Genomic DNA, 54,092 nt, shown 5'->3' on the forward strand with positions numbered 1-54,092 from the left:
CAACCAGCCGGCTCTGCACCTGCGCGGCCTGATCGCGTGGCACCAGGACGTCCACGTCGGTCTCACCGAGGCGGCGGACGAATCCGCCGTCGGGAAGCGCGGTCGCCGCCCCCGCGGCGGGCAGTTCGGCCAGCCCCAGCGCGTCCAGCACCGGGGCTCCCGTCACAGCGGGCCCGAGCAGCGACAGAACAGCCAGGTCAGCGGGCTCCACGACGACGTCGGCCCAGAAGACCATCCGGCGCAGGAAGGCCAGAAGCGGTTCACCGCGCCACGATTCGGTGTCCAAGAAGGTGACACCGTCGAGGTCGACCTGAAACCAGTGATCTTCGACACGGCCCTGCCCGTCGAGGCTCAGATTCTCGGTCACCACACCGTCGGGCAGGTCGCTGACGTGTTGGCTGGAGATGGTGTGCAGCCAGGTGAGTCGGTCCTTTCCGGTCAGTGCGAGCACGGCGCGGTGCGAGCGGTCGACGATCACGACGGACTCGGCTGCTGCGCGTTGCTCCCCGAACGGATCGCCGTGGTGCCACGTGGCGCCTGCGTCGGGGGACGTATCTGGTGCGGGAACTGCGGACATGCCTCAACTCTACGGAGAACTGCACGGATAACCTCAGGCCCATGACACCCCGCATTGACGCCGACGTTGTCGTCGTCCGATTGGGTGTCGGATCGGGCGGTGTCGGATGGGGCCCCGAGGTGATCGATGCCCGCGCGCCGGCGCTCCACGCCGACGACCCCATGATCGCGCGGGGTGACGGCATCTTCGAGACCCTCCTGGTCCGCGACGGCCTGCCGTGTCTGTTGACCGCGCACCTCGCCAGGCTGACCGCGTCGGCCGAGACCGTCGGGCTGCCCGCGCCCGACCTCGGTCGCCTTCGGGTGGCGGTCGATGTCGCTGTGTCGCGGTGGTCTGGGGGCGAGGCCGTGCTGCGACTGCTGCACGGCCGTCGCCGCGAAGGCGGGTCGAGCGGGTTCGTGACGGTGTCGGCGCTACCCGAGCGCGCCCTCGTGGCGCGACGTGACGGTGTGACTGCAGTGACGGTTGACCGCGGGCTTCCGGCTTACGACGTCGACGATGCGCCGTGGTCGCTGGCCCGGGTCAAGTCGCTGTCCTACGCCACGTTCGCCGCAGCGCAGAGGCATGCCGAGCGGTTGGGTGCCACCGACGTCGTCCTCGTGTCCGCCGATGGATTCGTGCTGGAGGGGGCGCGGTCGACTGTCGTGATCGCACCGGAACCTGGCGTGCTGCTGACGCCGCCGCCGTCGTCACCGTTGCTACCGGGCACCACCGCGCAGGCATTGTTCGCCGTGGCGCGCCGAGGTGGCTGGCGGTGCGATACTCAGCCGCTTCGTGTCGAGGATCTTCATGCCGCGCAAGGGCTTTGGCTGCTCTCCAGCGTGACGCTGGCAGCCCGGGTGCGGATGCTCGACGGTGCCGTCCTGCCGGTCGCGCCCATGGCGGCCGAGGTGGCCGAACTCGTTGACGCGGCGGTTCAGGAGGGTGGCTGAATCGGGGCCCGAAAATTGGTTGTCGGCCTGTCGGTTCGGGAGTACGGTCGCTCGTACACACGAAGGGAGGTGGTCCGACAAATTGATTGGCATACGGACATGTGAGGTGGCTGCCCGCTAGCAGCGCCGGGGAGTCGTTGCTCTACGCGCATACGAGACACCTGCGCGCGCTAGCGAATTCCCTGCAGCCACCCGGCCCCCGAGCCCCTCGGTCGTCCACCAAGGAGAACCACGGCTCGGGGGCCGCTCCATGTCTGGGGGCCGCGGAGCGGGTCAGTTCAGAGCGACGATCGCGTCGATCTCGACGGTGGCGCCCAGGGGCAGTGCCGCAACCTCAATGGTGGTGCGCGCCGGGAAGGCGGTGTCGAAGAACTCCGCGTAGGCGGCGTTGATATCGGCGAACGAACCCAGGCGGGTGGTGTAGATCGTGGCCCGCAGGATGCGGCTGAGATCGGTACCGGCCTCCGCACACACCGCGGCCAGGTTCGTCAGGCTCTGACGAACCTCGCCGGCGATGTCGGTGGCCTCGATCGTGCCGGTGGCGGGGTTCAGCGGCAATGAGCCCGAGCAGTACAGAACGCCGGCATGGGCAACGGCTTGCACGTATGGGCCCACTGCGGCGGGAGCCGAGGCGGAGGCGATCCTTCGGAGTTCACTCATGAGGTTTTGTGTCCGTTCATCGAAGGGGGTCGACGGCGCGTAGCGCAGCCGGTGTCTGACGTGTTGTCATCTGCTGCGCGAGCAGTTTTCCGGTGACCGGGCCCAGGGTGATACCCCACATGCCATGGCCGCCCGCGATGAAGACCGCAGGGTTGGTCGATCGCCCGATCAGAGGCAGGCCATCGGCAGTGCATGGCCGCGCCCCCACCCACTCGTCCTCACGCTCGTCTAGGTGAGCACCGGACAGCAGCTCCGAGGCAGCGTCACGCAGCACGCCGATGCGCCGAGGGTCCGCGGGCGCTTCGACGTCGCGAAACTCCATCATTCCGGCGATGCGGAGGCGATCGCCGACAGGCGTGCACGCCACCCGCTGGGCGGGGAAGTACACCGGTCCTCGCGGCAGGTGGTCGACCTTCACGGTGAAGCTGTAGCCGCGTCCGGCCTGCACCAGCCGTTTCACGCCATAGGGCTTGACGAGGTTGTTGAGGCGGGCGCCGGTCGCCACCACCACAGCGTCGAAGTGCCTGCCGGCGACTCGTACCCCGGCGCCGTCATCGTCGATGCGGTCAACGGCCGTGTCGCGCACGATGGTGCCACCCCGGGACTGAACAGCATCGGCGACTGAGTGAACGAAGGCCGCCGGATTGAGGAACCGTTCGTCGAGAATGCGGATCGCGGCGTTGACCTCCGACGACAGCGCGGGCTCCTCCGCGCGCGCCCGGTCTCCGTCGAGTAGTTCGAAGTTGACCGACTGGCCCGCTGCACGGATCTGCTCGAATTCCTCGAGCAGCACCTTGCGATCGACCGCGTTGCGATAGGCGGCGATGAAAGGAACTGCAGGAAGCGACTTCTCCGCGAGGCTCAGTTCCATTTCCTCGAACGCGGCAAGCGCTTCGTTGTTGAGTGGGATCAGTGCCTTCATGGCCTTCTCCCACCGGTTGGCGGTGCTGTTGCGCGCGAACTGCGCAAGAAAGCGAAGCAGCTTCGGGTTGAGGCTGGGCGGGACGTAGACCGGTGACGAGGGGCTCAGCAGGGCCCGCAGTCCGTACTTCAGCACCGCGGGCTCCGGCAGGGGGGTGGCGATGCTGGGCGTCAGCCAGCCGGCGTTGCCCCAACTCGATCCGGCGGCGACGTCCTCGCGATCAAACACAGTGACATCGACGTCGTGCTCCTGCAGATACCAGGCGGTGCACAGGCCGACCATGCCGGCACCGATCACCGCGACTCGCTTCAGTGGCGCACTGTTTGTGTTCACGCACTACATACTGTGCCCTGCAATCCATTAGGGGCGATGTCAGAACTGGACACCATGGCAGCTCGCGGCTGTTCGGGATCTACAGTCTGTTCATGCTCCAAGGCGTGGATTTCTGCGAGGCGTTGGGTACCGGGGTTGTCGCAACCCTGGTCGAGGGCAGCCCACGTGTTGTGACAGCGGTGCACCTGTGGGGTGACCACTTGGCTGCCGGCGCCGGTTCGCTGATAGCTGCCGTCGGTGCCACCGAGGAACAGATGCAGAGGCAGGTCGTCGAGCTGGCCGCCAGTGTCTCAGCTGCTGTAGTTGTTCTGCCACAACCAGTCTCAGATGCCGTCCGAGCCTGCGGCACCGAGCGGGGTGTCACGTTGGCGGCGTTGAACCCGCAGATGGACTGGTCGCAGTTCATTTGGTTGGCGCGTGGACTGTTGCTGGATGGGCAGGCAGACGTGACGCGTCCCGCATCGGCGCAGCAAAGGCTGTTCGCGTTGGCCGAGGTGGTGGCCAAGATTCTGGATTCGCCGGTCACGATCGAAGACGCCCGCAGCCGTGTGGTCGCCTACTCGGCGACCACACAGCGTGCCGACGTCACCCGGACATCAACCATCATGGGCCGCGCAGTTCCGTCGGATGTCTTGAAGCGATTGCGGGCCAGTGGGGTTCTCAAGAGGTTGGCCCGGGAGAGCAGCCCGTTTCTGGTGCCGGCTGAGGAGCCGGGCTTTGCGCAGCGTCTCGTCATCCCGCTACGCGTGGGCGGCCAGTTGATCGGTTCGATCTGGGCAATCTCAGATGACGACCTCGATCCGGATCTCGAGGCGCGCCTGTTTGCGGCGTGCACCGCGGTCACGTTGCATCTCGTGCGGTTCTGCGCCGAACTCGAGGTGGCCGGACGGTACTCGATAGGTCGGCTCCGCGCGGCGCTCGCCGGTGAGGTCGCCGCCGATCAGCAGGACGCGTCACTGGTTGCTGAGCCAGTCAGAGTTGTGGCTCTGCAACGACTCTCAAGCGTCGGCCCGCGCGAGGACCTGACCCTGTGGCGGACGTTCCTGCGGAAGAAGTCCTGGGAGGATCCGGTGCTCGTCGATGTCGACGCACAGGTGTTCGCCGTGGTCGGCGAGCGACCCGGCCCGGGCGGCTGGCCATGGCTAGCTGATATTTCTGAGTCCGCCCCTGGGGCGCTCGGAGCGAGCAGAGTCACCGCAGGTAGCTCGGGGTTGGCGGCGGCCCGCGTGGAAGCGGTCGATACGCTGGCCGCGGCGCGCGACTTGGGACATCGATCTGCGACACACGAACAGGTTTGGGACACCATCGTTTTGAGCCGCGCTGTCACTGCGGTTCACACCGTGGCGCAGAGCGAATTACAGCGCTTGCGCGATGCTGATCGCCTCGAGGGCACCGAGCTCGCCAGCACCGTGCATGCCTGGCTCGAGCACTGGGGGGACGTCAACGCCGCCGCGGCCATGTTGAATGTCCATCCGAACACCGTGCGACTGCGGATGAAGAAGGCCGAGCGAATCATGGGTGCAGACCTGGATACGCCAGGTAAGCGGGTCGCCGCCCTGCTTCTGCTACATGACCGCGGGCGGTGACGAACGAGGAAGTGTCCGACGCGTCAGGATGCGGGGCCGGGAGCCTTGCCCGCGCACGCCCGCTGCGCGTCAACCCAGGTCTGCGGGTCGACTCCAGGCGGTGCGGCGGGACCGGCGGATGGTGAGGAGATCCCGTGCTCGGCAAGGCATTCGGCGTAGCCGCCGTGGCCGATCGGGGTGGCAGGCGCCGACGGTGACGGTGACTGGGCGGGCTCGGCCGCAGCACCACACGACGTGAGCAGTACGGCCGCGGCGAGCGCGACGAGCAGGTGTGTGGGTCGCACTAGCCGACGAACCGGGTCAGTCGGGCCGAGAGATGGGGCACGAGTCCGCCGTCGGCGTCGACGCGTTCCTCGACGTAGGCGAGATCACCACCCTCGACGATGCCGTACAGCCGCTTGGCACCGCCGACCAGCGCACCCGACTTGCTGCGTGCCAGCGCATCGGTGGCCAATTCCCACGACGACTGCGTGATGGGACTGCCGTAGAACAGCTCGACATAGCCGGCGGAGTGGGCCAGCAGTAGCTCGATGGCCTGGGACTCGCCCGGGTCGGCCGGATCGTCGACGAACCGCCAGAACCCGGTCTCGCGCAGCCAGGCGACCTCGAACTCACCGGTCTCGGACAGCCGCCACGAGCGGGAATCCCAGTTGAGGTAGTCGCCGCCATCGTGCGACACCACGATCTGCTGGCCGAATCGGTAGTCGCCGTCGGAGTCGCGGCCCTCGCCTTCGCCGCGCCAGACACCGACCATCGGCAGCAGAGCCAGCAGTGCGTCATTGAGCCCGACGCCCAGCCGGAGGTTTGCGGTGTCGGCGGGAACCGGCAGATCGTCGAACCCGGGGATGTTTCGGCCCGCGGTCTCCCTGGCGCGTTCGGCAGCCGCAGCAACGGCGCGGTCGCCGGATCCCGGGGTCAGACCGCTCGTCAGCCCGTCCGTTCCCGCGTCGTCAGAACTCACAACTCGTCAGTGACGAGCCGGTACAGCGCATAGACCGCGAACCACGTGATGACCACGACGGCCACGACTAGCAGCAACTCGAAAATCAGAACCACGATGTCATCCTAGTTCTTCGGCGGGGCCTCGGTTCGCGGGGTGCCCCCGCTTGCCGATGCCCCGCCTCCGCGCTGGGTCAGGCGACCTTGACGTCGATCTCGTGAATACCGGCGCCGGACGGGGCGATGCTGGCATCGCCGTTGCCCGAGGGCGACAGGGCCCGCAGCGTCCACGAACCCGGTGCCGCGAAGAACCGGAAGTCACCGGTGGCCGACGCGACGACCTCTGCGGTGAACTCGTCAGAACCGTCGAGAAGGCGCACGAATGCCCCACCGACGGTCTGGCCGGCGCCATCAACGACGCGGCCCGTGATGACCGTCTCCTTCTCGAGATCGACGCCCGAGGGCAACGTCACGCCTTGCTTCGGTGCAGAGCACATAATTAACTTCCCAACTCAATCGGGGCACCCACCAGGGAGCCGTATTCACACCAACTGCCGTCATAGTTCTTGACGTTCTTATGGCCCAACAATTCCTGCAGAACGAACCAGGTGTGCGATGAGCGCTCACCGATTCGGCAGTACGCGATGATCTTCCTCTCGCCATCCAGACCGGCGTCGGCGTAGAGCTTGGCCAGGGCCTCGTCGGACTTGAAGGTGCCGTCCTCATTGGCCGCCTTGCTCCACGGCACGTTGATGGCACCGGGTACGTGGCCCGGACGCTGGCTCTGCTCCTGCGGCAGATGCGCCGGCGCCAGGATCTTGCCCGAGAACTCGTCGGGGGAGCGGACGTCCACCAGGTTCTTCTCGCCGATCGACGCGATCACCTCGTCGCGGAAGGCACGGATGTCATTGTTCGGGGCCTTGGCCTCATACGAGGTGGACGGTCGGTCGACAGTGTCGCTGGAGAGCGGACGGCTGTCGAGTTCCCACTTCTTGCGCCCGCCGTCGATGAGCTTGACGTCGGTGTGGCCGTACAGCTTGAAGTACCAGTAGGCGTACGCGGCGAACCAGTTGTTGTTACCGCCGTACAGGATCACGGTGTCGTCGTTGCCGATGCCCTTGTCCGACAGGAGCTTGGAGAACTGCTGCTGGTCGATGAAGTCGCGGCGGACCGGGTCCTGCAGGTCCTTCTTCCAGTCCAGCTTCACCGCCCCGGCGATGTGGCCGCCGTCGTAGGCCGACGTGTCCTCGTCGACCTCGACGAACACGGTGTTGGGGGCTCCGAGATTGTTCTCGGCCCATTCGGTGCTGACCAGCACGTCGCTGCGAGCCATGTGTGGAGTCCTTTCGATTTCTGTGAGGTTGTGGGGTTCAGTGGGTTCAGTGGGGTTATGGGGTTCAGGCGGGGAGGTGAGGCGCTTCGTTCACTCGACGCAGACGAGCGACGAGCGGGTACAGCTGACAGCCCAGACAGATGTCGAAGGCGGCGTTGAGGAATGCGGCGATCAACGCGAGGGCGGTTGCCGTCCACCCCAGCGCGGTCCAGCCGAGGGCGAAGCCGACCGTGCCTGCCAGCGCGAAGATGAGGCCGACGAACTGCGCGAACTTCAGGGGCGGCACGGGCTCACGCTTGGTCACCGGACCGAGCCGGGGGGAGATGAGCCTGGCGAAGATCTGACCGTAGGGCTGCCTGCGGGGGCCACCGAGTGCGCCCACGGCGAAGACCACACCCTGGGCGGCGAGAAGTAGCGCCGCGGTGGTGTGGCTGACGGCAGAGGTGAGCAGGGCCGCCACGATGACGGCGGTGGTCACCCAGGCGGAAAAACGCGGACCGCGAACGTCAACCTGATCAAAGTTCTGGTTTGACACGAATTGCTCCTGCTGTTGGACAGTTGTTGGTGGGCACACCACGAGAGGCTGCTCCGAGAGCGACGCGAAAGGGGCGCGGTGCTCAGCAGCTACAACAACAACAGCAACAACCCGCGACGCGGCACAGATCGACTGCGCGGCGCTTGGTGAGCATGGGCTCAAGGCGGGCGGACACGACCGACAGCTTACCCAAATCCGCCCTGAAAGACGAAGTCATTGGGCCAATAGCGGTTCGACGGCCGACCGCAGGTCAGCGACCTTGGGTACACCGGTGGCGCGATACCGCCGGCGGCCGTCGACGTCGAAGACGAAGGTCGTCGGCAACGACAGCACTGAAAGGCGCCGTGCCGCGTCTGGATTGGTGTCCATGTCGATCTCGACGTGGGCGACGGCGGGTAGCTCCGCGCAGACCTGGTCGACGACGCGCCGTACGGCCGCGCACGGTCCGCACCACGTGGCGGTGAAGTGGACGATGGTCGGTCCGGTCGTCGACAGCCCCAGGTCGCTGGTGTCGACGGCGTCCTCGGCCGACTGGGCGCGCATCAGGCCGGCTCGCAGCGTCATCAGTCGTCCGATCACGTAGGCCACGCCCAGCGCGCCGACGAGGATCGCGATGACCGCCACGACCGAAGAGCTCATGACTGTCGGAACCCATCCAGGGGCAGGGTTAGTCCCTCGGCGATGCCCTCGACGATGACGTCGGAGCCGCGGGCGCCTCCGCTGGTGGGTGCGATGCCGAAGGGCAGCCTCATGTCCGGCAGGCGGGTGGTGAATGCGGCGAGCACCGCGGCGAGCTGCTCGTCGGGCACCTCCTGGTCGGCGGTACCGGGCCCGGTGAGTACGCCGGTGGGTGTCAGCGCCACCGTCGTCCGATCCTCGCCAACGATCGTCAGGTCCACCGAGACGCTGACCCGCAGATCCAAACCGGCCGCGGTGGGCGTACCGGTGAACACCAGGCCGTGGCTGTCGGATATGCCCGACTCGGTGGTGCCCCCGGTGGAGTCGTTGGTCTCCCGCGTCGGCGCCTCGATGAGAAGGTCCTTGACGCCCATGAAGCGGCCGACGTGAGTGGAGTCGACGATGATGCGGCTCTCGACCTTGCCGACTTGCAGGGCGGTGTCGGGCGCGACCAGCCAGGACGACCCGCTCAGGTCGACGTCGTGCAGCGTGGACTCCAGTGAGACCTTCCCCACCAGGGGGTGTGCGACACCGTAGGCGCGCATCTCCACCTCGCCGTAGTGGTGCTCGCGTGCCTGGGTGATGAACGGGAAGCCCAGGATGCTGACCCACGGGTCAAAGCCCAGGTCGTTGGCGGTCCTGACGCTGCGGGCCCAGCGGTACTCGGCGTAGATCGCGGCCCCGAAGTCCACACCGACGGCTGCGACGACGAGCGATGTCAGGCCCGCGATGAGACCGATCAGGATCCTGCGCACTGCCACATTCTGGCGTACTGGTGGGTGGGCACCCGCTCAGCGCGGCTAATTCGCAGGTGGCACGCTATCGTTAGGCGATCGTTGGTCGGTAACGGCCACGTGTCAGCCATGAATCTGGGCTGTGACCAGACACCGTCGGCGTAGCCGGGTCGGGTCGGCGTCCCGGAGCGTGATGGAGGACCCGTTGGATCTTTTACTTCTGACCGTCGACCCGCATCCCGAGTCGGTCCTGCCCTCGCTGGCGTTGTTGGCGCACACCGTGCGTTCCGCGCCGACCGAGGTGTCCTCGCTTCTCGAGGCGGGTAGTGCTGATGTGGCGATAGTCGACGCTCGCACCGATCTGGCCGCTGCCCGTGGGTTGTGCAGGCTGCTCGGCACCACGGGGACGTCGGTTCCCGTCGTGGCCGTGGTCAACGAGGGCGGTCTGGTGGCCGTCAGTGTCGAGTGGGGTCTCGACGAGATCCTGCTTCCCAGCACCGGGCCCGCCGAGATCGACGCCAGGCTGCGGCTGCTGGTTGGCCGCCGAGGTGGCGTCGCCGACCAGGAGAGCCTCGGCAAGGTGAGCCTCGGTGAACTCGTCATCGACGAGGGCACGTACACCGCGCGCCTGCGTGGCCGGCCACTCGATCTCACCTACAAGGAGTTCGAGCTGCTGAAGTACCTCGCGCTGCACGCTGGACGGGTCTTCACCCGCGCGCAGCTGTTGCAGGAGGTGTGGGGGTATGACTTCTTCGGCGGCACCAGAACGGTCGACGTGCACGTGCGACGGCTTCGCGCCAAGCTCGGCCCGGAGTACGAGTCGCTGATCGGCACGGTCCGCAACGTCGGCTACAAGGCGGTGCGGCCCGCCCGCGGTCGCGCGGCCGCCCCGGACCCCGACCCTGCCGACGACGTCGACGATGTGGACGGCTACGCAGGAGAAAACTACGACACGGCACCCGAGAACATGTCGGACGCCTTCGATCCCCTCCGCACACAGTGATGATCGCCTGGCACCCAACACTGTCCGAGGCCGAGCAGCGTCGGATCCGCGACATCGTCGATGCCGCAACGGCTGCTGACGGTGTCGCTCCAGTCGGGGACGGGGTGCTCCGCGAGTTGCCCCACGACCGCACCCGGCACCTACTGGCCGTCGACGGTGAGGCCACCGATGGTTCTGGGATCGTCGGCTATCTGAACCTGGTGCCGGGGTCCGCCGAGGCACCCGCGATGGCCGAGGTCGTCGTGCACCCTGAAGCGCGCAGGCGTGGTACCGGTTCGGCGTTGGTGCGAGCCGGGCTCGCCGAGGGTGGGGACGGTGCCAGGATCTGGGCACACGGCAATCTCGAGGCCGCCCGGGCGTTGGCAAAGTCGTTGGACCTGAACAGCGTTCGTGAACTACTACAGATGCGACGGTCGCTCGCCGACCTACCCGAGGTGACCGTGGCGCCCGGCGTGCGACTGCGCACCTACGCCGGACCCGACGATGACGCCGAGCTGCTGCGCGTCAACAACGCGGCGTTCTCCTGGCATCCCGAGCAGGGCGGCTGGACCGAGGCTGACGTGGCCGAGCGGCGCGCGGAGTCCTGGTTCGACCCGGAGGGGCTGTTCCTGGCGTTCGATGACGAGACCGGCGCACTGCTGGGCTTTCACTGGACGAAAGTCCATGGTCTCGCCTCCGGCGAGGGGGTCCATGGGCCAATGCTCGGCGAGGTCTACATCGTCGGCGTCGATCCCGCGGCCCAGGGCCGTGGGCTGGGAGCCACGCTGACACTGGTCGGCCTACACCATCTGAGTGACCGGCTGGGGCCTTCCGCCACCGTCATGCTTTACGTCGAGGCAGATAACTCTGCCGCGGTGAAGACGTACGAACGCTTGGGATTCGGTGTCTTCAGCGCTGACGTGGCGTACACCGCCGGTTAGCGCCTCAGCTGTGTAATCGCTGAGCCTGTTCACTTCACGTTCACCTTTCATCCGCGAACCGTCCATGACGGCCGCATACGTTGCCGGAGAGTCCGAAGACGTCAACCGAAAGTGGGATCAGTGAAGCTCAATCGCATTGGCACTGCGTTGTCCATGACCGCAGCCGCCGCTCTCGTGCTGACCGCTTGCGGCAGTGACAACAACGCGGGCACGGCATCGACGAGCGCCTCGGGTGCCGGGTCGTCGTCCTCCGCGGAGTGTGGCGGCAAGAACTCGCTGACGGCCGAGGGTTCGACGGCCCAGCAGAATGCGATCGCCGAGTTCAACAAGGTGTGGGGTCAGGTCTGCGCGGGCAAGACCCTGGCGTACAACCCCACGGGTTCTGGTGCGGGCGTCGACCAGTTCATCGCCAAGCAGGTCGACATCGCTGGTTCCGACTCGGCGCTGAAGGACGATCAGGTGGCGAAGGCCGCCGAGCGCTGCGGCGGTAACGAGGCCTGGAACCTGCCGCTGGTGTTCGGCCCCGTCGCGTTGGCCTTTAACGTCGAGGGTGTCGAAAAGCTCGTCGTCAACGGTGACGTGCTGGCCAAGATTTTCCAGGGCCAGATCTCCAAGTGGAACGACCCGGCCATCGCCGCGCTCAACGAGGGCGTCAACCTGCCCGATGCCGGCATCACGCCGATCTACCGCTCGGACTCCTCAGGTACCACCGACAACTTCCAGAAGTACCTTGGCGCTGCCGCTCCGGGAGCATGGACCAAGGGCGCGGGCAAGGAATTCCAGGGTGGCGCGGGCGAGGGCGCGCAGAAGTCGTCCGGTGTCGTGCAGGCCATTCAGGCCACCCCGGGCTCCATCGGCTACGTCGAGAAGGGCTTCGCCCAGCAGGCCGGGCTGCCCTACGTCCAGATCGACAGTGGAGCCGGTGCCGTCGAGCTCACCGACGAGACCACTCAGAAGGCCGTTGACACCGCCACGTTCAAGGGCGAGGGCAACGACCTGACGTTGGATCTGGACGCGTTGTACGCCAGCAAGGAAGCCGGTTCCTACCCGCTGATGCTGGCGACCTACGAGATCGTCTGCTCCAAGGGCTACGACGCCGACACGGCCGCGGCCGTGAAGTCGTTCCTGACGGTGGCGGCCAACGAGGGCCAGGCGAACCTCTCGGCGGCGGGCTACGTCCCGCTTCCCGACGCGTTCAAGGAACGACTGCTCAAGTCCGTCGACGCAATTGCCTAGCGACATATAAGCCAGGGAGAATGCCGTGAGGACGGGGTCAGGACCTAATGACCGATAGGGTCACCGACGGGATAACAGTGACAACACCGAATCCAGCCGACGCGGGGTCGGGTGAAGTCATCGCTTCACCGTTCCCCGCGCCGGAACCCATCTCCACCGACCCATCCAGGGGCGGCAAGGTGCGCCTGGGGGATCGGATCTTCCGTGGGCTCTCGGAGGGCTCCGGCATCCTGATCATCGTCCTCATCGGGGCGATCGGGGTATTCCTGTTGTGGCGTGCCATACCGGCGCTCACCCGCAACACGGAGAACTTCTTCACCTACGGCGGGAACTGGGTCACCACCGACACATCGGCGATGCAGTTCGGCATCCTCGACCTGCTGCAGGTGACGGTCTTCGTCTCGGTGTTCGCGCTGCTGCTGGCCATGCCGGTGGCGCTGGGCATCGCCGTCTTCCTCACGCAGTACTCGCCACGCCGGTTGGCCGGGCCGCTGGCGTATCTGGTCGACCTGCTCGCCGCGGTGCCGTCGATCGTCTACGGCGTGTGGGGCCTGTATGTGCTTGCACCAGTGCTCAAGCCGTTCGCCCTGTTCCTCAACGAGAACCTGGGCTGGCTGTTCCTGTTCAAGACGGGCACGGCATCGGTGGCGGGCGGCGGCACGATCTTCACCGCGGGCATCGTGCTGGCGGTGATGATCCTGCCGATCATCACCGCGGTGACGCGCGAGGTGTTCGTGCAGACTCCTCGCGGTCAGATCGAGGCCGCGCTCGCACTCGGTGCGACACGCTGGGAGGTGGTCCGGACCACCGTGCTGCCGTTCGGTATGTCGGGCTACATCAGCGGCGCGATGCTCGGCCTCGGTCGCGCACTCGGTGAGACGATCGCGCTGCTGATCATCCTGCGCGGCACGCAGACCGCGTTCGGTTGGTCGCTGTTCGACGGGGGTTACACCTTCGCCAGCAAGATCGCCGCCACGGCAAGCGAATTCAACGACCAGTACAAGGCGGGCGCCTACATTGCGGCCGGCCTGGTGCTGTTCATCCTGACGTTCGTGGTGAACTCGCTGGCTCGCGCCGCGGTCGCCGGGAGGGGCGCAAAATGACGTCGACCTTGGACGCGCCCGTCAAGGCGCCCACCTTCCAGGGCGTCAGTGCGCGCCGCAAGTTCACCAACAACCTCGCCACCGTGCTGGTGACCGGCTCGGTGCTGGTCGCGCTGGTACCGCTGGTGTGGGTGCTGTACTCCGTCATCACCAAGGGCATCGCGGCCCTGACGTCACCGACGTGGTTCACCAATTCGCAAGCGGGTATGACGGCGTTCTCCCCGGGCGGCGGCGTCTACCACGCGATTGTGGGCACGCTGCTGCAGGGCTTCGTGTGTTCCCTGATCTCGATCCCGATCGGCGTTTTCGTCGCGGTGTATCTCGTCGAGTACGGCGGGGGCACCCGGCTGGGTAAGGTCACCACGTTCATGGTGGACATCCTCACCGGTGTGCCGTCCATCGTGGCAGCGCTGTTCATCTACGCACTGTGGGTGGCAACGCTGGGCTTTCAGCGGTCGGGCTTCGCGGTGTCGCTGGCGCTGGTGCTGCTCATGATCCCGGTGATCGTCCGTGCCACCGAGGAGATGCTGCGCATCGTCCCGATGGATCTGCGCGAGGCGAGTTACGCACTGGGCGTGCCGAAGTGGAAGACCATCGCACGCATCGTGATTCCGACAGCGTTGTCGGGCATCGTCACCGGCATCATGCTGTCCCTCGCCCGCGTCATGGGGGAGACGGCCCCGCTGCTCATCCTGGTCGGTTACGCCCAGGCGATGAACTTCGACATGTTCGGCGGGTTCATGGGCTCGTTGCCCGGCATGATGTACGACCAGATCTCGGCAGGCGCAGGGGCTAACCCGGTGCCCACCGACCGGCTGTGGGGCGCAGCACTCACGCTGATCGTGCTGATCGCCCTTCTCAACGTCGGTGCTCGACTGGTCGCCAAGTTCTTTTCACCCAAGCAGGCTTAGGAGTCTCGATGGCCAAGCGTCTGGATCTCAAAGACGTCAATATCTACTACGGGTCATTCCACGCGGTGGCCGACGTGGCACTGGCGGTACAACCGCGCAGTGTCACGGCATTCATCGGCCCCTCGGGCTGCGGGAAGTCGACCGTGCTGCGAACCCTCAATCGCATGCACGAGGTGATCCCCGGTGCCCGCGTCGAGGGCTCGGTGCTGCTCGACGGTGAGAACATCTACGGTGCCGGCGTCGACCCGGTCGGTGTCCGAAAGACCATCGGCATGGTGTTCCAGCGGCCGAATCCGTTCCCCACCATGTCGATTCGGGACAACGTGGTGGCGGGCCTGAAGCTCCAGGGCGTGCGCAACAAGAAGTCACTCGACGAGGTGGCAGAGCGCTCGCTCAAGGGTGCCAACCTGTGGAACGAGGTCAAGGACCGGCTCGACAAGCCCGGCGGCAGCCTGTCCGGCGGCCAGCAGCAGCGCCTGTGCATCGCGCGCGCCATCGCAGTGCAGCCCGACGTGTTGCTAATGGACGAGCCGTGCTCCGCGCTGGATCCGATCTCGACGCTTGCCATCGAGGATCTGATCTCCGAACTCAAGCAGGACTTCACCATCGTCATCGTCACGCACAACATGCAGCAGGCGGCGCGGGTGTCCGATCAGACCGCGTTCTTCAACCTGGAGGCCACCGGCAAGCCGGGCCGTCTCGTTGAGCTGGACGACACCGAGAAGATCTTCTCCAACCCGACTCAGAAGGCCACCGAGGACTACATCTCGGGTCGCTTCGGCTAGGTAACCAGCGCGATCTAGGGGACCAACACCACCCTGGTCCCGGACGGCTCGACTGTCGTCCACACCTGCTCGACATCGGCAAGTGGGCGGGCCTGTGTGCGTAGATGCAGTCGGCCGTCGGCGACCATGTCGAACAGTCGCGGCAGCGCCTCGGTGCGCGCCCGCGCCATGTCATCGGGCGGAACGCTACCGAGCCCGATCCCTGACATGACGATGCCCGTCCCACGCAGCAGTCCTGCCGACAGGCTCATCGTGGACCCGGCCATCGAGCCGATCTGTACCCACCGAGTGCGGTGGTAGTGCGCGACGGAATGACTGGCGGCCAGCGCACTCATCGCCCGTTCGGCAGGTTCACCCCACAGATAGTCGAGCACGGCGTCGAAGGGTCGCTCAGCGTGGAGCGCGGTGACGCGAGCGTCGAGGTCGTCGTGACCCAGCGCGATGGCATCATCGGCGCCGACCGTGCGCAGCCAGTCGAGACGCGTCGTGTCGCGGCCCGCGACGACCACCCGCCCTGCGTCGAAGACTGACCTCGCCAATTGCACCGCCATCGACCCGGTGACGCCGGTGGCACCAAGCACGAGCACGTGATCGCCTGCCCTCACCGCAGCGCCGAGTTCGAGTGACAACCACGCCGAGACACCGGGATTGGGGATTGCAGCCGCAGTGACCGAGTCGATGCCGTCGGGTAGTTCGAAGGCGCCGTGCTGGCTGACCAGGGTGCGCTGCGCCATCATTCCGTGGGGGGCGAGCGCCCCGGTGTAGAACCGGCGACCGTCAGGAAACCGCACGACCCCGTCGACGCCCGGCACCGTCGGCAGCTCGATCTCCCTGCTGGCGTAGTGGGCTCCCGACACCACGCCACGGGTGAGGTTGGTCAGTGCAGATGCCTCGACGGCGGCGACTATCGCCCCGTCTCTTGGTTGTGGTTCTCCGAAGTCGGTGTAGACCGGCGGCCGGCCCCACTCATCGACTACTGCAGCCTTCATTGGAGTTCCCATCGTTTCGGCAGAAATGGTTTCTATAGAAACTATGGCTCGGGTGCGCGTGCCCTGTCAAGATGGTTTCCGTGAAAACTAAGTCGGCGTTGATCGCGACCATCAACGACCTGCTCGGTGCCGTGGGGGACAAGTTCGACGGTGATGAGGACGGCGATGCCGAGCGCGACTTCATGGCGCAACGGTGCCCTCCACAGCTGTTGGACAGTGTGCGATCGCTGCCCACGCTCTCGATGCACCTGCTCGCCGGAATCGCCGACGGACCGGTCAGCGTGGTCGGATTGGCCGCCAAGACCGCCCAGTTGAAGGGCACGGTCTCCAAGCACGTCCAGCGACTGGTCGAGGCAGGACTGGTCGTACGCGAACCCATCCCGGGCAATCGCAAGGAGGTCCAGCTCAGCCTCACGGCTGATGGTGAGGCCATCGCCGAGGCTCACCGCGAGTTGCACGACGAGATGCGAAGGGGCCTGGAGGCGTTCCTCCAGCGCTACGCGAACGCCGATCTACAGGTGATAGCGACGGTTCTGAGCGATGTGTTGGCGTCCCGCAAGGTTGGGGTCCGGATCGTGCCCGGCGAGTGACGCAGACGTCCGCTAGTGCGGCGTGGAGAGTTCCTCTTCCTCGGGGAAGTGTCCGGTGACCTGGAAGATGACCCGGCGTGCGACCTCGACGGCGTGGTCGGCGAAGCGCTCGTAGAAGCGGCTCAGCAGCGTCACGTCGACGGCGGCGGTCACACCGTGCTTCCACTCCCGGTCCATCAGCACGTTGAACAGATGGCGATGCAGGTCATCCATCGCATCGTCTTCCTCACGGATGCGGGCGGCCTTCTCGGGGTCGCGGGTGAGGAGGACCTCCTGGACGCTGCCGCTGAGTTCGACCGCCACTCGCCCCATCTCGGCGAAGTAGCCGTTGACCTCCTCGGGCAGTGCGTGCTGGGGATGCCGACGCCGGGCGATCTTGGCGACGTGCAGCGCGAGCGCGCCCATGCGGTCGATATCGGCGACGATTTGGATCGAGCTGACGATCGCCCGGAGGTCGCCGGCGACGGGCGCCTGAAGGGCCAGCAGCACGAACGCGGACTCCTCGGCGCGCGCGCTCAGCGCCACGATCTGTTCGTGGTCGGTGATGACCTGTTCGGCGAGCACCAGGTCGGCCTGCAGCAGGGCTTGAGTCGATCGCTCCATCGCGGCGCCGGCAAGTCGGCACATCTCTCCGAGTTGGTCGGACAGGGCAGCCAGCTGCTCTTGATAGGCGGTACGCATGCCGTAAGCCTACGGTCTGTGCCGCGTAATCGTCATGACGTCGCAGGTGAACGAACGGTGAATGGCGGATCCCCGTGCGTCACTCGCAGGTGGTGTCCGCCGCGTTGGTGACGGTGAGGTCCTCGGGCAACTCGGTCGGTGTGCTCGAACTGGTGCCCTTGACGACCTGCACCTGGACCGCTGAGCCGCTCGGGGACGGTGCACCCACCGAGTAGAAGTCGGCGCCGAGAACCACCTGGATCTCGCTACCCATGCCGGGGACCTGCTCGATGGTGTTCTTGGCGAACGCGGAGGCCACGGTGGCGGCGGCCTGTTCGTTGCCTGAGGAGTAGAACACGGTGGTCGAACTGAGCGGTCCCGGGTAGTCGTCGGGATCGGTGACGATGAACCCGTGCTGCTGCAGTTCGCTGGCCGCGGTGGCCGCGAGGCCGCTCTCACCGGTCGAGTTGGACACCCGGACAGTGACGTCACTGGGATCAGTGGTGACCGCGTCAACGGTCTGACCGTTGCTCTTGTCGGCAGGCGCGGACTCGGAGGTGGACGGCTGCGACCCCGAGTCGGGGGTTGCCTCCGGCGTCTGCGGAACCGGGGTGTTGTCCGCGTTCTTCTCCTCGGGCAACGGGTCGTCGTCGATGATCGCGTCGAACAGCGCACGCATGTCGTCGGTGCGCGGGGTCTCGTTGCCGTACTCGTCGGCGTATCCAACCGTCGGCACCGTCACGAACGTGATTCGGCCGGCGTTCACACCCTGGATGGACTGGCCGAGATCGACGAGGTCCCTGGTGTCGATGTTGTCGACGTAGCTGTCGTTGATGAACATGTTCACGACATTGTTGAGCTTGCTCAGCGAGAAGAACGTGTCCTTCGAGATCAGGGAGCGCAGCAGCGAGGAGAGAAACAGCTGCTGGCGTTTGATCCGGCCGTAGTCGCCGTTGGTCTCGGTGACGACCTGGCGGGCGCGCACGTACTGCAGCGCGGTGTGGCCGTCGATGAGCTGGGGACCGGCGTTGGCCAGCACGGTGCCGAGTTCGTAGTCCTCGAGCGGGGTGGTGGTGCAGACCTCGACGCCGCCCAGGGCGTCGACCATCTTGGAGAAGCCGGCGAAGTCGACGGCCATGAAGCGGTTCACCGAGAGGCCCGAGAGCTTCTGAATCACCTTCACCAGACACTTGGGTCCACCGACGGCGTAGGCGGAGTTCAGCTTCGTCTCGGTGTAGGCCTCTTCGAGCCCGTACATGGGGGAGTCGGGGTCGGTGATGGGCCCGTACTTGCCCGACTTGGGGTCCCACGGTTCGCACAGGATGGGTGTGATGGCCAGGTCACGCGGGAAGGACACGGCGACAACGCGTTTGCGGTCGGCCGGGATGTTGACCAGCATGATGGTGTCGGATCGCGCGCCTGCGGCGTCGTCGGTGGTGCCCGCGCCGAGTTCGCTGTTCTCGCCGATGCGGGTGTCGGTGCCGACGATGAGGAAGTTCTCGTCACCGAACTGGGCGTTGGGGTCGAGGATGTCGCGCGAGTTGGGATCCAGCGCCGAGACCCTGTTGAGGTTTCCGTTCTTCACCGACTGCCACTGCCACGCCGCGCCCGTGAGGGCCAGCGCCAAAACGGCTATCAGGGCGGCGGCAACGCGACCGACGATCATCGCCGAGTGCATACCGCGCCGTCGCCCGGTCACGCCGGCTTGCCGCGCCTTCCCGATGCGGGCTGGCCTCGCGGCCCGTCGCGGCTCCTCGGACAGCACAGGCAGGTCATCGGAGTGGGCGGATACCGCGGGGAGGATGTCGGTGACGGGATCGACGCCGGGGTAGTCGCCGCGTTCGGGGTAGTCGTTGCGTTCGGGGTAGTCGCTGCGTTCCGGGTAGTCGAGGTACTCGGCTACCGGTGCCGAATCAACGGGCGGCACCTCAGTCGGTGGCTCGGCCGGTGGTTCGGAGGACTCCTCGCGCGAGCGGTGGCGCCGCGGGCGCCTCACGGACCGCTCAGGTGGTGAGGTGCCTGCCACCTTGGCGATCAGGTCGGCGACGGTCACACCGTCGGTGTGATTTCCCGTTGGCGGCGTGCCGGCCTGGTCCGTGTCGGGTTCTTGGATGTCGGATTCTTGTGCTGCAGCGCGCTCCCACGGCGCGGCGCCTCGCATTGGCCGCGGTGATCGGGTAAGCCATTGATTGTCGCCGTCGGCGTCATCCGGGCGTGGACGGCCGGGAGTGTGGTTCTCACCGTCACTCATGTCCTACCGGCCTCCGACTCCGCCCATGGCGCAGAAATCCTGAAAAGTGCTTCTAGTCTTGTAGCAGCATGATGTGGCGCTCCGCCACCGGAACCGGTGGCGATGAACCCACATCGTACGGAGCAATACTGAGCGTCAGCCAGTCCAGCCACGTGTCAGTGCCGTCTCGATGCCGTCTCAGATCGCGCTAAATGCTCGGCTGAATCATCCTCCAGAGTGCATGACGTCGGCCCCGGCGGGCACCGTGCAGTCGTCGGGATCAGTGAGCCAGCCCTCTGGCAGCGATACCGATGCGGCCGATCCCTGGCGCCCGCGCGGCCCCTCGGCGGCCTCCGGGAACGGGACATCGGGGTCGAGTCTGGACAGCAGGTCGTCGAGTTCGGACCGCGTCTTGACCAGGGCCAATCCGCGACGAAGGTCAGCGCCGGCGGGGAACCCGTGCATGTACCAGGCGACGTGCTTGCGGATATCGCGCATGCCCTTCTCCTCGCCGAAGTGATCGGCCAGGAGTTCGCCGTGGCGGCGGATGATGTGGGTCACCTCACCGAGGGTCGGCGGGGTGGCAGGAGCGCGTCCGGAGAACGCGGCGGAGAGCTCGGCGAACAACCACGGCCTACCGAGGCAACCGCGCCCGATGACGACTCCGTCACACCCTGTGGCGGCCATCATCTCCAGGGCGTCGCTGGCGGCGAAGATATCGCCGTTGCCGAGCACCGGGATGTTCGTGACGTGCTGCTTGAGCGCGGCGATCTGATCCCAGTCGGCGGTGCCGGAGTAGCGCTGCGACGCCGTCCGCGCATGAAGCGCGACGGCGGCTGCGCCCTCCTCGGCGGCGATCCGGCCTGCGTCCAGGTGGGTGTGGTGGGCGTCGTCGATGCCGATCCGGAACTTCACGGTGACGGGGATCCCGGTGCCTTCAACGGCCCGCACGGCCGCTGCCACGATCTGGCCGAACAACTTGCGCTTGTAGGGCAGTGCCGCCCCGCCACCCCGCCGTGTGACCTTGGGAACCGGGCAGCCGAAGTTCATGTCGATGTGATCGGCCATGCCCTCGTCGGCGATCATCTTGGCCGCCGCGTAGGTATTGGCCGGATCGACGGTGTACAGCTGCAACGATCGCGGCGTCTCTTCGGGGGCGAACGTCGTCATGTGCATCGTCACCGGATGACGCTCGACCAGCGCGCGCGCAGTGACCATCTCGCAGACGTAGAGGCCGCTGACCGTGCCCTCGCGGGCGAGTTCGAGTTCGCGGCACAGGGTGCGGAACGCCACGTTGGTGACACCGGCCATCGGGGCCAGCACCACGGGACTGCGCAACGCGATCGGCCCGATCCGCAGTGCGGACCGGGCCGGTGCGTCGGCCAGGGGCCGGGAGTCGGTTAGGACGACGATGACGTCACCAGAAGGTTCTTCATCGCCTTCTTCTCCGCCACCTGCCGCTCACGCTCTAGGCGGCGCTGCTTGGCGGTCTCGAACTTCTGGCAGGTCTCCTCGAGTTCCTCGATGAGCTTGCCGAGGTCGTCGCGCATCTCGGCGGCTTCGCCGGTGAAGTCCTCACGCTCGAAGATGCGCCACTTCTTCAGCACCGGCATCACGACGTCGTCGAGGTGGATCCTGGGGTCGTACACGCCGCCGACGGCGATGATCACGGCCTTGCGCCGGAACTCGGGCACCGTGTATCCGGGCATCTTGAAGTTGCGCAGCACGCGGTGCAGCGACTTCATCGCCTGGTTGGGGGCGATGTCCATACCGGCGGCCGACACGTCCCGGTAGAAGATCATGTGCAGGTTCTCGTCGGCCGAGATTCGGCCGAGCAGCTGGTCGGCGACCGTCTCGTTGCAGGCCTTGCCGGTGTTGCGGTGGCTGACCCGAGTGGCCAGCTCCTGGAACGTCACGTAGATGACCGAGTCGAACAGACGCTCGGCGAACATCTCGCCCTGCGCGCCCTGGCCGGGGCTGAATCCGCGGGTGACCTGCTCAAGGCGCAGGGTCTCCAGCTCGACAGGGTCGATGGACCGGGTGACCAGGAGGTAGTCGCGCAGCGCGATACCGTGCCGGTTCTCCTCGGCGGTCCAGCGGTTGACCCACCAGCCCCATGGGCCGTCCATGGTGAAGTTCATGGCGATCTCGCGGTGATACGAGGGCAGGTTGTCCTCGGTCAACAGGTTCTGCACCATGGCGGTCTGCGCGATCTCAGACAGCTTGGACTCCTCGGGCGACCACTCCTGGCCACCGAGGGCGTAGAAGTTCTTGCCGTCGGACCACGGGATGTAGTCGTGCGGGTTCCAGTCCTTGCGCATCGACATGTGCCGATTGATGTTCTGCTCGACGACCGGCTCTAGCTCCTGCAGAAGCTGCAGGTCGGTGAATTCCTTCGACATGGCGCCTCCGAGTTATCTGTACCTGTTGGTTGCAGTCAATATATCTGTGAATGTCGGTGACATTCAAGCTTGCCATGATGTTGTGTGGCGCGTGTTGCGGAAGTGGATTCAAACCGTGACCGCCCGCGACGGCAGCGTTGTACTATCCGTTGATTCCATTGCCCTCCAGCAAAACAGAAAATCGCCCCGGCGGTGACGAAAGGTCGCACCAATCGTGAAGAGGTTCTTGGTCCTCGGTGCCAGTGCATTCGGATCTGCGGCGGTGGCGGTGGGGTTACTGGGCGCGGGGGTTGCCAGCGCTGACGACGGCGTCGTCGGTCAGACGTTCGCCGACGCGAAAGCCGCGCTGAGCAGGCAGGGGATGTCTGCTCAGGTCGCCACGACGGTGGGTGACCGCAAGGACTGGAACCAGTGCATCGTCTCGAGCGCGACCCCGGCGGCGTCGATCGACGGCTACGGCGACGGGCGCCGCAGTGTGATGAACGTGCATCTCAACTGCTACGCGAAGTACGGCACCGCGCTGTGGCCCGGGTACTCCCTGCAAAGTCCCACGGGCCGCAAGATGTGGGAGGCCGATATGGCGAAGAAAGAGGAGCGGGAAGCCAGGCAGCGCGCCGCCGCGGCCCAGGCCGAGCTCGACCAGCTGGCGGAGGCCGGTGCCCAGACCGGCGCCGAGTGAGCTCTCGGGTAAACGCCAGCTTGCAGACCATTTCTCACCCGTCACACTAGAACTGCGCGGACGCCTCGACGGCGGTACCATCCCCGAGCAGCTATTGGATTGGTAGAGAGGTCGAACGTGAAGAAGTTCATCGTTATGGGGTCCGGCGCAGTGTGCGCGTTCGCGATCTCCGCGGCACTCGGCACGGGCGTCGCGGCCGCCGATGACTACGCGGGCCAGACGTATGCAGATGCCTCCTCGGCGGCAAGTGATGCCGGCCAGTCGGTAGTGGTCGCGGCCAGGGTCGGCGACAAGGTCAGCCAGGACGAGTGCCTGGTCACCCGCTCGCAGCCCACACCCTTCACCAGCGCCGTGGATGGCTCCGCCGTTGACGGCATCCAGTTCTACTTGAACTGCAATGGTGGCGTCGCCTCCGAGACGAAGCCGGGTAACTCCCTGGCCAGCCCTGCCGGCCGCGAGGCCAAGGCGGCCGAAGACGAGGCCGCGGCGGCCGAGCAGAAGGAACTCGAACAGGTCAGCACCCCCGACGAGTAGTCAGGGGCGGTGTGGCTAGTGCGATGACGCCCGGCTGAGCAGCATGTCGACGCAGTAGTCGATGAACTGCTCGCGGGTGGTCGCCAGGCGCCCGTTGAGATACGCCGTGAACAGCGCCGTGAGTGCGCCGACCAGGCCCGTGGCGACCATCGCCTGCACGGCGGCATCGGTGATCCGCGTCAGCTTGTGCTGAAGCAGGTCGATGAACGTCGGCATCCATTCCGCGCCGGACCGGGCCAACACGGGTTCACTCTCGGGTGCGATCAACAGCACCCGACCCCGAACCGGGTCGTCGACCATCAGGGCGACGAAGCGTTCGACGGCATCGCGTGGGGTGGTCGACGAGGTCAGCGCCGACATCGCGGTGCTGCACACGTGGTCGTAGACCGCACGGACGAACTCGTCGCGGTCGGCGAAGCTCTCGTAGAAGTAGCGCTCCGTCAGGCCGGATTCGCGGCACACGGCGCGCACTGTCAGCGCCGGACCGGCTTCGCCGCCCAGGAGATCCACCCCCGCGGCGACAAGCTTGTCGCGGCGCATCGTCTGACGGTCCTCCAGCGGCACACCCGACCACTGGCTCCGTCGTTGACCTGAGGCCACATCCCTCCTAAGCTCGCGGGTGACAACGCTCGTAGTCAGAATATCGTCTGACCGTCAGGAGATGCCCGCCAGTGACTCAAGATACGTCCCCGGCCTGCCCCGTCACCAGCGACGCGGCCATCAGTGGTGGCTGCCCGGTCGCTCCCGGCGGCTACGACGGGCCCCCCGAGGCGCTTGGGCCGGACTCGCTGACATGGAAGTACTTCGGGCAGTGGACCGGTCTGTTCCAGGGCACCTGGGCGGGTTCGATGCAGAACATGCATCCGCAGTTGGGCGCGGCGGTGCAGGAGCACTCGATCTTCTTCATGGAGCGGATCCCGCGGCTGCTGAGATCGATCTATCCGATCGGCGGTGTGGTCTTCGACGGTGACCGCGCGTCGATGACCGGCGCTGAGGTGCGGGATTACCACGTCGGCATCAAGGGCGTCGACGAGCAGGGCCGGCGGTACAGCGCGCTGAACCCGGAGGTCTTCTACTGGGCGCACGCCACGTTCTTCAAGTCGACACTGCTCGCGGCCGAGAAGTTCGGCGGCGGGATCAGCGAGGCCGATAAGCGTCAACTGTTCGACGAGCACGTCACCTGGTACCGGATGTACGGGATGAGCATGCGGCCGGTGCCCAAGTCCTGGGAGGAATTCCAGGAGTACTGGGATCACATGTGTAACAACGTGTTGGAGAAGCACTACGCGGCGACTGAGGTCATGGATCTGTCCACCATGCCCAAGCATCCGTCCCTGCGTTGGATTCCGGATCCGCTGTGGGCGCTGAACCTCAAGGTCATGCAGCGCTTCCTGACGTTCATGACGGTGGCCCTTTACGATCCGCCGGTACGGGAGCTGATGGGGTACACCTGGTCACCCCGTCAGGAGTTCGCGCACAGGCGGCTCTGCGATGTCATCACACTCGCCACCAAGGTGCTGCCCAAGCGGATGCTGATGCACCCGCGGAAGCGTTCCGCGGTCGATCGGGCCACGGGCCGGCTGCCCGCCGACGCCCCGCTGGTGCAGACGCCGGCGCGCAACCTGCCGCCGGTGGAGTACCGCGGACAGCCGCAGTTCTACTGCCCGAAGGTCTGAGGGCGGGCGCCGCTCCTGCGCGGCGGCTCATGCTGCGGCGGCTCGATTGAGAAAATCACGACGAAATCGGCCGGAAAGCGTCGCGATTTTCACAGTCGCTAGCGTGTAGGCGGTGACGGACCCCGAACTCGTCGGCGGACGATACGAACTCCGTGGTCTGCTCGGGCGCGGGGGCATGGCGGAGGTCCACGCCGGATGGGACGTCCGGCTCGGCCGTCCCGTAGCGGTCAAGCTGCTGCACTCCGCACTGTCGACGGATCCCGAGCATCGGGCACGGTTCGAGTTCGAGGCCCGCTCGGCGGCTGCCCTGAACCATCTGAACATCGTCGTGGTGCATGACGGCGGGGAGCATCGGGGCGTCCCGTATCTGGTCATGGAGCGGTTGTCCGGGACGTCGCTCGCCGACACCATCGCGCGGGGCCCTCTGCCACCCGACGGCGTGCGACGCGTACTGACCGACGTTCTGGCCGGGTTGAGCGCGGCCCATGCCGCCGGCATTCTGCACCGCGACGTGAAGCCGGCCAACATTCTGTTCGGGGCGTCGGGGGAGGCGAAGATCGCCGACTTCGGCATCGCCAAGTCGGGCGGCGCGGACCTCACACGGGTGGGACAGCTGGTGGGCACCATGGCTTATCTGAGCCCAGAACGCATCGCCGGACGGCCAGCGACACCCGCCGACGATCTCTACGCCACGGGGGTTGTCGGCTATGAGGCGCTGACAGGCCGCATGCCCTTCCCACAGACCGAGCCGGCCGCGCTGGTGCGTGCGATCGCCGAGCACGACCTGCCACCGCTGGCGACGGTACGTCCCGACGCCGACCCCGTACTGACAGGCGTGATCGACCGCGCGATGTCCTCGGATCCCGCGCAGCGGTTCGGCAGTGCCGAGGCCATGCGCGCGGCCCTGCTCGGAGTGCGGCCGCCGACGCGGGTCATGGCAGCGCCGCCGTTGCCGCTCACCGGTGCCCACATGCCGCCACCTCCGCCGGGACGCCGCCGAAAGGCCTTGGCTCTCACGGCGGTTGCCGCTGCCGTGCTACTGGCACTGATCCTGGTGGTCGCCGAGGCGACGCGGTCAGGGCCGTCCACCTCCGTGCCGCCCGCGACGTCGACGAGCCCCGCAACGTCGAGCAGCGCAGTGTCGAGCACCGTGCCGACGACGACGCCGGTGACTCCGGCGACGACGCCGGAGCCTCGGCAGCACCCCGGCAATGGACCGCCGGGGCGCGGCAACGAGAAGCCGAAGAAGCCGAAGCGCGACGACGGCTGACACCCCATCCCGGGTCGGGAAACCGTGCACCGCACCATCTTCGGTTCAACAGTGTCGGCGGACCCTTCCGGGCCCATCTAGCCCGCTAGCCTCGGCGGCCAGGCGGACTAGCGCCCGACGATCGAGCCGAACTCGGGGCAGTAGAGCTTGACGGCTGCGCGCATCACGTTGGCGGCCTGACCCTTGTTCATGCCGGCGTTGGTGAGGCGGCCCACCACGCCGCGCACGACGGGCACCGGATTGGGCCCCTGGGCGCCGCCCTGGGTGAGCAGGGTGCAGACGTCGTGACCGAGTTTGACGGCCTGCTCGGGGGACTCGACGGTGATGCCGAGGGCCGACACAACCTCGGTGAACTGATCGTCCTGCTCCGTGGCACTGGCGGTCGCCGCACCGATCAACACCGAGCCGCCGAGGGTGGCGGCAGCGATCACCGAGGCGACAGTCCTGGCAATCAAGCGGCGATCCATCGTGGCTCCAGGTCGTAGGGCGGGTGACGAACACGATAGTGGTTGCGTCCGCGTTCCTCCCTGGGAGTATCGAGGAGCGCGGATGCGCCGTTACTCCGAGCACGTGGGCCGCCGGTTGGCGCTGTTGTGCCCCCACCAGGGCTCGAACCTGGGACCTGCGGATTAAAAGTCCGTAGCTCTACCAACTGAGCTATAGGGGCGCGGAGAATCACCTTACTGGGCGACCCCGTTTGAGGATTCGGGTGTCGGTAACCTAAGCTATCGAAGCTCCCAACGGAACAGTGTTGCGAGTACCCCGGAGAGATTCGGATTAGGCCCCCATCGTCTAGTGGCCTAGGACGCCGCCCTTTCACGGCGGTAGCACGGGTTCGAATCCCGTTGGGGGTACGCAACGCGGAGACGCGGAGCACAGCAGGAAAGTAGTACAGCAGGAAAGCAAGGCCCTGTGGCGCAGTTGGTTAGCGCGCCGCCCTGTCACGGCGGAGGTCGCGGGTTCGAGTCCCGTCAGGGTCGCCAGTTCGGCGAGGATTCTCGGTCGTAAAAGGCCGAGAGCCTTCCGGCCAGGTAGCTCAGTTGGTACGAGCGTCCGCCTGAAAAGCGGAAGGTCGCCGGTTCGATCCCGGCCCTGGCCACCAAGAGAACCACCTGGTGACGGGTGGTTTTTCTCGTATCTGGGGCACGCGGCGAGAGCGTCCCGATGACCAGGTTGACCCATTCCAGATTTAATCGACCGCGAGGTGACCCCGATGACCCACGGCGGGGTCACCTCGACGCGACGGTGGCTCGTCGGAACGGCCCGACAGCGGTAAGGGGCGGCGGTACTCTCAGCGCACTATGAGGACACGAGTGCTCTTGGCGGCTGCGGTGTTCGCCGCGCTGCCGATCTTGAACACGGGCATCGCATCAGCCAACGAGTACTCGTGCGCCAACGCTGCTGCAGCGAACGGCTACGTCAACGAAAACAACTTCCTCGAGCAGGTCCAGCAGGACTGCGCCGTCGCATACGGGATCGCCTATGCGGACGGCGTCGGCACTCAATCTGAGGCCGGCGCCGCCGTCGCTGCCGCCGAGCATTACTTACATTCGCGCGGGTACGACGCCGCGACGGTTGAGCAGATGGACATCGCCGGACACGGGGTGTAGCCGCCGCGAGTTACTCCGCGGCTCCGTCCGGCTTCGCGGTCGTGATCGAGTTGAGCACCGCGGCGGCGTCGGCCAAGGCGTCGTTGGTGCTGTGCGCGTAGGTGCGGAGAGTGAAGCCGGCGTCCTGGTGACCCAACCACGCCGCGATCACGACGACGGGCACGCCCCGCATGTGCACGAGCGTCGCGCAGGAGTGCCTCGCATCGTGCAGCCGGGCGTGGGGGAGGCCGGCGTTGCTCAGCGCCTTGCGCCACGCCGCGGTGAGAGTGTCGGGGTGCGGTGGTGCTCCGAGCGCGTCGACCACGACGAGGCCCGAGTCGTGCCACTTCGATCCCAGCGCGAGCCTTGCTTCCCGCTTCCGCTCAGCCTTCAAGGCGCGAGCGAGGTCCTCGGGCATCGGCAACGTCCTGGTGCTGGTCTTCGTCTTCGTCGCGCCGGTGAGGCTGCCGCCCGAGACGGCGAGGCGTGCGGCGGTGATCGAGACGGTGTTCGCGTCGAAGTCCACCGCGTCCCAGCTGAGCGCGAGAATCTCACCGCGGCGCAGGCCATGCACCGCGAGCTGCCAGGCGATCCCGAACGTGTCGCCTGCCGTCGACCTGAGCAGATTCGTCACCTGATCGGCGTCGAGGGTGTGCATCTCCGACTTCTCCGTGGGCAACGACTTCACCAGCGCGGCCGGGTTGCGGACGACGACGCCCTGGTTCATCAGGTCCTCGAACACGCTGCGGGTGCGCGCCAGCATGGGGTTGATGCTGGCGGGTGCCCACGCTGCGCGTGTCGCCTTCTTGTTCTTGGTGAGCTTCTCCGGCGCTCGCCACGTGCCCATCGCAGAGGTGCCTTCGCGCAGCGCGGTGACTACCTTCTCTATGTCAGAAGGGCTCGGCCCAGATCGCGGCGGCCGACGCCAAGATCGAGGCGCTGTGGGCCGAGACGCCGCCCGCCGTGGTGCTGGTGCGCGGCGATACGCCTGCTCAGGCGCAGGCCCCCAAGCCGGCGCCGGAGCAGAAGCCGGTCACCCCGGTCACCCCCGCGGCGGTCACGCCGGCGGCTCAGACCCCCGCGGCGCAGGCGCCGAGCAAGACCGAGACGCCTCAGAGGACGAACTACGACGACCTGACCAAGCTGCTGAGCCAGCTCGGGAACAAGCAGACGCCGACGAGCAACCCGCTCGGCACCGGCAGCGGTCTCGGCGGGTCGCCGCTCGGCACCGGTACCGGCGGCGGCAACACCGGTGGCGGTACCCCGCTCGCCACGAGCAAGCCGGACACCAGCGAGAAGAGCGAGCCGAAGAAGCTGGTCGACGACAAGAAGGAGACCGACACGAAGGCCGAGCCCCGCAAGCTCGGGGACGACAAGTCGCTGAGCGGAGCCAAGCCGGAGCAGGCGAAGGCCGCGGTGCCGAAGCCCGAGGACAAGCCCGCGGGCACCCCGGCTCCGGCTGTCACCGCACCCGGTGCTGCTGCTCCCACCCCGGCGCAGGCCAACGCCGCACACGCCGCGCAGGCGCAGGAGCCCAACAAGGAGGTCGACCCCACGCACCCGGTCTCGCTCGCGGATGCGGCGAAGTCGGCCGGTCTCACGCCTCCCGTGCCTGGTCAGGACCCGGGCAAGCAGATCAACCCGGCCGAAGCCAAGCCCGGCGACATCATGGTGGCGGCCGAGAAGCAGTACATGTTGCTCGGCGAGGGGAAGTTCTACGACCTGCAGGACTACAAGATCGTGGGCGCCTCCGAGCTGCCGCAGCAGCTGGGTGACAGGGCCGGTTACTTCCACCTCAACGATCCGACCCCGGGTCAGGCCGCGCCGGCAGCCGATGCCGCTTCGACTCCAACTGCGCAGCAGCCGCAGGGAGCAGGTCCGGTGAGCGGCCAGACCGGCGGGGTGCAGAACGCGGTGCCGAACGCTACGGGTGCTCCGCAGGGACCGCAGCCGGGTGCACCGGCCGCTCCCGGTGGCATGCCCAGCGTCGGAGCACCGGGCGTCCCGAAGCCGGGCGGTGCGGGTCCGGCGAACGCCGCGGGCACGAACACGGGTACCGGGACCGGTGGTCCGTCTACGGGCGGCCAGGCGCTCGATCCCGCAGCGGTGCGCTGACCCGAGGCCACACAGCAGAGCACCCCGTCACAGTGATGGTGGCGGGGTGCTCTATTTCTGCAGGTCAACCAGGTTACGGGCGCAGGTTAGCTGGGGCGAGTGACCCCCGGCCCTCGCTTCCGCTAGTCCCGGACTTCGGATTGCTCGAGAAGCTTGTACAGCGCCGCATACACCTGAGCAGGCTCACGCGGGTAGGTCACGTACTCCACGGTGGTCTCGCCCTTGTGGAAGGTCGTTTCGAGCACTCCCACGTCACCATTCTCTTCGAAGCACGGCAGCGACAGATGCCCCCCGCGGCGAGGGTAGCCACCGGTATAGCCCATGTCGCCGGGCCCGAAGGTCTCGGCGAGGTCGAACACGGGATGCAGGCCGTAGATGCTCGGCGGCTCAGAGTTGGAGTCCGCGGAGAGCTCGGCCACGGGAGTCCGGTCGGGCTCGCCGAGCGCGAGGAAGAGCGCACGCATAGCGGCGCGAATAGGTTCAGTCACAGGGGAATTGATCATCGGTAACGTGCTCCGTGCTTCGATGTGCTTGCCCGATCCTTCGGCGTGCACGGCCTGGGGAGAGGGACTTGGGTCGGCGTCCAGTTTACACGACCGCTGATCAGCGACTTTGGCTTCGTGAAGTGGCGGGTAGAGGAACAGCAAGCAGCCCCAGCCGATCTGGCTGGGGCTGCTTGCTGTTCGGGGTCGGTCAGAGACTGTCGGGGTCCAGCAGCTGCGGCTCGGCGCCGAGACGATCCACGAGGGCCTTCACGTCCTCCTCCTTCACCAGCACCCGCCGGTCCAGCTCGTACGCGTCGAGTTCACCGCGCATGATGGCGGCGGTGAGGCGCTGCGGGTACCAGCCGAGCATCTCGGCGGCACCGCGGCGGGTGAGGTAGCCAGTAGGCGGCGGGGCGGCGCTCATGAAGCGGTTCCCTTCGTCGTCGTGTCCATGCCGGGATGTGTACCGGTAGTGCCGATCACGCGGCGGTCGCGGCGCGGGCGTACCGCTTCAGCGACGATCGGATGTCAGGCCCGAAGACGGTCTCGACGCCAGCCTCGGTGACCAGCAGCGTGACCGGTGTCGCGGGGTGCTGGCCGGGGCGACGGGACTCGTACAGGTCGCGGAGCAGGGCCTCGGCCTCTTCGTTCTCGCGGACGTTCAGCTCGGTGTAGGGCACGTCGAACTCCGCGAGCGCCTTCTTGACGAAGGTGCATCCGGGGCAGATCGGCTGAGACAGGACGGTGGCGGAGATGGCCATGTGGGGCTCCTTCGTTCGATGAAGCGGGGTGGGAGCCGGTGCGCCGCTGGGTATTCCGGCGGCGGCGCACCGGAGACTGTGGATGGGTCAGACCGTCGCCGTGCGCTCGATCCGCTTCGTGCGCTCGATCTGCGGCAGGCTCTCGCGCGCCAAGGCGCCCGCGGCGATGAACACCCCGGGGCGGTCGACCGTGATCAGGCCGTAGCCGGTCGGGTACGCGGTGGTCTCGCCCGCCTCCCCGGCCGCCTCCAGCGCCTGGACGACGCCGCGCAGGTCATCGGCGTTGCTGCCTGCAAGCCGTGGGCATCACCCGGCATGCCACGCGCATCCGCCTCAGCACGCGGACCGCCACCGCGGACGATCACGTCACCGTCCCGGGCATGGCGATGTGGGTGGTGGCGTACACCGTGCGCGAACACGGCCGGGAGTCGAGTTTCTCGGTCGAGCACGCCGCGGAAGCCTCCGCACGGCGCATGGTCGCGAACCTGCTGGCCGATCGACTGCCGGGCATGTCCGTGGAGGAGGTCTACTCGGAGACGCTGGGCGGACAACCTCGTTGACGATGTGCACGAGGTCGGACTCACTGTCCCCTGTGTGAACCAGCTCCGGATCCAGTCCCACGCGGCAACTCGCCTGCCACACTCACAGCGTGCAAATCACCGAGATCGCGGGGTACCGCGTCATCCGGCAGCTCGGTGCGGGCGGAATGGGGCAGGTGTTCCTCGTGCAGCACCCGCGTCTTCCCCGTCAGGATGCGCTCAAGCTGCTCGATGCCGGGGTCTCCCGCAACGACGACTTCAAGGCGCGGTTCCAGAGAGAGGCCGATCTGCTCGCCCGGCTCTCGCACCCGAACATCGTCACGCTGCATGACCGCGGCGAGTTCGAGGGCCGGCTGTGGATCACGATGGAATACATCGACGGCACGGACGCCTCGGAGCTGCTCAAGGCAGACGGCCCCCTCGACACCGACCTGGCGGTCCAGCTGGTCGGCGCCGCGGCCGCGGCGCTGGACTACGCCTGGCGGAAGCAGCGCGTCACGCACCGCGACGTGAAGCCGGCGAACATCCTGGTGGGCATCGACGAGTCCGACGGTGCACCGCAGATCGAATCGGTGAAGCTCGCGGACTTCGGCATCGCCAAGGCCGCCGGTGAGTCCACCTCGCTCACATCCACCGGGATGACCATCGGGACCATGCAGTACATCTCGCCGGAGTCGATCGAGGGCGAGGTGGTCGATAACCGCTCGGACATCTACTCCCTGGGGTGCACCGCATTCCACCTGCTCACCGCACAGCCGCCGTTCGCGGGAACCACGATCGCCTCGACGATGTCCGCGCACCTAACCAAGCCGGTGCCGTCGATCACTAGGGTCAACCCGCATCTGCCGCAGGCGATGGACGCGGTCTTCGAACGGGTGCTGGCGAAGAACCCCGCCGACCGGTACCGGTCCTGCGCGGAGTTCGTCACCGCGCTGCAGGAGGCGGTAGGCGGCGAGGTCCGCTATCCGGCATCCGCTCAGACGCTGGCGGCGGTGACGCCGAACTCCGGTGCTGTAGACCCGGACGCGCCGACGAAGTTGCGGAAGGGCGCGACGGAACCTGCGCCGCAACCGAAGTCCCGGAAGACTCCGATCGTCGTCGCGGTGGTGGCCGCGGTCGCGATCGCGGCGGTCCTGCTGGGGCTCTACGTGTCGCGTGATGGGAGCAGCGACGTTCCGGCCACTCCGGCGGTGAGCCCGACCGTGACAACCACGACAACCCCTACGAGTGCAGCACCGTTACCCCCGCCTGCGGTGACGACACCCGAGCTCACCAGCACCACGCCGACAACGACGACCATCGCGCCGACGCCGCGGACCACTGGTGCGACCACAACGGCGGCGTCCCCGCCCATCGCCGCCGGCCTGCCGTGCGACAGCCCCGGGGCGCGCTCGCCTGATGGGAGATTCGGCTGCAGCGGACTGAACCTGATCTGGGTGGACTTGAACGCGCCGCCTCTTCCCACGATCGGATGGGACGCGATCGGGCAGCCCTGTACGACCCCGGGCGCCAAGGCGCGGCTGGAAGCTTCTGATGGCGTCCTCACCTGCACGGCCACCGGAAGCGGCGGCTACGCCTGGGTGAGCGGGCCGCACTAAGGGCGGTGCGGTTGCGAGCGGCCTCGAGTTCCCTACGCCCGTAACGATATCCGGAGTCGCACGGTGCAGCTGTCCCTTCCAAGTTGCACGGGGATGGCGCAGAGCGGCAGCTGGTGGCGAACCTGTTGGAGGAACGGCCGCCGGGTCTCAGCGTCGAGGAGGTTTACTCGGAGACGCTGGACTGACGAACTACTCCGCTGAGCCCAGCCCCCCTCGCGGCCCGCGGCACGATCCGCAGCTCGCCACGTTTCTCTTGCTCACGCAGGTGCCTGCTGGCGGGCGGGATGCAGGTGGCCCAACGTCCAGCTGGGGCGCAACTACGGGTTCAAAATAGCGATCCAACTGTGTCGAATAACGACGGTGCGTGACTGCCCTCGATCTTGGGCTTGAGGGTCGCCGACAAGTAATCACGGGCATCCGCGAGCATGAGCTCTTTCATCGACTTGCCGTCACGGCCGCGAAGGTCTGGGTAGAGCCATGCCGCACGGGCGCCAAAGCTCTTCGCGTCAAAATCGCCGAGGTCATCTCCCGTTAGAGACTTCGCAAACATGTCTCGTCGAAAACATTTGTCTCGCACAACGCTCAACTTGAGAACTAGTTCAGGACTCTCTGGCGAACCAGGATCGGTGGGCGAGTGTTGGCTCGCCAGGAAAGCCGCCGTGTCGAGGAAGGCATCAGCATCCACGATTGCGTCTTCGCACGCACTCTGAGCTGTCCGGAACTCGGATACGCGCTGATGGTGATATGTCCACAAAGCAAGAGTCACAGCAACCATTGCAGAGACGGCCGCACTTACGAGAGCAATCCGCCACTTGCCTTCCGCATCGCGCCGCGGATTGCCCATCGGGCAAATTGTACGGTGCGCGGCGCCGAACCTGCCGTCCATCTGGGGTGTACCCCAACGCGCCGCGCACCCGTTCCTGTCAGTGCGCACATCTAGGGTCCGAATCGCATTGTTCGACAAGGTGTCTAGGCAACTCCTAGGCGTTATCTGTACGGAAGGGCCGAAGATGAGCGAGCGAGTCGGGTACGAGCGAGTCAGCACGTTGGACCAGTGCACCGATAGGCAGCTGGTGGGAATCGAGGTGGATCGCACGTTCACCGACAAGGGGAGCGGCAAGTCGACGGACCGTCCGGCGCTGGCCGAGGCGCTGCGATACGTCCGCGACGGGGACACCCTCATCGTCCACAGCATGGATCGGCTCGCCCGCAACACCGAGGATCTGCTGCGCGTCGTCCGGGAGCTCACCACGCAGGGTGTCCGCGTCGAGTTCATCACGGAGGGGCTGACCTTCACCGGCGACGACTCTCCGATGAACAACCTGCTGCTGTCGATGCTCGGGGCGGTCGCCCAGTTCGAGCGGGCGCTGATCCTGGAGCGGCAGCGCGAGGGCATCGCGATCGCCAAGGCGAAGGGTGTGTACAAGGGCCGCAAGGCCAAGCTCACCGTCGCCCGGGCCGAGGAGCTGCGGACCCGACTCGCCGCAGGTGAGTCCGCGACCAAGCTCGCCGCGGAGTACGGCGTGAGTCGGCAGTCGGTCTACAACTACCGCGAGGCGAAGGCGGACGCGGCGTGACCAAGCACGACTCCGCCGCCGAAGCACTTCGTGCCGACGCACCGACTCCGGACGCTTGGCTGATCCGAGTTGGGATGGGCGGGGACGGGCGGCGTAGCGCTCTGCCTCCACGCTTACCCCCCTGTGATCCGAACGCAGCTGCTCGCACGCTGAATAATGCGTCATGCGATCGCACACGTATAGGAGGCATCACGGTGAGCTACCTCGACCACACAGCCGCGGCTGAAGCCAAGGCTCATGCGTACGTCTACGAAGTACTCGAACTGAACCCGGCCGACCCGTTTCCCGACGACGACGAACTTCGCAACGACTACGACGCTCTCCTGAAGGCCTTCCGTGCTGGCGTGTACTGGGCTCTTGATGAGCTGCCGAACGAAGCGGACGGTTAACTGCCGAGTTCAGGAACCGCCGGTTCCCCCGCGGTTCCACCACAGCGGGCGGGCGGCGTAGCGTCCGGCTACTCGTCGTCCTGCGGCTGCTCGGGCACCTGCTGCGCGATCGCCGACCACTCCGCGGTCGGTCCCTGCAGCCGGCCGAGCACCATCGCCTCGGACACGGCGGTGTACCGCGCGAGGGCGCAGAGGTAGGTGCGCATTGCGACCACCGCGTACATCGTGGTCTGCGCAGTGACCCCCAGCGTCACGTGCATCGCCGCTGTCGACACACCTCCCACCGACGGGCCGGCGGCCGCGTACCCGACGAGCCCCGCCTGCCGGAAGCGCCCGTGCGTCGCCGCGGACAGCAACGAGTACGGCAGCCCTGCCAGCTCGTCCTCCTGCAACCCCGACGCCCGGTAGAAGTCCTTCACCAGCTGCGTCTCCGACGGCGCCGCGTCGTCGAGCCCCCGACCCGCGCGGGCGAGAATCGGGGCGTCCCACGGCCGGGGTTTCTTGCGGTAGACCGCTTCGAGTCCCGCCGTCGAGCCGACGGCCAGGTAGTCGGCGGCACGGGCGTCGCGTTCGGCAACCGCTTCTTCATCGTCCGCCGGGAACGGTAGGCCGTACAGCGCCGCCAGCTCCTCGTTCAAGAACCGCCGAAGCCGCTCCTCCTTGGACCCCGCGGTGAGGACGTACCACGCCTTCGCCGCGATGACGGCAGACGTACGCGCCAGCGGGAACGGCGCCAAGGTGACGAGGTCGGTGCGCAGGATGGCGGCGATCCCGCGGAGCAGGTCGCATTGCTCAAGCCCGACGGCACCCTGCTGCGTCGCCAAGGTCAGCAAGGTCTGCTTGGACCGCGTCCCGGGGTGGTCGTCGCTCGCGGCTCTGTCCCGCATCGCCTCGCTGCCGATGTTGAACGGGTGCGACAGTTCCGACTTGAGCAGGCTCTCCGCGGCGTCGACGAACCGCACCACCACATCGGCGAAGTACTCGAACTCCGGTGGCGTCAGGCGGCCGGTCAGCGGCGGCGGGGATGGCATCAGACGAGGGTAGGCACCGGGCCGACAGGATCGGCGCGGCTTGCGGGGCGGTCGATCCCGGTGCGAGGTTCGGCCAGGTCGTCTGGCCAGTGTCGTGAGTTGCGGCCATGTCGGTCCGTCGACGCGAGTGGTGATGCTGGTCAGCTCTGGTAGGGCAGCTCTGACTTCTCGACCGTCGTATCCAGGTAACCGTGCCGTTCGAGCATTCGGCTGACGGTGACCGGTGCCAGAGGGTCGGTCACCGACGGCCCGAGCACCACCGTGACCAGCGCGTCGCGCGGTAGCGGCAACTCGACGTAGGGCGTGAACAGAGTTGCTCCGGACGATCGAAACTTCACGTCGAGTGTCATCTTCGGCGTCTTCGCGAACGAGGTGAACGGCGCTCCGAGGTCGGCCATGGCCTTCCGCTGCAGCAGCGTCATGCCGCCGAAGTGCTCGGAGGCGGTGATGCGATGCTCACGCTCGTCTTGGAAGGCTTCGTGCTTGATCAGCGGCACATGCGGAAGGATCCCTCCCAGCTGGGAGATGTAGTTGTGGGCGTCGGTGGCGGGGTCACCCGTTGTACCGATGCTGCGAACCATCTCGACGAGGTTCGTCACGAGTGTGTCGCGCGCCGAGTCGCCGTACTCGACCGGTAGCAGGAAGCATCCCCACGTGACGGGCTGCTGGTTCTGGTCGAGGACAGCCGACAGCTTCCCAGCTTCGTGTTGGTGGTGGTATCCGGCCTGCAACACCCGGATCTTCTCCGCGTCGAACCCGAGCGCCACACCATGCCCGTTCGCTCCGTATCGGCTCCACTGACTCACGGCGTCCTTGAGCTCGGTGAAGCACGCGACGAAGACGGACTGGTCGTAGCTCCTGATGTCGTCGGCTTGCAGTCGGCGTATTGCGTCGAGCATCGTGCTGTAGGCGTGCCCGTGCCCGTCGTCCGGAGCCTCGGCGAGGGTCCGGAGGCGGGCCACGAACGCATCCCAGACGTACGACAGCTCGAGCGAGTCGTTGAGGTAGCGGAAGTCGGTCGCGCGGATAGCGCAGTTCTCGACGACCCCGGCGAGGGCCTGGGTGTCGGTGTACTGGTAGAGCGTCTGTCCCACTGGGTCACGCTATCGCGACCCGCTGCGTGACAGATGCCGCCGGCTCTTCAGCGAGGAGTGCGATAGCCGAAGTGAGTGGAACCGATCGCCGAGGTACGTCTAAAGATTGTGGACGAGTTCGCAGAAGACCTGCCGCCGCCGCGGCTGCCGCCCGCCGTGGAGGCGTATCTGGCCGGGGAGCGGGCGTGGTACCGGCTGCTGCGGGATACGGGACTGGTGCCCGCGGATTCGTTGTTGGCGGATTCCCCTTGGGGACGTGGGTCGGCAGCCGCCGCGAGGAGTACAAGAACGGCAGACCCGACGCAAGCAGAGTAAGCCAGCTCGAGGGGGGACTACTCCGCCGCGGCGGTGAACAGGTCCGGTTCCGGTTCCTTCGGCGGTGGTGGGTCATCAGGCACGACGATCTTGAACCCGAACTGTCCGTCGCACTTCAAGAGGTCGTTGTCGCGGGTGTACAGCTGGGTGCAGCTCCACTGCTCCGCAGTCGCCAGGATCGACGCATCCTGTCCCTTGAGCTGATGGACGACCGCGAGCTCGGCCGCCCGCCGCGAGGTCCGCTCCGACAGCTCGGCGACGATGAAGTTCGACCCCCGGATCCAGTTGAGGGCCTTCGCCACGCGCTCCTCGCGCACCGCCGTGGGGAGGTGATGTCCCCGGATGTCCCCGGCACCCGCGATCTCCGCGATCACAATGGCCGGCAGCAGAACCTGGTGGCGCTCACGGTGGCCGGCCAGCAGGTACTCCGCGCGAGCGGCATGCGCATCATCGATGGGGACCAGAAGGTCGAGCACCACTGACGAGTCGACGGTCACTCGCTTCAACCGTTCAGCCACGCATCGTCCTCACCCAGTCGGCGGGGTCGACCCCGGATGTCCAGTCGTTCCCGAGCAATCCCCGGCCGTCGGCGGCGGTTGCCGACCCGCCAGCAGGTTCGACGGGTTCGATGCCCTCCACGGAGAGGTGGTCTATGCCACCGGTCGCGTCGCGGGCGATCTCACCCCAGACTTCGACCTGGCGCTCGAGGTGCTCGCGCACCCGGGGTGCGTTGCCGAGGGTGAACCGCAACTCGATGATGTCGCCGGTGTCGGCCCGGCGCAGGCCGGCGGACCGCTTCTTGCTGCGGGGGTCGTTGCTGTACCGGTAGAGGACACCGCGCATCGCACCCAGCGACTCCGAGGACGGTGCGAGTGCTTTCTCGGCGTTCTCCTGGATCGCTGCGTCGATGGCGGCGACGGTGTCGCCGATGCGGAGGCTGATCGAGTCGACACCGCGGCGGGAAGTCAGCTTCGCCAGCCCCACGACAGCCACCAGCGAAGGACGGGTCCACCCGTTCGGCAGGACGGGCCCGCGGCGCAGCTCGTCGATGCCGCCGCTGATGTCGTCGAGGGATGTGCCGGCGACCGACATGGAGATGTGGGCACTACCGCCGTGCAGGTCGGTGAGCGTCAGCTGCACATCCTCGGCGCCGGTGAGGCTGGTGACCAGCGTCTGCACCTGTTCGATGGCAGCAGCGACCGCCCCGGGGTCGAGCGCGGTGCCCTCCAGGTCGACGGTGATCCCATCCGCGGCGGACAAGGTCTGGCCTCACTTCCGTGACTGGTGTTGTCAATGATGCCCCAGATTGTTGCGCCGGGCACTGACACGCCCTTTTGGGATTCAACCCGTTACTGACGGCTACTCCGCACCGGCAGCGGCTACCACGGCTCCGGCGGAGGGCAGACGCGGTCGAACGCGACGCACCGGAACGGGTCGTACGCCGCCGCGGTCACCTTCTCGAGCAGCGGAACATGCGGTGGCCACTTCCAGCTCAACCACCGCGCGACGCAAAGCCCGGTGACACTGACGGCGCCGGCATCCTTGAGAGCGGCGGCGGCCGACTGCAGCGACGTGCCACCGGTCCAGGTGTCGTCCACCAGCAGCACCCTCGCGCCACCGAACGCGGCAACGGAGGCGGCGAAGCGGCCAGCGTCCGCGACGCGAGGGGCCCCGACCGGGCCGACGCCCATGGTCCAACGCTTGATCCGGCTGGATCCGCCACGCTCGGGATCGTCTCCGACGATGCGCGCGACGTTGCGGGCGATTTCTGCGACCGGGTGAATTCCGGTGCGCTTGGTCCGCGAGGGAACGAAGGTCACCACGTCCCACTCGGCGTCGTTTTCGGCGTCGCGGATGCACCCGTCGTGGATCCACGTCATGTTGTTGGTGAGCAGGTGCACATCGTCCACGAGACGTTTGGGTGCCGGATGCGCCTTGTACTGGCGCATCGTCTTCGCACTCTGGGCGTACTCCTGCGGATTGTGCCCGTCGATATAGGCCAGCAAGAAGGTGCGGTCGCAGGTCATGCCATCGAGAGCGTTGTGGATGCCCTGGCAGTCCCCGCATACCTCGGCGGACGTTGGCTGGCGGCAGACGGTGCAGATGCCCGGACCCGGGCCGGCGACGTTGCGGAAGTAGGAGACCCGGCTGAGGCCGTCGCGGATGCGCGACTCGGCGAGATAGTCGGTCACCAGGCGGTGCCGGCGGGGACGGGGCTGAGATGCGCACGCACCGATTGATCCGCGTCAGCGATCCGTTCCAACTGGTCGATCGCCTCGTCCGTGGTCCGAGCAACGAACACATCAGGGCGGTCACGCAGCTCCCTGCCCCACGTGGTGCCCTCCGCGACGCTGCGATGCAACACCAAGCGGCGGCCATGCGAGACGGCTTCCAGCGCCTGGTGGCGGGTGCCGGATTTCTCGGTGGCCGCGGCGATCACGGTCACACCGGAGTAGGCGCTCATCGTCTTGTTCCGGGCCGGGAACGCCCACTTCGCGCCCCGGAACCCGGGGAGGAACTGGGTGAGCAGCAGACCCCGATCCGCGACGGTCGCCTGGAGCTTGGCGTTCGGTGCCGGGTACGCGATGTCGAGGCCGGTGCCGATCACGCCGACTACGCGCCCACCCAGGTCGAGAGCAGCGGTCATCGCGGCGGTGTCGATTCCCTCAGCGAGCCCTGACACCACGGTGACGTCGTGTTCCACAAGGCCGCGGGCGACGTTACGGGCGAAGTCGAGAGCGGCGGGAGACGCTTTGCGGGAACCGACGATCGCTACCGCGTAGTCGTCATCAGCAAGAGTGCCCTCGGCCATCAGCAGCGCTGGTGGCCGCCTGGCGGCGCACACTCGGTCTGGGTAGTCGGGGTCCAGCACCGTGAGAGTTCGCCAGCCTCGTGCGTGCCACAGTTCGATGTCGTGTGCAGCGGTGTCACGATCTGGACCGGACCCGGGGACGGGAATCAGCGTGGCGCCCAGGATCTCGTCCCACAGCTGTTCGGCGGACTCCGCCTCGAGCAGCATGTCGCCCAGCTCGGTGAGCTTGACGGTCTTCGGCAGGTCGCGCATCAGGGCCGCGATGGTCGCCGCTGCTGAATACTCCATGCGCACCTCCGTTCCTCTGATCTGCGCGTCTACTGCGAAGGCTAGTCCGCCACGCCGGGGCCGCTACTCGACACTCCGCGGATAACCCGCAGCCTAGAGCTGAGGACCGACAGGCTCCGGCGCGCTCTCCCACCGCGTCCACGTGCCGGCCGGATACGACCGCAGCACCACACCGAGATAGATGATCTCGAGCGCGCCGTTGTTCTCTTCGCCGCGCAGCTTCTCCACGTCGAGGTAGCGGGTGCCGGCAATGTGCTCGACCTCGCCGGTGCGCAACCACACCGTGACTGCACCTCGCCCGGACATCAGGCACTCGGCGTAACGGTGCGAGTCGCATTCCATTACGGAGGTTGCCATCGGCCCCGAAGCCTCGAAGAACCGCTCGGCTGCCGTCGCATCACTGCTGCTGTTCGTCATGCAGACGACGCTACTTCGGAGGGGTGCACGCAGCTGGGTGCGAGCCGCGGCGCTGTCGAACTCTGCCGGAGCGGCCATGAAGAGACGAGGGCACATACGTGTCACTCACACCACGAAGAATCAGGAGAGCCACGCCATGGCGATCTGCGGATATTGCAACCATTCCGGCTACCACGCCCAGTTCATCCCGCCGGGAGCTGACCCGTCGAGGCGGTGCGGTGACTGCCCGCGTTGTCGGCAGGAGTCGGACCAGCGGGCACGGCGCCGGTAGCTGAACGGCTGATCCCCGGGGCCGGTCGATCTGGTGCCGGGTACACCAACCCGCGGTGGCATCACATCACGCCGCTGACGGGGCATCATCGAGTTCGGCTGACGGAACTTGTCGAAGGCGACGGGCGACGGGCGACGGGCGACGGGCGACGGGCGACGGGCGACGGGCGACGGGCGACGGGCGACGGGAAGCGTGGCATGTCGGCCGGCTCACACCCGCGTCGACCAGTTCGGCGAGAACGGGAGCAGCTTTCGGGTGGACGTGCTGATGATCCGCCGATCCTCTTGTCGGACCGGTAGAGCAACAAACCGCGGTAGTGGGACGTCATCACAACCTTCGGGGTCCCACTCGTCCTCGTCTGGTAGACCCGGTCCGGTCATGCGTGCGTTGATGCCGCTGAACTCGCCTTCGGGGTTCTTCTTCGTCAACTCGTGGGACATGGTGCGGATGACCGATCCCTCAGCGGCGATGGGGCCGTAGATCGCATCGCGCACAGCACGCGCCGCGACGATCGTCACCTCGCCCTCCTGCCCCGTGTACCGACGCCGGGCGACGTTCCATAGCGACGACACCGCGCGCTGGATAAGGAGAGACACCTCGATGTCCTGATCCGGGAGCGTGTGGGTCAGCGACACCCACCACTCCGGTCCGCCCTTCGCCCCGGGAGTCTCGGGCTTGTGCAGGTACGTGAGCTGCGAACCCGACGCGAGTTGGATCGGGGCTCCACCGTCGGGCGGTGTGAACACCATCCGGGTGCTCTCGTCGGTGTGCACCACGGTGAGGCCGTGCTTGGCCGAGTTGTACAGGAACGACTCGGACAGGACGGTGTCGGCAGCGGTCTCCAACAGCAGCTCCCACGAAGCGGTCGTGTCCTCGAACTCGTCGGCCTCCACATCGAGATCCGCATCGGTCGGGTCCGCCCCGCCGAGGAACACCCGGGCCACGTCGTCGCGGTCGAACCCGGTCCGCAGGGCTGTGCTGACCTTCGTCTTGAACTCGACGAAGCTGACCGACGCCGCCATGCCCAGCCACGGGCAGTCCTGCTTGTCGACGTGTGCGAAGAACAGTCGCAGCAGCATCTCGCAGGCGTGGTGCAGGACCAGGACGCACTCGGTGCGCACGTAGCGGTCGCGGGCCTCCTTAGACGGAACCGACGCGCCGACGCGGCGGGAGACGCCCACGACCCGTTCCGACTCGTACGCGGGCGCAAGGGCCTCGGCTGGCGCCAGCATCAAGGTGACGGCCTCGATCTTGGTCAGCAGGTACTCGCTCGGGTCGTCCTCGTAGAAGGTGGCGTTCAGTTCGGAGAACAGCTCGTGCGCCAGTCGCGGGCCGGCCGACGCGGCAGCCTTCGGCTTGCGGGGTGGCCTGTTGCGGTTCCGCGTCATCAGCGCAGCGTAGGGCGGGCCACCGACACCCCGGCGGACATCTGCTCCCTCGCCTCTGGATTGGTACGCCTCAAGCGTGTGCAGTTGGGGCCGACAGCTCCGGCTCGGCGACGAGCCCTTAGATCGGCTCAGCGACGCTCCACCAACACGACCTGAGCCACTCGTCCCCCTGCACCTGCACCTCGTACTTGACCCCGATCTCCTCAAGCCACCGCAGCGTTCGCTCCGTCATCGCATAGAGGGTTTGCGCCAACACGGCTTTGTCGGTGGGCTCGCCGGCGGCGGGAATCGTGGCGAACATGTCCAGCAGGTCCGGCCAGAGCCCCGCCATGTAGCGGTCCCACTGCTCGGGCAGCGGGTCCGGGGCCGACCGATCGTCACCGTCGTAGAAGCGGTAGGCGGCGGCGTATGAGACGCCTTTGACCAGTTCCTTCGCCCCGGTCAGAACAGTCCTGCAGGCCAGGTAGAGGTCCGTGTCGTTCAAGCGAACAGATTCGGAGAGCGCCGCCCGAAACGCACGCAGGTCGTCGGACAGCGACTGGTCGTCGTGTGGGAAAGGCTCGGTGATGATCCGGTTGGCGGCGACCTCGCACTGGTACTCGTTGATCGCCTCGGCGAACGGCAGCAGGAGGTCGTTCACCGCCGGGGATTCACCACGGGCGGCCTCGGCCAGATCCCCGGTGTCCAGCGCGGCGAGAGTCTGGACGATATGTTGCGGCTCGTGCGCCGCGAGGTGTGCGAGGACGCCGGACTTGTTCGCCACCTGTTCATCGCTGTCCGCCTCCGTGCTGATGAACAGGTTGCCGTCCACGACGATGTCGAAGCCGCTCCCGTCGGCGCGGGTGAGCGTCTTGGCCACCGCGGTGTTCGCACCGCGGTCAAGGGTGTAGGCGTTCCCAGATGCCGGCCCGAACTGCTCCGGCGCGACGTGGGCCAGGGTCACGGCCATGTTGACCGCCGGCCACACGGACACCGTCGTACCCGGCGGAACGACGTCGTTCACCGTCTGAGTGAAGGCGCGGACGCGTTCGGCGATGAGTCCGGGGGTCTGATGCAGACCGGGGATTGCTGGCAGCCCACGGGTCCGCTTGAACTCGGCGATCGTGTGTGGCCTGACATCAGGGCCGTACTTGAACCGCACGACGGTCCGCGGTTCTGGCGCCGCCTTGGGTTTCCTGCGCTTGCTCGACACCGGATAAGTGTGCGTCGAGCCACCGACAAGTCATGCGTGCCGCACCGCCGCGCGACACTCCTCGCCCGCCGCACCGCCCCGCCGAAATCGGGCAGGGGGCACGGTGCGGCGATGCTCATCAGTTCTTCTCCTTCGAGTGCCGAAACCTCACTACGCAATGTGTAGCTAAGTTTACTCGGCGGACAATTGCCGCGCTCCGCATCCGGTCAGCGATGTCGGTAAGAATCGCGGCTCGGCGCACACTCGCGCCATTATCTGAAATAGAAAATGGATCGTGACACGCATCTGAACGGGCAAGTCATCTTCACTCTCTGTTTCAGAGAATGGCGAAGAAGTTCGCGCCACACACGCCGGAGAATGGTGTTGCAAGAATGTATGCGAATGGGATACAACGGCTGCATGAAGTGAATCAGCAAACTCACTGCGGCTGCGTCCCTCGCTCTCACCGCCGCGGTTACGGCCATTCCGGCCCCCGCCGCGGCCGACCCCGATCCCGGCCCCATCTGCGATCCCGCGTCCATCGGGTATTTGCCCGACGTCTGCGCGCAGATCCTTCGGGCGCGCGACCACCCGGTGGTGTTCACCACCACGCCGGCCACGCCCACCACGTCGTCGGGCAACTCCAGCGGTGGCGGCCTGATGGGCTGGATCGACAGCCACGTCGGGACGCTCATCGTGATCGGCCTCGCGGTCATCGTGATCGCGATCTGGCGCGGCGTGGCCCGGGAGAACGCCGAGGCGAAGCGCACGGCTGACGCTGCCACCCTCGCCCGAGGCCGCCAGATCGCGGCGGACGCGCACGCCCAGCGGGTGGCGGCGGCCCGGGCCGCCGCCCCGCAGCTCGACCCCCACCTTCACCACGGCTGACACCGGCGCGGCCACCCGCGCCTCGGCACAACTTCGCAATGCCGCGCGCTCGCTGCGTACGCAGATCGACGTGAGCTCACAGGCCCTCGCCGACTTGGAGACCGACGACCCCGCTCGCGCCGCGGCGGCACTCGAGCGGTGGCGCCGGCGCCAGTTTCTGATCCGCCGCCGCGAGAACGAACTCATGCTTCTGCTGGCTGAGTGCGGCGCCAGCGACCGCGGCCTCGGCGAGGTGATGGCCCTCAACCGGCAGACGGTTGCCCGCCGCCTCACCGCCGCCCGGGACGAGCGGGAGGCCGCTTCGTGACCCGCACACACGTATACGGGGCCCGCTACAGCGGTGGCCGCCCGACCACGGCCGCATCCGGTGACGGGGCGGTGGCGGGGGTGTCGCAGAAGCCCATGACGTGCGGAAACGCCTCCCGTTTCGCGGTATCGGCCGCAGGTGATGACCCACCGTTGACCCATTCACCGCGAACCGACCTGCGGTCGACGCAGAGAACGCACAGGTCACCGCGTTGAGGCTTCCGAGCTGAGCTGGGAAAACGGACGGCCGCCGTTCTGAAAAGCGGAAGGTCGCCGGTTCGATCCCGGCCCTGGCCACTGAGAGAACCCACCGGTGACGGTGGGTTTTTCTGGTTTCTGAGAGAGTTCGCTGCGGTCGCAGCCCACTAGCAGCGCAGCGCGGGCAGCGCCGCCAGCCGGCCCACTGCCTCGCGGATCGTGGCGGGCCTCAACTGGCCGTACCCAAGCACGAGACCCGGACTCTGGGCATCGGGCTGGGCCCGGTAGTCGTCCAGGTCGGTGACGAGCACGCTGTGACCCCGGGCTTGGTCGACAACGGCGGCCGACGAGATGTCCGTGCGCAGCTGGGCCACCACGTGCAATCCGGCCTCTGTTCCCGCGATGTGGGTGATCGCCGGGACCGTCGCAAGCTCCTGCAACAGCACCCGGCGTCGGTCTTGGTAGAGCCGACGCACCCGGGCAATGTGGCGGGCCAGCTCGCCGCTGCCGATGAGGTGCGCGACGGCCTGTTGAACGGGTGCGGCGACGGTGGCCCCCAGCATGTCGCGCACCTGCAGGACGCGGTCGAGCAGGTGCGGCGGCACCCGCAGATAGCTCAGCCGAAGTCCCGGGTCGAGCACCTTCGAGATCGTTCCCAGGTACACGGTGCTGGCGTCGGGGTCCAGGCCGGCGAGGCTGGGCAGCGGCGCGACCCCGAACCGGAACTCGCTGTCGTAGTCGTCCTCCAGGAGGATCACCCCGGACGTGCGTGACCACTCGATGATGTCGCGCCGCATTCCTGGATCGATTCGATGCCCCAGCGGATATTGGTGGCTGGGGGTTAGATACACCGCGGCGATCCCCGCATCGATGGACCGCAGATTGCTGAGCAGACGTCCCGGGTCGGTGACGTCCAAGGGAGCCCACCGCACGCCCAGCGCCGTGAATGCGTCACGCACCTGCGGGTAACCAGGGTCCTCGACGGCGACCGTGCCATCGCGCCAGTCGAAGGCGAGTGCGAGCAGAGTGAGGGCCTCGGCGGTGCCCGCGCACACCACGATCTGCCGGGGTTCGCAGGGGAGACCGCGCGAGGATCCCAAGTACGACGACAGTGCTTGACGCAGCGGGAAACAACCGGCCGACGGCGGCGGTGCGCTCGAGGGCTTGACGGTGCGCCAGGCCGCGCGCCAGCCCGCCATCGAGACGTCGGCGGCGTTCACGTCCCCCGGTCGCATGTCGATCTCGAGCCGTACATCAGCAGGGGTGTCGGTGCGCGGATCGTCGAGGCGGCCCGAGCGTGGGGCGTCCGGCCGATGCGACACGTAAGTGCCTGCGCCCTGTGCGGACTCGATCCAGCCCTCGCCCTCGAGTTCGAGCAGCGCTGACACCACCGTGCTCCTGGAGACGCCGAGTGTCGTTGCCAGTCTCCGGCTCGAGGGCACAGCGCATCCTGGCCCCAGCAGCCCGGATTCGATCGCCGCCCGAAGCTGCCGCACGATCTGCGTCCGGATGGCCTCACCGCTGGCGCGGTCGATGTCCATCGGAATATCCACGGCCGTGCCAACACCCCCTTTCGGCCGGGCGTGCGGCCCGGCGGCAAGCGGCACGATCATCCCATCCCCGTAGCGACGGAACGGGTCGCGTGAGCAGTGGACTGGTCGGAATCGGTGTTTTTGGACTGTTGTCACGGTTGGGCCGGACGGCACCATCGCTTGCATGACAGTGAGCCTCGATGAGCTGCCCGATACCCCCGAGCTTCGCGTGCACCGCTACAAGGAGCTGCAGCGAAGGAACCGCTCCGATCTGCACGCCATCCTTGACGCCGGAACCATCGCGCACATCGGATTCGTCCGCCCAGACGGCAAGCCGATGGTGATCCCAATGGCCTATGTGCGGGACGGCGAGTTCCTTCTCATGCATGGTTCGTCGGGGGCGGGGCTCACCAAGTCGGCGAACGCCGGTGTGGATCTCGTGGCAACGATCTCGATCTTCGATGGACTCGTCTACGCCCAATCCCTGTTCGACTCGACTGTGAACTACCGCTGCGCCGTCGTCTTCGGCACGGCGCTCGCCGTGTCGGCCGAGGAACGTGAGGACTGCGTCCGCAAGATCTCCGAGCACCTCATGCCCGGGCGATGGACCGAAGTGCGTCCACCGACCAAACGCGAACTGGCCGCCACCTACGTGCTGCGACTGTCGCTGGACTCGGCCAGCGTGAAGGCGAGAGAGGGACATCCCGACGAGGCCCCCGAGTCCGGCGTCTGGACCGGATACGTTCCGTTCGACACCGGCATCGGGCAGCCTGTGACCCAGCCCGGTGTCGAGGCCGAGCGACCCGAATCCCTGAAGAAGTCAGCCGCGGCATGGTCACGGCGGCTGGCACGGCCGTAGGTTGATCGCCTAGCAGGCCCTCAGGGGGTCACCGGGGCCCCGCACCGATCCCGGAAGTCCTTCGAGGGTTGCCGGATGCGTTGAAGTTCCTCCCTGACACCCGGGTTGGCATCCAGGTACGTCTGCACCTTCGATGAGATCTGGTCCTTGGGCTGGCCCTTGAGACTCGTGAAGAAGTCGTTGACTGGCGGGTTCTCAGTCAGGTAGTTCGACGTGTCGAACGTGACCCCGGACATCACTCGCGCGAGTTCAGCCGCTGTGCACGGCGGCGGAACGGGTGCCGGCGGTGGTGGTTCGGCCGCGGCGGTCGCAGCGGCGAAGAGCATTGCACCGGCAATGGCGCCGGTGCCGATGGCTACCGCCGACGTGCGGCGTGCGGAGTGCATTGAGGGCAACATGGTGGCTCCTTCATCAAGTGGTGTGACGGGGTTGTGGGTAGTCGCTCAACGGGGTCCGATGATGCCGCCTCCGCCGCCGCCGCCTCCGCCGCCGCCAGGACGGTTGGGACGGTCGGGACGGCCCGGATCCCAGCCGATGTCGAGATCCCAGTCAGTGCCGCAGTACCAGTCGTTCTCGCATGGATACGGCACGACCGGACTTGCGACGCGTGGAACCCCATCCGCGCCGCGGACCTCGCCCTGGGCGCATACCGTTGCCCCGCCGGCGTAGTTGCAGTCGGCTGTCGCGGGGGGCGCCGCGACGACTATCGCGATGGGCACGGCGGCCGCCGCCAGACCCACTCTCAGGTAGCGCTGTGTTGATCGCACGGCTGCCTCCCTCTCTTCGGTTGACAGGCACCAGGGCCCCAATTTCGGGAGCATAAATCTGCCGACTACGCGTTGTGAGCGTTATTGCGATTCCCGAATGACGGCCTATCCCGCGTTCATGTGTATACCGCGTTAAATTGATTGAATACGGAAATAGTGGGCAAACAATTCTTCTTGATCATGAAACCCATGTCGGGTGTGCTGTCGCTGACCTGGTGCCATCGGTGTGTGTGGTGCGGGTGCGGAGTAGCTGCGTTCAGTCGTTCAAGCCGTGCCTCCCTCGACAAATACCGTTGCCAGATGAATCGCGAATTCAGAACGGCTGCGGGATTCAGTCGAATATCGCCGACGCCGGCTGTGAATGTTCATTTGGCCAGTGAAATTCGACCGCTTCCCGGGCTGTCCGGGACCGGCGGTAGGCTTTCCCTTCAGTGAAAGCCGATTTCCGCCAACGCCTGTTCGACGCGCTCGAGGAGTCGATCGCCGAGGACGGATATCCGAAGACCACGATCGCCGACATCGTGCGCCGAGCGCGCACGTCGCGCAGGACGTTCTACGAGCACTTCGCCAGCAAGGACGAATGCTTCGTCGCGCTGCTCGCCGAGGCCAACGCCACACAGATCCGCCGGATCACCGGCGCTGTCGACCCGACTGCGGCATGGGACACGCAGGTGCGCCAGGCCATTGAGGCGTGGATCGCGTCGGTGGACTCCCGGCCCGCGCTGATGCTGAGCTGGATCCGCGATGTGCCCGCACTGGGGTTGACCGCCCGCGACCTTCAGCGCGACGCCATGGAGAACTTCATCACGATGGTTCAGGCGCTCGCCCAGTCCGAGGGGTTTCTCGCCGGCGGGGCAGGCCCCGTGTCACGGCACCGGATCGTGATGCTGCTGGGTGGCCTGCGAGAACTCACCGCGGTCACCGTCGAGAGTGGCGGCCGGATGAGTGACATCACCGATGAGGCGGTCGACGCGGCCATCGCTTTGGTCAGCCCGCGAGGTTGACGCGGTACGTTACCCACCATGGTCCGACCTGCGCAGACCGCGCGCAGCGAGCGCACTCGCGACGCGCTGCAGAAGGCGGCGCTGGTGCGCTTCCTGGGCCAGGGGCTCGAGGAGACCTCCGCAGAGCAGATCGCCGCCGACGCCGGGGTGTCGCTGCGGACGTTCTACCGGCACTACACCTCGAAGCACGACTTGTTGTTCGCCGACTACGACGCAGGGCTGCAGTGGTTTCGCGCCGCGCTGGCCGAGCAGTCCGGCGAGGAGTCCATCATCGAATCGGTGCACGCGGCGGTGATGTCGGCGCCCTACGACGTCGACGCGGTGGCCAAGATCGCCGAGTTGCGTGCGCGGGAACTCGACCCCGGGCGCATCGTCCGGCACATCCGTCAGGTGGAGGCCGACTTCGCCGAGGCGGTCGAGGAGTATCTGACGCGCAGCGACCCACCCGCGGCGGGTACCGACGAACGGCTGCGCATCACCGTCACGGCGCGCTGCATCTCGGCCGCGGTGTTCGGCGCGATGGAGGTGTGGATGCTCGACGAGAACCGGTCCGTGCCCGAACTCGCGCGGCTGTGCCGTACTGCGCTGGAGTCGGTGTCTGAGGGGTTCGACGCGGATCGCCGCTGACGCACATCCCAAGTTTCGTCATTATTGACAAAACGTGAGACACCGTGCCAGCCTCGGAACATGACGGACTTCGACGCCATTGTCATTGGCGCAGGACACAACGGGCTCGCTGCGGCGGCGCTACTGCAGCGCAACGGCCTGCGCACGCTCTGTCTGGAATCCAAGCTGTACGCGGGCGGTATGGCCTCGACCGTCGAACTCTTCGACGGGTACAAGTTCGAGATCGCGGGGTCGCTCCAGTTCCCGACCTCGGCCAAGGTCAGCGCGGAACTCGGTCTCGACGACCTGCCGACCGTGGACCTCGACGTCATGTCGGTGTCGCTGCGCGGCATCGGGGATGACCCCGTCGTGTACTACGCCGACCCGATGCGGATGCTCACCCATCTCAACGAGGTGCACGGGGCCGAGGCCGTCAACGGGATGGCCGGGCTGATGGCGTGGAGCATGGCCCCCACCCGGGCGCTCGGCCGGTTTGACGCGGCGGCCCCGCCCAAGACCATCGACGAGATGTATGCCTGCGCGAACAACGAATTCGAGCGCTCGGCGATCACCGACATGCTCTTCGGCTCGGTCACCGATGTCCTGGACCGGTACCTCCCCGACGCCGAGAAGCACGGAGCCCTGCGCGGCATGCTGTCGTTCCTGGCGATCAACACCACCTACCGCGGTCCCGCCACCCCCGGCAGCGCCGCCGCGCTGGCGTACGGGCTGGCGGTCCCCGATGAGAACGCCAAGTTGATGAAGAAGCTGCGTGGCGGAATCGGCGCGCTCACAGCACATCTGGTTGACACCCTCGTCTCCGGTGGAGGTGAGCTGCGGCTGCGCAGCAAGGTCGAGGAGATCCTGGTGACCGACGGCCGGGTCACCGGCGTGCGTCTGGAGGACGGCTCGACCGTCAACGCCAACGTCGTCGTATCCGGTCTCGCTCCCGACCTCACCGTCACCAAACTCATCGACCCGAACGTCCTGCCGGGGGATGCCCGCGAGCGGTTCGCCCGGGTCGATCACCGGGGCAGCTACCTGCAGATGCACTTCGCGCTTGACGGCATGCCGACGTTCGCCGCACCCTACGAGATGCTCAACGATCCCGAGATGCAGGCGAGCATCGGGCTCTTCAGCACACCCGAGGAACTCCAACGGCAGTGGGAGGACTCTCGGCGCGGAATCGTTCCCGCCGACCCGGCGATCGCTATGCAGTTTCCCTCGGTGCACGACCCGGCGCTGGCCCCCGCTGGCAAGCAGGCGATCTCGGCGTTCTCAATGTGGTTCCCCGTCGAGACCGGCGACGCCAGCTACGGCGATCTGAAGGTCGAGATGGGTCGTCGTGTCATCGAGAAGATCACCAGGGTGGCACCCGACTTCGAGTCGAAGATCATCCGGCACACGACGTTCACGCCGAAACACATGGGCACGATGTTCGGAGCCCCGGGCGGCGACTACTGCCACGGCCTCATTCATCCCGAGCAGATGGGGCCCAATCGCCCGGGCCCCAGGGGTTACATCGATCAGCCGCTTCCGATCGAAGGGCTGTACCTGGGCAGTGCCGGCTGCCACGGCGGGCCCGGCATCACCTTCATCCCGGGGTACAACGCCGCGACGGCCGCACTCGATGACGCGCGCTAGGCGTCACTGAGTCTCGTCACCCTGGTCGGCGGGTCCGGTCGGGGTTGCGCCACCCTCGTCGGTCCAGTCGGACTTCTCGTCGCTGCCCTTCGCAGGGTCGCTCTGGACGTCCTTGGCGCCCTCGGGCCCTGACCCGGACTCGGTGGTTTCGGGGTCACCTGCTGTGCTCACCCCCCGGTGGTACCCGTTTCGTCGGGCTCGGAAACCGTCAGGACGGCCTCGGCGACGTAGGGATCCCGCTCCAGCCGGTGTTCCAGGTCGCGCAGTGTGCGGGCGATGGACGACTCGACCCGGTCGCCCTCCAGGTCCACGCTGGCGATGACGAAAAGGCGCTTCGGTCCAATGAATTCGGGTCGTAGGAAGCGTACCGAAGCGACCTCGGGGAAGTCGGCGAGTCGAGCGACGAGCGCATCGTGAATGCGTGGTGAGCCCGACTCGCCGGTGAGGAACACCCGATTGCGGTCGATCAGGACCACGGCCACCACGCCGAGGAGGACGCCCACCAGGATGGAACCCGCGGCGTCCCACACCACCTCGCCGGTGAGCTGGTGGAGCAGGATGCCAACGAAGGCGATGGCAATCCCGATCAGGGCGGCGGCATCCTCCGCGAACACCGCACGCACCGTGGGGTCCGACGTGCGCAGCGCGTACTCGAGGACATCGCTGTCGAAAGTCTTTGCGTCACGCCGCAGTTGTCGAAGAGCCTGCAGTAGCGACACACTCTCCAGGATGAAGGCGATGGCGAGGACCAGGTACGCGATCCGGTAGTCCTCAGCGGGGTCACTGCCGTGCAGAAGTTCGGTGACACCACGCCAGATGGACACCGCCGCACCGACGACGAACAGGCCTACCGCGGCGAGCAGCGACCAGACGTAGGCCTCGCGGCCGTAGCCGAGCGGGCGTCGCGCGTCGGCGTCACGGCCGCCTCGCCGGTTGGCGATGAGCAGGAAGACCTCGTTACCGGCGTCGGCCCACGAGTGCGTCGCCTCCGCACTCATCGACGCGGATCCGGTCAGCGTCGCCGCAACTGTCTTGGCGATGGCGATCACCAGGTTCGCGGTGAACGCGACCGCCACCGTGAGGGCGCTGTCACCCTGGGACTTGGCCACGGCGGATCAGTCGGTTCGGCGCTGCAGTTGCTCCAGCCAATCTGTCGGCACCCGACCACGCGGACCCGGCACGGGGTCATCCTCTGGATGATTCTGTGGCCCAACGAGTTCGGGGCCCTCGTAGTAGTCGGCGGTGCGGTAGTCCCAGAACCAGTCCTCACCGGGCTCGAACGACCGGATGATCGGATGGCCGGTGTCTCGCCAGTGCGCCGAGGCGTGCCGGGCCAGCGAGTCGTCGCAGCAGCCGATGTGGCCACACGCCGCACACCGACGGAGGTGAAACCACCATCCGCCGACGGCATCGCACTCGACGCAACCCATCCCGCTCGGCGGGACTGCCGGATTCACCTCGACGCCCATCTGTCCGAGCGTAATTGTGAATGCGCGAATGCGTGCGGAGACGGGCGCTACTTCTTCTCGCGCCAACCCCGCTCGAAGGGCAGGCGCCACGCATTCGGGGCGATCAACTGGTGGATGGCGTTGGGTCCCCACGTGCCGGGTTGGTAGAGCTTGACCGGGGGCGGATCCTCCAGGAGGTGCGTTGAGCGTTCCCAGAGGGATTCGATGCCCTCGGCGGTGGTGAACAGCGTGTGGTCACCGCGCATCGCGTCGAGGATCAGGCGCTCGTAGGCCTCCAGTACGTCGCCGAGTTCCTCGGTCTCCTGGGTCGAGAACTGCATCGACATCTTGTCGAGCTTCATGCCCGGCCCCGGTCGCTTGCCGTAGAACGACAACGACACCTTGGATGCGTCGGCGAGGTCGAATGTCAGGTGGTCGGGACCCTCGGCGCCGACGCCCGAGCCAGCCGGGAACATGGTGCGCGGCGCCTCCTTGAAGGCGATCGAGATGATCCGCATGCCCTCGGCCATCCTCTTGCCGGTGCGCAGGTAGATGGGCACGCCCGCCCACCGCCAGTTGTCGATTCCGACCTTCAGTGCAATGAAGGTCTCGGTGTCGGAATCCCTTGCGACACCGTCCTCGTCGCGGTACCCGACATACTGTCCGCGGACCACGTCGGCGCACCGAATCGGCAGCATCGAGCGGAAGACCTTGTTCTTCTCCTCGCTGATGGCGCGCGGTTCCAGTGCGGTCGGCGGCTCCATCACCACGAATGCCATCACC

64 protein-coding genes, 4 tRNA genes and 1 pseudogene (2 of these 69 cut by a window edge) are annotated in these 54,092 nt (G+C 66.9%); 29 read left to right on the forward strand and 40 right to left on the reverse strand.

The window, feature by feature from the left end:
- Window positions 1-577, reverse strand: partial view of a CAF17-like 4Fe-4S cluster assembly/insertion protein YgfZ gene (gene ygfZ / locus ACZY0X_RS07230; RefSeq protein WP_463768969.1) — the 5' portion only. Its footprint begins 503 nt before the window's first position; 577 of the gene's 1,080 nt are visible here — the first part of the coding sequence; its start codon is at window positions 575-577; the stop codon falls past the left edge of the window.
- A gap of 41 nt (window positions 578-618) precedes the next feature.
- On the opposite strand from ygfZ, the gene ACZY0X_RS07235 reads away from it, so the two are divergent.
- A complete protein-coding gene (locus ACZY0X_RS07235; RefSeq protein ID WP_463768970.1) occupies window positions 619-1,509 on the forward strand; it encodes an aminodeoxychorismate lyase in 891 nt (296 codons plus the stop codon).
- Window positions 1,510-1,782: 273 nt separating this feature from the next.
- On the opposite strand, the gene ACZY0X_RS07240 is transcribed toward ACZY0X_RS07235, so the two are convergent.
- Entirely contained in the window at window positions 1,783-2,169 is a 387-nt protein-coding gene (locus tag ACZY0X_RS07240) for a Rid family detoxifying hydrolase (RefSeq protein ID WP_463768971.1), read from the reverse strand.
- Window positions 2,170-2,185: 16 nt separating this feature from the next.
- Window positions 2,186-3,424 (reverse strand): NAD(P)/FAD-dependent oxidoreductase, encoded by a 1,239-nt coding sequence (locus tag ACZY0X_RS07245; RefSeq protein ID WP_463768972.1) that lies wholly within the window; start codon window positions 3,422-3,424, stop codon window positions 2,186-2,188.
- Window positions 3,425-3,516: 92 nt separating this feature from the next.
- Between ACZY0X_RS07245 and ACZY0X_RS07250 the strand changes: the two genes are divergently transcribed.
- The gene (locus ACZY0X_RS07250) at window positions 3,517-5,010 is read left to right on the forward strand and encodes a PucR family transcriptional regulator (RefSeq protein ID WP_463768973.1); all 1,494 of its coding nucleotides are present in this window, start codon (window positions 3,517-3,519) and stop codon (window positions 5,008-5,010) included.
- Window positions 5,011-5,033: 23 nt separating this feature from the next.
- On the opposite strand, the gene ACZY0X_RS07255 is transcribed toward ACZY0X_RS07250, so the two are convergent.
- The 8 genes from ACZY0X_RS07255 to lmeA all read right to left on the reverse strand — a co-directional run bounded on the left by ACZY0X_RS07255 (window position 5,034) and on the right by lmeA (window position 9,250).
- Entirely contained in the window at window positions 5,034-5,294 is a 261-nt protein-coding gene (locus tag ACZY0X_RS07255; protein WP_463768974.1) for a hypothetical protein, read from the reverse strand.
- Window positions 5,294-5,971: a heme-binding beta-barrel domain-containing protein gene (locus ACZY0X_RS07260; protein WP_463768975.1), complete on the reverse strand. Its 678-nt coding sequence runs from the start codon at window positions 5,969-5,971 to the stop codon at window positions 5,294-5,296. Before ACZY0X_RS07260 ends, ACZY0X_RS07255 begins: the two co-directional genes overlap by 1 nt.
- Before the next feature lie 172 nt (window positions 5,972-6,143).
- Window positions 6,144-6,446, reverse strand: coding sequence for a DUF1416 domain-containing protein (locus tag ACZY0X_RS07265; RefSeq protein WP_241403117.1), 303 nt, complete (start codon window positions 6,444-6,446; stop codon window positions 6,144-6,146).
- A 2-nt stretch (window positions 6,447-6,448) separates the two neighbouring features.
- Window positions 6,449-7,282 (reverse strand): sulfurtransferase, encoded by an 834-nt coding sequence (locus ACZY0X_RS07270; RefSeq protein ID WP_463768976.1) that lies wholly within the window; start codon window positions 7,280-7,282, stop codon window positions 6,449-6,451.
- A gap of 64 nt (window positions 7,283-7,346) precedes the next feature.
- Entirely contained in the window at window positions 7,347-7,817 is a 471-nt protein-coding gene (locus ACZY0X_RS07275) for a DUF4395 domain-containing protein (protein ID WP_463768977.1), read from the reverse strand.
- Between the two features lie 82 nt (window positions 7,818-7,899).
- Entirely contained in the window at window positions 7,900-8,034 is a 135-nt protein-coding gene (locus ACZY0X_RS07280; protein ID WP_463768978.1) for an Ms5788A family Cys-rich leader peptide, read from the reverse strand.
- Window positions 8,031-8,456: a thioredoxin family protein gene (locus tag ACZY0X_RS07285; RefSeq protein ID WP_463768979.1), complete on the reverse strand. Its 426-nt coding sequence runs from the start codon at window positions 8,454-8,456 to the stop codon at window positions 8,031-8,033. Before ACZY0X_RS07285 ends, ACZY0X_RS07280 begins: the two co-directional genes overlap by 4 nt.
- Window positions 8,453-9,250, reverse strand: a complete 798-nt coding sequence (gene lmeA / locus ACZY0X_RS07290) for a mannan chain length control protein LmeA (RefSeq protein ID WP_463768980.1) — start codon at window positions 9,248-9,250, stop codon at window positions 8,453-8,455. The genes ACZY0X_RS07285 and lmeA overlap by 4 nt, the downstream gene beginning before the upstream one ends.
- Window positions 9,251-9,422: 172 nt before the next feature.
- Between lmeA and ACZY0X_RS07295 the strand changes: the two genes are divergently transcribed.
- From ACZY0X_RS07295 to pstB, 6 genes are all read left to right on the forward strand, one after another.
- A complete protein-coding gene (locus tag ACZY0X_RS07295) occupies window positions 9,423-10,232 on the forward strand; it encodes a winged helix-turn-helix transcriptional regulator (protein WP_463768981.1) in 810 nt (269 codons plus the stop codon).
- Window positions 10,232-11,152 (forward strand): mycothiol synthase, encoded by a 921-nt coding sequence (gene mshD, locus ACZY0X_RS07300; protein WP_463768982.1) that lies wholly within the window; start codon window positions 10,232-10,234, stop codon window positions 11,150-11,152. The genes ACZY0X_RS07295 and mshD overlap by 1 nt, the downstream gene beginning before the upstream one ends.
- 153 nt (window positions 11,153-11,305) lie before the next feature.
- Window positions 11,306-12,388, forward strand: coding sequence for a phosphate ABC transporter substrate-binding protein PstS (pstS, locus tag ACZY0X_RS07305; protein WP_463770543.1), 1,083 nt, complete (start codon window positions 11,306-11,308; stop codon window positions 12,386-12,388).
- 47 nt (window positions 12,389-12,435) lie between these two features.
- Window positions 12,436-13,491: a phosphate ABC transporter permease subunit PstC gene (pstC, locus tag ACZY0X_RS07310; protein ID WP_241403125.1), complete on the forward strand. Its 1,056-nt coding sequence runs from the start codon at window positions 12,436-12,438 to the stop codon at window positions 13,489-13,491.
- Window positions 13,488-14,402, forward strand: a complete 915-nt coding sequence (gene pstA, locus ACZY0X_RS07315; protein ID WP_463768983.1) for a phosphate ABC transporter permease PstA — start codon at window positions 13,488-13,490, stop codon at window positions 14,400-14,402. The genes pstC and pstA overlap by 4 nt, the downstream gene beginning before the upstream one ends.
- Window positions 14,403-14,410: 8 nt before the next feature.
- Window positions 14,411-15,187 (forward strand): phosphate ABC transporter ATP-binding protein PstB, encoded by a 777-nt coding sequence (gene pstB, locus ACZY0X_RS07320; protein ID WP_241403127.1) that lies wholly within the window; start codon window positions 14,411-14,413, stop codon window positions 15,185-15,187.
- Between the two features lie 14 nt (window positions 15,188-15,201).
- Here the strand turns inward: pstB and ACZY0X_RS07325 are convergent, their stop codons facing one another.
- Window positions 15,202-16,176: a quinone oxidoreductase family protein gene (locus ACZY0X_RS07325; protein ID WP_463768984.1), complete on the reverse strand. Its 975-nt coding sequence runs from the start codon at window positions 16,174-16,176 to the stop codon at window positions 15,202-15,204.
- 80 nt (window positions 16,177-16,256) lie between these two features.
- Here ACZY0X_RS07325 and ACZY0X_RS07330 point away from each other — a divergent pair, with 80 nt between their 5' ends.
- Window positions 16,257-16,766, forward strand: coding sequence for a MarR family winged helix-turn-helix transcriptional regulator (locus ACZY0X_RS07330; protein WP_463768985.1), 510 nt, complete (start codon window positions 16,257-16,259; stop codon window positions 16,764-16,766).
- A gap of 12 nt (window positions 16,767-16,778) precedes the next feature.
- On the opposite strand, the gene phoU is transcribed toward ACZY0X_RS07330, so the two are convergent.
- The 4 genes from phoU to ACZY0X_RS07350 all read right to left on the reverse strand — a co-directional run bounded on the left by phoU (window position 16,779) and on the right by ACZY0X_RS07350 (window position 22,058).
- Complete coding sequence (gene phoU / locus ACZY0X_RS07335) at window positions 16,779-17,447, reverse strand: phosphate signaling complex protein PhoU (RefSeq protein WP_241403130.1); 669 nt, start codon at window positions 17,445-17,447, stop codon at window positions 16,779-16,781.
- A gap of 79 nt (window positions 17,448-17,526) precedes the next feature.
- Complete coding sequence (locus tag ACZY0X_RS07340) at window positions 17,527-19,677, reverse strand: LCP family protein (protein ID WP_463768986.1); 2,151 nt, start codon at window positions 19,675-19,677, stop codon at window positions 17,527-17,529.
- A gap of 204 nt (window positions 19,678-19,881) precedes the next feature.
- Window positions 19,882-20,967: a tRNA dihydrouridine synthase DusB gene (gene dusB / locus ACZY0X_RS07345; protein WP_463770545.1), complete on the reverse strand. Its 1,086-nt coding sequence runs from the start codon at window positions 20,965-20,967 to the stop codon at window positions 19,882-19,884.
- A gap of 89 nt (window positions 20,968-21,056) precedes the next feature.
- The gene (locus ACZY0X_RS07350) at window positions 21,057-22,058 is read right to left on the reverse strand and encodes an acyl-ACP desaturase (RefSeq protein ID WP_463768987.1); all 1,002 of its coding nucleotides are present in this window, start codon (window positions 22,056-22,058) and stop codon (window positions 21,057-21,059) included.
- A 214-nt stretch (window positions 22,059-22,272) separates the two neighbouring features.
- On the opposite strand from ACZY0X_RS07350, the gene ACZY0X_RS07355 reads away from it, so the two are divergent.
- Window positions 22,273-22,737, forward strand: a complete 465-nt coding sequence (locus ACZY0X_RS07355; protein ID WP_463768989.1) for a hypothetical protein — start codon at window positions 22,273-22,275, stop codon at window positions 22,735-22,737.
- A gap of 117 nt (window positions 22,738-22,854) precedes the next feature.
- Window positions 22,855-23,271: a hypothetical protein gene (locus ACZY0X_RS07360; protein ID WP_463768991.1), complete on the forward strand. Its 417-nt coding sequence runs from the start codon at window positions 22,855-22,857 to the stop codon at window positions 23,269-23,271.
- A gap of 15 nt (window positions 23,272-23,286) precedes the next feature.
- Here the strand turns inward: ACZY0X_RS07360 and ACZY0X_RS07365 are convergent, their stop codons facing one another.
- Window positions 23,287-23,871 carry a TetR/AcrR family transcriptional regulator gene (locus ACZY0X_RS07365; protein WP_463768993.1) on the reverse strand — a complete coding sequence of 195 codons (585 nt, stop codon included), beginning with the start codon at window positions 23,869-23,871 and terminating at the stop codon, window positions 23,287-23,289.
- A gap of 71 nt (window positions 23,872-23,942) precedes the next feature.
- Here ACZY0X_RS07365 and ACZY0X_RS07370 point away from each other — a divergent pair, with 71 nt between their 5' ends.
- Together ACZY0X_RS07370 and ACZY0X_RS07375 are read left to right on the forward strand one after the other, a co-directional pair.
- Window positions 23,943-24,947 (forward strand): oxygenase MpaB family protein, encoded by a 1,005-nt coding sequence (locus ACZY0X_RS07370; RefSeq protein ID WP_463768995.1) that lies wholly within the window; start codon window positions 23,943-23,945, stop codon window positions 24,945-24,947.
- Window positions 24,948-25,059: 112 nt separating this feature from the next.
- Entirely contained in the window at window positions 25,060-26,217 is a 1,158-nt protein-coding gene (locus ACZY0X_RS07375) for a serine/threonine-protein kinase (RefSeq protein WP_463768997.1), read from the forward strand.
- A gap of 107 nt (window positions 26,218-26,324) precedes the next feature.
- On the opposite strand, the gene ACZY0X_RS07380 is transcribed toward ACZY0X_RS07375, so the two are convergent.
- Window positions 26,325-26,684 (reverse strand): DUF732 domain-containing protein, encoded by a 360-nt coding sequence (locus ACZY0X_RS07380; RefSeq protein ID WP_463768999.1) that lies wholly within the window; start codon window positions 26,682-26,684, stop codon window positions 26,325-26,327.
- A gap of 127 nt (window positions 26,685-26,811) precedes the next feature.
- Window positions 26,812-26,884, reverse strand: a tRNA-Lys gene (locus ACZY0X_RS07385).
- Window positions 26,885-26,998: 114 nt separating this feature from the next.
- Between ACZY0X_RS07385 and ACZY0X_RS07390 the strand changes: the two genes are divergently transcribed.
- The 4 genes from ACZY0X_RS07390 (at window position 26,999) to ACZY0X_RS07405 (ending at window position 27,827) form a co-directional block, all read left to right on the forward strand.
- Window positions 26,999-27,071: transfer RNA gene (locus ACZY0X_RS07390), tRNA-Glu, on the forward strand.
- Between the two features lie 52 nt (window positions 27,072-27,123).
- Window positions 27,124-27,200, forward strand: a tRNA-Asp gene (locus tag ACZY0X_RS07395).
- Between the two features lie 42 nt (window positions 27,201-27,242).
- Window positions 27,243-27,319 (forward strand) — tRNA-Phe (locus tag ACZY0X_RS07400).
- Between the two features lie 199 nt (window positions 27,320-27,518).
- A complete protein-coding gene (locus ACZY0X_RS07405) occupies window positions 27,519-27,827 on the forward strand; it encodes a hypothetical protein (protein WP_463769001.1) in 309 nt (102 codons plus the stop codon).
- Between the two features lie 10 nt (window positions 27,828-27,837).
- On the opposite strand, the pseudogene ACZY0X_RS07410 reads toward ACZY0X_RS07405, so the two are convergent.
- Window positions 27,838-28,698 (reverse strand): annotated as a pseudogene (locus ACZY0X_RS07410) (site-specific integrase); the annotation flags it as partial.
- Window positions 28,699-28,769: 71 nt separating this feature from the next.
- Here ACZY0X_RS07410 and ACZY0X_RS07415 point away from each other — a divergent pair.
- Complete coding sequence (locus ACZY0X_RS07415; protein WP_463769003.1) at window positions 28,770-29,921, forward strand: hypothetical protein; 1,152 nt, start codon at window positions 28,770-28,772, stop codon at window positions 29,919-29,921.
- A 122-nt stretch (window positions 29,922-30,043) separates the two neighbouring features.
- Here ACZY0X_RS07415 and ACZY0X_RS07420 read toward each other — a convergent pair whose 3' ends face one another.
- The 3 genes from ACZY0X_RS07420 to ACZY0X_RS07430 form a co-directional block, all read right to left on the reverse strand.
- Window positions 30,044-30,409, reverse strand: coding sequence for a hypothetical protein (locus tag ACZY0X_RS07420; protein WP_463769005.1), 366 nt, complete (start codon window positions 30,407-30,409; stop codon window positions 30,044-30,046).
- Window positions 30,410-30,614: 205 nt separating this feature from the next.
- Window positions 30,615-30,830: a hypothetical protein gene (locus ACZY0X_RS07425; protein ID WP_463769007.1), complete on the reverse strand. Its 216-nt coding sequence runs from the start codon at window positions 30,828-30,830 to the stop codon at window positions 30,615-30,617.
- A gap of 55 nt (window positions 30,831-30,885) precedes the next feature.
- Entirely contained in the window at window positions 30,886-31,167 is a 282-nt protein-coding gene (locus tag ACZY0X_RS07430; protein WP_463769009.1) for a glutaredoxin family protein, read from the reverse strand.
- A gap of 82 nt (window positions 31,168-31,249) precedes the next feature.
- Between ACZY0X_RS07430 and ACZY0X_RS07435 the strand changes: the two genes are divergently transcribed.
- From ACZY0X_RS07435 to ACZY0X_RS07445, 3 genes are all read left to right on the forward strand, one after another.
- Entirely contained in the window at window positions 31,250-31,372 is a 123-nt protein-coding gene (locus tag ACZY0X_RS07435) for a hypothetical protein (RefSeq protein WP_463769011.1), read from the forward strand.
- A 94-nt stretch (window positions 31,373-31,466) separates the two neighbouring features.
- Window positions 31,467-31,727, forward strand: coding sequence for a hypothetical protein (locus ACZY0X_RS07440; RefSeq protein ID WP_463769013.1), 261 nt, complete (start codon window positions 31,467-31,469; stop codon window positions 31,725-31,727).
- A gap of 89 nt (window positions 31,728-31,816) precedes the next feature.
- Window positions 31,817-33,304 (forward strand): serine/threonine-protein kinase, encoded by a 1,488-nt coding sequence (locus ACZY0X_RS07445; protein WP_463769015.1) that lies wholly within the window; start codon window positions 31,817-31,819, stop codon window positions 33,302-33,304.
- A gap of 325 nt (window positions 33,305-33,629) precedes the next feature.
- On the opposite strand, the gene ACZY0X_RS07450 is transcribed toward ACZY0X_RS07445, so the two are convergent.
- Window positions 33,630-34,148: a hypothetical protein gene (locus ACZY0X_RS07450; RefSeq protein ID WP_463769017.1), complete on the reverse strand. Its 519-nt coding sequence runs from the start codon at window positions 34,146-34,148 to the stop codon at window positions 33,630-33,632.
- A gap of 166 nt (window positions 34,149-34,314) precedes the next feature.
- Here ACZY0X_RS07450 and ACZY0X_RS07455 point away from each other — a divergent pair, with 166 nt between their 5' ends.
- Window positions 34,315-34,881 (forward strand): recombinase family protein, encoded by a 567-nt coding sequence (locus ACZY0X_RS07455; protein ID WP_463769019.1) that lies wholly within the window; start codon window positions 34,315-34,317, stop codon window positions 34,879-34,881.
- A gap of 194 nt (window positions 34,882-35,075) precedes the next feature.
- Complete coding sequence (locus ACZY0X_RS07460) at window positions 35,076-35,270, forward strand: hypothetical protein (RefSeq protein ID WP_463769021.1); 195 nt, start codon at window positions 35,076-35,078, stop codon at window positions 35,268-35,270.
- Window positions 35,271-35,338: 68 nt separating this feature from the next.
- On the opposite strand, the gene ACZY0X_RS07465 is transcribed toward ACZY0X_RS07460, so the two are convergent.
- From ACZY0X_RS07465 to ACZY0X_RS07505, 9 genes are all read right to left on the reverse strand, one after another.
- Window positions 35,339-36,301: a hypothetical protein gene (locus ACZY0X_RS07465; RefSeq protein WP_463769023.1), complete on the reverse strand. Its 963-nt coding sequence runs from the start codon at window positions 36,299-36,301 to the stop codon at window positions 35,339-35,341.
- A 140-nt stretch (window positions 36,302-36,441) separates the two neighbouring features.
- A complete protein-coding gene (locus ACZY0X_RS07470; protein WP_463769025.1) occupies window positions 36,442-37,395 on the reverse strand; it encodes a DUF2971 domain-containing protein in 954 nt (317 codons plus the stop codon).
- Window positions 37,396-37,727: 332 nt separating this feature from the next.
- Window positions 37,728-38,228 carry a type II toxin-antitoxin system VapC family toxin gene (locus tag ACZY0X_RS07475; RefSeq protein ID WP_463769027.1) on the reverse strand — a complete coding sequence of 167 codons (501 nt, stop codon included), beginning with the start codon at window positions 38,226-38,228 and terminating at the stop codon, window positions 37,728-37,730.
- Window positions 38,221-38,970 (reverse strand): hypothetical protein, encoded by a 750-nt coding sequence (locus ACZY0X_RS07480; RefSeq protein WP_463769029.1) that lies wholly within the window; start codon window positions 38,968-38,970, stop codon window positions 38,221-38,223. Before ACZY0X_RS07480 ends, ACZY0X_RS07475 begins: the two co-directional genes overlap by 8 nt.
- Before the next feature lie 119 nt (window positions 38,971-39,089).
- Complete coding sequence (locus ACZY0X_RS07485) at window positions 39,090-39,902, reverse strand: phosphoribosyltransferase (protein WP_463769031.1); 813 nt, start codon at window positions 39,900-39,902, stop codon at window positions 39,090-39,092.
- Complete coding sequence (locus ACZY0X_RS07490; RefSeq protein ID WP_463769033.1) at window positions 39,899-40,810, reverse strand: DNA-processing protein DprA; 912 nt, start codon at window positions 40,808-40,810, stop codon at window positions 39,899-39,901. The genes ACZY0X_RS07485 and ACZY0X_RS07490 overlap by 4 nt, the downstream gene beginning before the upstream one ends.
- A gap of 93 nt (window positions 40,811-40,903) precedes the next feature.
- Entirely contained in the window at window positions 40,904-41,227 is a 324-nt protein-coding gene (locus ACZY0X_RS07495) for a hypothetical protein (RefSeq protein ID WP_463769035.1), read from the reverse strand.
- 480 nt (window positions 41,228-41,707) lie between these two features.
- Window positions 41,708-42,886 (reverse strand): hypothetical protein, encoded by a 1,179-nt coding sequence (locus ACZY0X_RS07500; RefSeq protein WP_463769037.1) that lies wholly within the window; start codon window positions 42,884-42,886, stop codon window positions 41,708-41,710.
- Window positions 42,887-43,004: 118 nt separating this feature from the next.
- The gene (locus tag ACZY0X_RS07505) at window positions 43,005-44,078 is read right to left on the reverse strand and encodes a hypothetical protein (RefSeq protein WP_463769039.1); all 1,074 of its coding nucleotides are present in this window, start codon (window positions 44,076-44,078) and stop codon (window positions 43,005-43,007) included.
- A 528-nt stretch (window positions 44,079-44,606) separates the two neighbouring features.
- Between ACZY0X_RS07505 and ACZY0X_RS07510 the strand changes: the two genes are divergently transcribed.
- Window positions 44,607-44,945: a hypothetical protein gene (locus ACZY0X_RS07510; RefSeq protein WP_463769041.1), complete on the forward strand. Its 339-nt coding sequence runs from the start codon at window positions 44,607-44,609 to the stop codon at window positions 44,943-44,945.
- 70 nt (window positions 44,946-45,015) lie between these two features.
- Window positions 45,016-45,252, forward strand: coding sequence for a hypothetical protein (locus ACZY0X_RS07515; protein WP_463769042.1), 237 nt, complete (start codon window positions 45,016-45,018; stop codon window positions 45,250-45,252).
- Between the two features lie 364 nt (window positions 45,253-45,616).
- On the opposite strand, the gene pdxR is transcribed toward ACZY0X_RS07515, so the two are convergent.
- Window positions 45,617-46,990, reverse strand: coding sequence for a MocR-like pyridoxine biosynthesis transcription factor PdxR (gene pdxR, locus ACZY0X_RS07520; protein ID WP_463769044.1), 1,374 nt, complete (start codon window positions 46,988-46,990; stop codon window positions 45,617-45,619).
- A 175-nt stretch (window positions 46,991-47,165) separates the two neighbouring features.
- On the opposite strand from pdxR, the gene ACZY0X_RS07525 reads away from it, so the two are divergent.
- Complete coding sequence (locus ACZY0X_RS07525) at window positions 47,166-47,840, forward strand: pyridoxamine 5'-phosphate oxidase family protein (RefSeq protein WP_463769046.1); 675 nt, start codon at window positions 47,166-47,168, stop codon at window positions 47,838-47,840.
- A gap of 20 nt (window positions 47,841-47,860) precedes the next feature.
- Here ACZY0X_RS07525 and ACZY0X_RS07530 read toward each other — a convergent pair whose 3' ends face one another.
- Both ACZY0X_RS07530 and ACZY0X_RS07535 read right to left on the reverse strand, forming a co-directional pair.
- On the reverse strand, window positions 47,861-48,238 hold the full coding sequence (locus tag ACZY0X_RS07530; protein ID WP_463769048.1) for a heme-binding protein: 378 nt from the start codon (window positions 48,236-48,238) through the stop codon (window positions 47,861-47,863).
- Window positions 48,239-48,283: 45 nt separating this feature from the next.
- Window positions 48,284-48,607, reverse strand: coding sequence for a hypothetical protein (locus ACZY0X_RS07535; protein ID WP_463769050.1), 324 nt, complete (start codon window positions 48,605-48,607; stop codon window positions 48,284-48,286).
- A 431-nt stretch (window positions 48,608-49,038) separates the two neighbouring features.
- Between ACZY0X_RS07535 and ACZY0X_RS07540 the strand changes: the two genes are divergently transcribed.
- The 3 genes from ACZY0X_RS07540 to ACZY0X_RS07550 are packed head-to-tail and all read left to right on the forward strand — an operon-like array spanning window position 49,039 to window position 51,861.
- Complete coding sequence (locus ACZY0X_RS07540) at window positions 49,039-49,611, forward strand: TetR/AcrR family transcriptional regulator (RefSeq protein ID WP_463769052.1); 573 nt, start codon at window positions 49,039-49,041, stop codon at window positions 49,609-49,611.
- Window positions 49,612-49,629: 18 nt separating this feature from the next.
- On the forward strand, window positions 49,630-50,238 hold the full coding sequence (locus tag ACZY0X_RS07545; RefSeq protein ID WP_463769054.1) for a TetR/AcrR family transcriptional regulator: 609 nt from the start codon (window positions 49,630-49,632) through the stop codon (window positions 50,236-50,238).
- A gap of 60 nt (window positions 50,239-50,298) precedes the next feature.
- Window positions 50,299-51,861 (forward strand): phytoene desaturase family protein, encoded by a 1,563-nt coding sequence (locus ACZY0X_RS07550; RefSeq protein ID WP_463769056.1) that lies wholly within the window; start codon window positions 50,299-50,301, stop codon window positions 51,859-51,861.
- 3 nt (window positions 51,862-51,864) lie between these two features.
- On the opposite strand, the gene ACZY0X_RS07555 is transcribed toward ACZY0X_RS07550, so the two are convergent.
- The 4 genes in view from ACZY0X_RS07555 to zwf are tightly spaced (at most 47 nt apart) and all read right to left on the reverse strand, a layout consistent with a single transcriptional unit that may run on beyond the window.
- On the reverse strand, window positions 51,865-52,032 hold the full coding sequence (locus tag ACZY0X_RS07555; protein WP_463769058.1) for a hypothetical protein: 168 nt from the start codon (window positions 52,030-52,032) through the stop codon (window positions 51,865-51,867).
- The gene (locus ACZY0X_RS07560; protein WP_463769060.1) at window positions 52,029-52,970 is read right to left on the reverse strand and encodes a cation diffusion facilitator family transporter; all 942 of its coding nucleotides are present in this window, start codon (window positions 52,968-52,970) and stop codon (window positions 52,029-52,031) included. The genes ACZY0X_RS07555 and ACZY0X_RS07560 overlap by 4 nt, the downstream gene beginning before the upstream one ends.
- A gap of 6 nt (window positions 52,971-52,976) precedes the next feature.
- Entirely contained in the window at window positions 52,977-53,330 is a 354-nt protein-coding gene (locus tag ACZY0X_RS07565) for a UBP-type zinc finger domain-containing protein (protein WP_463769062.1), read from the reverse strand.
- A gap of 47 nt (window positions 53,331-53,377) precedes the next feature.
- Window positions 53,378-54,092 carry the final stretch of a glucose-6-phosphate dehydrogenase gene (gene zwf / locus ACZY0X_RS07570; RefSeq protein WP_463769064.1) on the reverse strand. The gene runs 800 nt beyond the window's last position, so the window shows 715 of its 1,515 coding nt (coding positions 801-1,515); its start codon lies off the right edge, out of view; it ends in the stop codon at window positions 53,378-53,380.

It is taken from the genome of Mycobacterium sp. IDUB_39 (assembly GCF_055419205.1).

Coding starts and splice junctions, on each gene's coding strand:
- ACZY0X_RS07235 (WP_463768970.1), top strand. CDS start 619: ATGACACCCCGCATTGACGCCGACGTTGTCGTCGTCCGATTGGGTGTC.
- ACZY0X_RS07240 (WP_463768971.1), bottom strand. CDS start 2,169: ATGAGTGAACTCCGAAGGATCGCCTCCGCCTCGGCTCCCGCCGCAGTG.
- ACZY0X_RS07250 (WP_463768973.1), top strand. CDS start 3,517: ATGCTCCAAGGCGTGGATTTCTGCGAGGCGTTGGGTACCGGGGTTGTC.
- ACZY0X_RS07265 (WP_241403117.1), bottom strand. CDS start 6,446: ATGTGCTCTGCACCGAAGCAAGGCGTGACGTTGCCCTCGGGCGTCGAT.
- ACZY0X_RS07270 (WP_463768976.1), bottom strand. CDS start 7,282: ATGGCTCGCAGCGACGTGCTGGTCAGCACCGAATGGGCCGAGAACAAT.
- ACZY0X_RS07280 (WP_463768978.1), bottom strand. CDS start 8,034: ATGACTTCGTCTTTCAGGGCGGATTTGGGTAAGCTGTCGGTCGTGTCC.
- ACZY0X_RS07285 (WP_463768979.1), bottom strand. CDS start 8,456: ATGAGCTCTTCGGTCGTGGCGGTCATCGCGATCCTCGTCGGCGCGCTG.
- ACZY0X_RS07295 (WP_463768981.1), top strand. CDS start 9,423: ATGGAGGACCCGTTGGATCTTTTACTTCTGACCGTCGACCCGCATCCC.
- mshD (WP_463768982.1), top strand. CDS start 10,232: ATGATCGCCTGGCACCCAACACTGTCCGAGGCCGAGCAGCGTCGGATC.
- pstS (WP_463770543.1), top strand. CDS start 11,306: ATGACCGCAGCCGCCGCTCTCGTGCTGACCGCTTGCGGCAGTGACAAC.
- pstC (WP_241403125.1), top strand. CDS start 12,436: ATGACCGATAGGGTCACCGACGGGATAACAGTGACAACACCGAATCCA.
- pstA (WP_463768983.1), top strand. CDS start 13,488: ATGACGTCGACCTTGGACGCGCCCGTCAAGGCGCCCACCTTCCAGGGC.
- pstB (WP_241403127.1), top strand. CDS start 14,411: ATGGCCAAGCGTCTGGATCTCAAAGACGTCAATATCTACTACGGGTCA.
- ACZY0X_RS07325 (WP_463768984.1), bottom strand. CDS start 16,176: ATGAAGGCTGCAGTAGTCGATGAGTGGGGCCGGCCGCCGGTCTACACC.
- phoU (WP_241403130.1), bottom strand. CDS start 17,447: ATGCGTACCGCCTATCAAGAGCAGCTGGCTGCCCTGTCCGACCAACTC.
- ACZY0X_RS07340 (WP_463768986.1), bottom strand. CDS start 19,677: ATGAGTGACGGTGAGAACCACACTCCCGGCCGTCCACGCCCGGATGAC.
- dusB (WP_463770545.1), bottom strand. CDS start 20,967: ATGGCCGGTGTCACCAACGTGGCGTTCCGCACCCTGTGCCGCGAACTC.
- ACZY0X_RS07350 (WP_463768987.1), bottom strand. CDS start 22,058: ATGTCGAAGGAATTCACCGACCTGCAGCTTCTGCAGGAGCTAGAGCCG.
- ACZY0X_RS07380 (WP_463768999.1), bottom strand. CDS start 26,684: ATGGATCGCCGCTTGATTGCCAGGACTGTCGCCTCGGTGATCGCTGCC.
- ACZY0X_RS07405 (WP_463769001.1), top strand. CDS start 27,519: ATGAGGACACGAGTGCTCTTGGCGGCTGCGGTGTTCGCCGCGCTGCCG.
- ACZY0X_RS07425 (WP_463769007.1), bottom strand. CDS start 30,830: ATGAGCGCCGCCCCGCCGCCTACTGGCTACCTCACCCGCCGCGGTGCC.
- ACZY0X_RS07430 (WP_463769009.1), bottom strand. CDS start 31,167: ATGGCCATCTCCGCCACCGTCCTGTCTCAGCCGATCTGCCCCGGATGC.
- ACZY0X_RS07435 (WP_463769011.1), top strand. CDS start 31,250: ATGGGTCAGACCGTCGCCGTGCGCTCGATCCGCTTCGTGCGCTCGATC.
- ACZY0X_RS07450 (WP_463769017.1), bottom strand. CDS start 34,148: ATGGGCAATCCGCGGCGCGATGCGGAAGGCAAGTGGCGGATTGCTCTC.
- ACZY0X_RS07455 (WP_463769019.1), top strand. CDS start 34,315: ATGAGCGAGCGAGTCGGGTACGAGCGAGTCAGCACGTTGGACCAGTGC.
- ACZY0X_RS07465 (WP_463769023.1), bottom strand. CDS start 36,301: ATGCCATCCCCGCCGCCGCTGACCGGCCGCCTGACGCCACCGGAGTTC.
- ACZY0X_RS07490 (WP_463769033.1), bottom strand. CDS start 40,810: ATGGAGTATTCAGCAGCGGCGACCATCGCGGCCCTGATGCGCGACCTG.
- ACZY0X_RS07495 (WP_463769035.1), bottom strand. CDS start 41,227: ATGACGAACAGCAGCAGTGATGCGACGGCAGCCGAGCGGTTCTTCGAG.
- ACZY0X_RS07500 (WP_463769037.1), bottom strand. CDS start 42,886: ATGACGCGGAACCGCAACAGGCCACCCCGCAAGCCGAAGGCTGCCGCG.
- pdxR (WP_463769044.1), bottom strand. CDS start 46,990: ATGGACATCGACCGCGCCAGCGGTGAGGCCATCCGGACGCAGATCGTG.
- ACZY0X_RS07525 (WP_463769046.1), top strand. CDS start 47,166: ATGACAGTGAGCCTCGATGAGCTGCCCGATACCCCCGAGCTTCGCGTG.
- ACZY0X_RS07530 (WP_463769048.1), bottom strand. CDS start 48,238: ATGTTGCCCTCAATGCACTCCGCACGCCGCACGTCGGCGGTAGCCATC.
- ACZY0X_RS07545 (WP_463769054.1), top strand. CDS start 49,630: ATGGTCCGACCTGCGCAGACCGCGCGCAGCGAGCGCACTCGCGACGCG.
- ACZY0X_RS07550 (WP_463769056.1), top strand. CDS start 50,299: ATGACGGACTTCGACGCCATTGTCATTGGCGCAGGACACAACGGGCTC.
- ACZY0X_RS07565 (WP_463769062.1), bottom strand. CDS start 53,330: ATGGGCGTCGAGGTGAATCCGGCAGTCCCGCCGAGCGGGATGGGTTGC.